General features: G+C 36.9%; 54 protein-coding genes and 1 tRNA gene (1 of these 55 running past the window's edge). 26 read left to right on the top strand and 29 right to left on the bottom strand.

Features of this window, described 5'->3' with window-relative positions:
- Positions 1–375 precede the first annotated feature (375 nt).
- Complete coding sequence (locus ACSBFT_RS14895; RefSeq protein WP_489601214.1) at positions 376–1,278, top strand: EamA family transporter; 903 nt, start codon at positions 376–378, stop codon at positions 1,276–1,278.
- A gap of 63 nt (positions 1,279–1,341) precedes the next feature.
- On the opposite strand, the gene ACSBFT_RS14890 is transcribed toward ACSBFT_RS14895, so the two are convergent.
- Complete coding sequence (locus tag ACSBFT_RS14890) at positions 1,342–2,211, bottom strand: sugar phosphate isomerase/epimerase family protein (RefSeq protein WP_489601212.1); 870 nt, start codon at positions 2,209–2,211, stop codon at positions 1,342–1,344.
- 352 nt (positions 2,212–2,563) lie between these two features.
- Between ACSBFT_RS14890 and ACSBFT_RS14885 the strand changes: the two genes are divergently transcribed.
- Positions 2,564–3,136, top strand: coding sequence for a LacI family DNA-binding transcriptional regulator (locus ACSBFT_RS14885; protein ID WP_489601211.1), 573 nt, complete (start codon positions 2,564–2,566; stop codon positions 3,134–3,136).
- 326 nt (positions 3,137–3,462) lie between these two features.
- On the opposite strand, the gene ACSBFT_RS14880 is transcribed toward ACSBFT_RS14885, so the two are convergent.
- Positions 3,463–3,891, bottom strand: a complete 429-nt coding sequence (locus tag ACSBFT_RS14880) for a nuclear transport factor 2 family protein (RefSeq protein WP_489601210.1) — start codon at positions 3,889–3,891, stop codon at positions 3,463–3,465.
- Positions 3,892–3,935: 44 nt separating this feature from the next.
- Positions 3,936–5,114 (bottom strand): alpha/beta hydrolase family protein, encoded by a 1,179-nt coding sequence (locus tag ACSBFT_RS14875; protein ID WP_489601209.1) that lies wholly within the window; start codon positions 5,112–5,114, stop codon positions 3,936–3,938.
- A 383-nt stretch (positions 5,115–5,497) separates the two neighbouring features.
- Here ACSBFT_RS14875 and ACSBFT_RS14870 point away from each other — a divergent pair, with 383 nt between their 5' ends.
- Both ACSBFT_RS14870 and ACSBFT_RS14865 read left to right on the top strand, forming a co-directional pair.
- Complete coding sequence (locus ACSBFT_RS14870) at positions 5,498–6,367, top strand: acyl-CoA thioesterase (protein WP_489601207.1); 870 nt, start codon at positions 5,498–5,500, stop codon at positions 6,365–6,367.
- A gap of 1 nt (position 6,368) precedes the next feature.
- A complete protein-coding gene (locus tag ACSBFT_RS14865; RefSeq protein ID WP_489601205.1) occupies positions 6,369–6,842 on the top strand; it encodes a hypothetical protein in 474 nt (157 codons plus the stop codon).
- A gap of 79 nt (positions 6,843–6,921) precedes the next feature.
- On the opposite strand, the gene ACSBFT_RS14860 is transcribed toward ACSBFT_RS14865, so the two are convergent.
- The gene (locus ACSBFT_RS14860) at positions 6,922–7,500 is read right to left on the bottom strand and encodes a superoxide dismutase family protein (protein ID WP_463044562.1); all 579 of its coding nucleotides are present in this window, start codon (positions 7,498–7,500) and stop codon (positions 6,922–6,924) included.
- Between the two features lie 207 nt (positions 7,501–7,707).
- Here ACSBFT_RS14860 and ACSBFT_RS14855 point away from each other — a divergent pair, with 207 nt between their 5' ends.
- Entirely contained in the window at positions 7,708–8,001 is a 294-nt protein-coding gene (locus tag ACSBFT_RS14855; protein ID WP_489601204.1) for a Dabb family protein, read from the top strand.
- Here the strand turns inward: ACSBFT_RS14855 and ACSBFT_RS14850 are convergent.
- From ACSBFT_RS14850 to ACSBFT_RS14810, 9 genes are all read right to left on the bottom strand, one after another.
- Positions 7,998–8,768, bottom strand: a complete 771-nt coding sequence (locus tag ACSBFT_RS14850; protein WP_489601203.1) for a glycerophosphodiester phosphodiesterase — start codon at positions 8,766–8,768, stop codon at positions 7,998–8,000. The genes ACSBFT_RS14855 and ACSBFT_RS14850 overlap by 4 nt on opposite strands.
- Entirely contained in the window at positions 8,765–8,962 is a 198-nt protein-coding gene (locus ACSBFT_RS14845) for a hypothetical protein (RefSeq protein WP_489601202.1), read from the bottom strand. The genes ACSBFT_RS14850 and ACSBFT_RS14845 overlap by 4 nt, the downstream gene beginning before the upstream one ends.
- Before the next feature lie 11 nt (positions 8,963–8,973).
- Positions 8,974–10,119, bottom strand: coding sequence for an aldose epimerase family protein (locus tag ACSBFT_RS14840; RefSeq protein ID WP_489601200.1), 1,146 nt, complete (start codon positions 10,117–10,119; stop codon positions 8,974–8,976).
- A 134-nt stretch (positions 10,120–10,253) separates the two neighbouring features.
- Positions 10,254–11,870, bottom strand: coding sequence for a sodium:solute symporter (locus ACSBFT_RS14835; protein WP_463044566.1), 1,617 nt, complete (start codon positions 11,868–11,870; stop codon positions 10,254–10,256).
- 194 nt (positions 11,871–12,064) lie between these two features.
- A complete protein-coding gene (locus ACSBFT_RS14830) occupies positions 12,065–12,835 on the bottom strand; it encodes a sulfite exporter TauE/SafE family protein (RefSeq protein WP_463044567.1) in 771 nt (256 codons plus the stop codon).
- 8 nt (positions 12,836–12,843) lie between these two features.
- On the bottom strand, positions 12,844–15,069 hold the full coding sequence (locus ACSBFT_RS14825; RefSeq protein WP_489601199.1) for a DUF5916 domain-containing protein: 2,226 nt from the start codon (positions 15,067–15,069) through the stop codon (positions 12,844–12,846).
- 90 nt (positions 15,070–15,159) lie between these two features.
- Positions 15,160–17,535: a TonB-dependent receptor gene (locus ACSBFT_RS14820; protein ID WP_489601198.1), complete on the bottom strand. Its 2,376-nt coding sequence runs from the start codon at positions 17,533–17,535 to the stop codon at positions 15,160–15,162.
- Positions 17,536–17,703: 168 nt separating this feature from the next.
- Positions 17,704–18,414, bottom strand: coding sequence for a DUF2927 domain-containing protein (locus ACSBFT_RS14815; protein ID WP_489601197.1), 711 nt, complete (start codon positions 18,412–18,414; stop codon positions 17,704–17,706).
- A 50-nt stretch (positions 18,415–18,464) separates the two neighbouring features.
- On the bottom strand, positions 18,465–19,457 hold the full coding sequence (locus tag ACSBFT_RS14810) for a 2-hydroxyacid dehydrogenase (protein WP_463044571.1): 993 nt from the start codon (positions 19,455–19,457) through the stop codon (positions 18,465–18,467).
- Positions 19,458–19,563: 106 nt separating this feature from the next.
- On the opposite strand from ACSBFT_RS14810, the gene ACSBFT_RS14805 reads away from it, so the two are divergent.
- The 10 genes from ACSBFT_RS14805 (at position 19,564) to ACSBFT_RS14760 (ending at position 30,042) form a co-directional block, all read left to right on the top strand.
- Positions 19,564–20,757: an Nramp family divalent metal transporter gene (locus tag ACSBFT_RS14805; RefSeq protein WP_489601196.1), complete on the top strand. Its 1,194-nt coding sequence runs from the start codon at positions 19,564–19,566 to the stop codon at positions 20,755–20,757.
- A 77-nt stretch (positions 20,758–20,834) separates the two neighbouring features.
- Entirely contained in the window at positions 20,835–21,989 is a 1,155-nt protein-coding gene (locus tag ACSBFT_RS14800; protein ID WP_489601194.1) for an MFS transporter, read from the top strand.
- 272 nt (positions 21,990–22,261) lie between these two features.
- Positions 22,262–22,537 carry a PqqD family protein gene (locus ACSBFT_RS14795; RefSeq protein WP_463044574.1) on the top strand — a complete coding sequence of 92 codons (276 nt, stop codon included), beginning with the start codon at positions 22,262–22,264 and terminating at the stop codon, positions 22,535–22,537.
- Positions 22,537–22,995, top strand: a complete 459-nt coding sequence (locus tag ACSBFT_RS14790) for a lasso peptide biosynthesis B2 protein (protein ID WP_463044575.1) — start codon at positions 22,537–22,539, stop codon at positions 22,993–22,995. Before ACSBFT_RS14795 ends, ACSBFT_RS14790 begins: the two co-directional genes overlap by 1 nt.
- A complete protein-coding gene (locus tag ACSBFT_RS14785) occupies positions 22,992–24,821 on the top strand; it encodes an asparagine synthetase B family protein (RefSeq protein ID WP_463044576.1) in 1,830 nt (609 codons plus the stop codon). Before ACSBFT_RS14790 ends, ACSBFT_RS14785 begins: the two co-directional genes overlap by 4 nt.
- A 45-nt stretch (positions 24,822–24,866) precedes the next feature.
- On the top strand, positions 24,867–25,007 hold the full coding sequence (locus ACSBFT_RS14780) for a hypothetical protein (protein WP_463044577.1): 141 nt from the start codon (positions 24,867–24,869) through the stop codon (positions 25,005–25,007).
- A 40-nt stretch (positions 25,008–25,047) separates the two neighbouring features.
- Positions 25,048–25,935 carry a hypothetical protein gene (locus ACSBFT_RS14775; RefSeq protein ID WP_489601193.1) on the top strand — a complete coding sequence of 296 codons (888 nt, stop codon included), beginning with the start codon at positions 25,048–25,050 and terminating at the stop codon, positions 25,933–25,935.
- A 3-nt stretch (positions 25,936–25,938) separates the two neighbouring features.
- On the top strand, positions 25,939–27,990 hold the full coding sequence (locus tag ACSBFT_RS14770; protein ID WP_489601192.1) for a prenyltransferase/squalene oxidase repeat-containing protein: 2,052 nt from the start codon (positions 25,939–25,941) through the stop codon (positions 27,988–27,990).
- Complete coding sequence (locus tag ACSBFT_RS14765) at positions 27,980–29,236, top strand: cytochrome P450 (RefSeq protein ID WP_489601190.1); 1,257 nt, start codon at positions 27,980–27,982, stop codon at positions 29,234–29,236. The genes ACSBFT_RS14770 and ACSBFT_RS14765 overlap by 11 nt, the downstream gene beginning before the upstream one ends.
- A 17-nt stretch (positions 29,237–29,253) precedes the next feature.
- Positions 29,254–30,042 (top strand): class I SAM-dependent methyltransferase, encoded by a 789-nt coding sequence (locus tag ACSBFT_RS14760; protein ID WP_489601189.1) that lies wholly within the window; start codon positions 29,254–29,256, stop codon positions 30,040–30,042.
- A gap of 13 nt (positions 30,043–30,055) precedes the next feature.
- Here ACSBFT_RS14760 and ACSBFT_RS14755 read toward each other — a convergent pair whose 3' ends face one another.
- A complete protein-coding gene (locus ACSBFT_RS14755; protein ID WP_463044582.1) occupies positions 30,056–30,256 on the bottom strand; it encodes a hypothetical protein in 201 nt (66 codons plus the stop codon).
- 439 nt (positions 30,257–30,695) lie between these two features.
- Here ACSBFT_RS14755 and ACSBFT_RS14750 point away from each other — a divergent pair, with 439 nt between their 5' ends.
- A complete protein-coding gene (locus ACSBFT_RS14750; protein WP_463044583.1) occupies positions 30,696–31,805 on the top strand; it encodes a nucleotidyltransferase domain-containing protein in 1,110 nt (369 codons plus the stop codon).
- On the opposite strand, the gene ACSBFT_RS14745 is transcribed toward ACSBFT_RS14750, so the two are convergent.
- On the bottom strand, positions 31,792–32,853 hold the full coding sequence (locus tag ACSBFT_RS14745; RefSeq protein WP_489601188.1) for an NAD-dependent epimerase/dehydratase family protein: 1,062 nt from the start codon (positions 32,851–32,853) through the stop codon (positions 31,792–31,794). The two genes, ACSBFT_RS14750 and ACSBFT_RS14745, sit on opposite strands and share 14 nt — an antisense overlap.
- 79 nt (positions 32,854–32,932) lie before the next feature.
- Positions 32,933–33,160, bottom strand: coding sequence for a hypothetical protein (locus ACSBFT_RS14740; protein WP_463044585.1), 228 nt, complete (start codon positions 33,158–33,160; stop codon positions 32,933–32,935).
- Between the two features lie 147 nt (positions 33,161–33,307).
- Between ACSBFT_RS14740 and lhgO the strand changes: the two genes are divergently transcribed.
- Positions 33,308–34,510 carry an L-2-hydroxyglutarate oxidase gene (gene lhgO / locus ACSBFT_RS14735; protein ID WP_489601187.1) on the top strand — a complete coding sequence of 401 codons (1,203 nt, stop codon included), beginning with the start codon at positions 33,308–33,310 and terminating at the stop codon, positions 34,508–34,510.
- 28 nt (positions 34,511–34,538) lie between these two features.
- On the opposite strand, the gene ACSBFT_RS14730 is transcribed toward lhgO, so the two are convergent.
- From ACSBFT_RS14730 to ACSBFT_RS14675, 12 genes are all read right to left on the bottom strand, one after another.
- Positions 34,539–35,138: a GyrI-like domain-containing protein gene (locus ACSBFT_RS14730; RefSeq protein ID WP_489601186.1), complete on the bottom strand. Its 600-nt coding sequence runs from the start codon at positions 35,136–35,138 to the stop codon at positions 34,539–34,541.
- A 21-nt stretch (positions 35,139–35,159) separates the two neighbouring features.
- Positions 35,160–36,140 carry a helix-turn-helix transcriptional regulator gene (locus tag ACSBFT_RS14725; protein ID WP_489601185.1) on the bottom strand — a complete coding sequence of 327 codons (981 nt, stop codon included), beginning with the start codon at positions 36,138–36,140 and terminating at the stop codon, positions 35,160–35,162.
- Between the two features lie 753 nt (positions 36,141–36,893).
- Entirely contained in the window at positions 36,894–37,655 is a 762-nt protein-coding gene (locus ACSBFT_RS14720; RefSeq protein ID WP_489601184.1) for a LytR/AlgR family response regulator transcription factor, read from the bottom strand.
- Positions 37,645–39,906 carry a histidine kinase gene (locus ACSBFT_RS14715; RefSeq protein ID WP_489601183.1) on the bottom strand — a complete coding sequence of 754 codons (2,262 nt, stop codon included), beginning with the start codon at positions 39,904–39,906 and terminating at the stop codon, positions 37,645–37,647. The genes ACSBFT_RS14720 and ACSBFT_RS14715 overlap by 11 nt, the downstream gene beginning before the upstream one ends.
- The gene (locus ACSBFT_RS14710; protein WP_463044591.1) at positions 39,903–40,505 is read right to left on the bottom strand and encodes a hypothetical protein; all 603 of its coding nucleotides are present in this window, start codon (positions 40,503–40,505) and stop codon (positions 39,903–39,905) included. The genes ACSBFT_RS14715 and ACSBFT_RS14710 overlap by 4 nt, the downstream gene beginning before the upstream one ends.
- Complete coding sequence (locus ACSBFT_RS14705) at positions 40,496–41,134, bottom strand: hypothetical protein (protein WP_489601182.1); 639 nt, start codon at positions 41,132–41,134, stop codon at positions 40,496–40,498. The genes ACSBFT_RS14710 and ACSBFT_RS14705 overlap by 10 nt, the downstream gene beginning before the upstream one ends.
- Positions 41,135–41,193: 59 nt before the next feature.
- Entirely contained in the window at positions 41,194–43,362 is a 2,169-nt protein-coding gene (locus ACSBFT_RS14700) for a TonB-dependent receptor (RefSeq protein WP_489601181.1), read from the bottom strand.
- A 146-nt stretch (positions 43,363–43,508) separates the two neighbouring features.
- Entirely contained in the window at positions 43,509–44,099 is a 591-nt protein-coding gene (locus ACSBFT_RS14695; RefSeq protein WP_489601180.1) for a hypothetical protein, read from the bottom strand.
- Positions 44,100–44,105: 6 nt separating this feature from the next.
- Positions 44,106–45,377: an adenylosuccinate synthase gene (locus ACSBFT_RS14690; RefSeq protein WP_463044595.1), complete on the bottom strand. Its 1,272-nt coding sequence runs from the start codon at positions 45,375–45,377 to the stop codon at positions 44,106–44,108.
- 37 nt (positions 45,378–45,414) lie between these two features.
- Positions 45,415–45,879 (bottom strand): Fur family transcriptional regulator, encoded by a 465-nt coding sequence (locus ACSBFT_RS14685; protein ID WP_463044596.1) that lies wholly within the window; start codon positions 45,877–45,879, stop codon positions 45,415–45,417.
- 76 nt (positions 45,880–45,955) lie between these two features.
- Complete coding sequence (locus ACSBFT_RS14680; protein ID WP_489601179.1) at positions 45,956–46,489, bottom strand: hypothetical protein; 534 nt, start codon at positions 46,487–46,489, stop codon at positions 45,956–45,958.
- A 34-nt stretch (positions 46,490–46,523) separates the two neighbouring features.
- The gene (locus ACSBFT_RS14675; protein ID WP_463044598.1) at positions 46,524–48,779 is read right to left on the bottom strand and encodes a RelA/SpoT family protein; all 2,256 of its coding nucleotides are present in this window, start codon (positions 48,777–48,779) and stop codon (positions 46,524–46,526) included.
- 177 nt (positions 48,780–48,956) lie between these two features.
- Between ACSBFT_RS14675 and ACSBFT_RS14670 the strand changes: the two genes are divergently transcribed.
- From ACSBFT_RS14670 to ACSBFT_RS14645, 6 genes are all read left to right on the top strand, one after another.
- A tRNA-Leu gene (locus ACSBFT_RS14670) sits at positions 48,957–49,038 on the top strand.
- A 72-nt stretch (positions 49,039–49,110) separates the two neighbouring features.
- Positions 49,111–50,457 carry a trigger factor gene (locus ACSBFT_RS14665; protein ID WP_463044599.1) on the top strand — a complete coding sequence of 449 codons (1,347 nt, stop codon included), beginning with the start codon at positions 49,111–49,113 and terminating at the stop codon, positions 50,455–50,457.
- 121 nt (positions 50,458–50,578) lie between these two features.
- On the top strand, positions 50,579–51,250 hold the full coding sequence (locus tag ACSBFT_RS14660) for an ATP-dependent Clp protease proteolytic subunit (RefSeq protein ID WP_463044600.1): 672 nt from the start codon (positions 50,579–50,581) through the stop codon (positions 51,248–51,250).
- Positions 51,251–51,393: 143 nt separating this feature from the next.
- The gene (gene clpX, locus ACSBFT_RS14655) at positions 51,394–52,662 is read left to right on the top strand and encodes an ATP-dependent Clp protease ATP-binding subunit ClpX (protein WP_463044601.1); all 1,269 of its coding nucleotides are present in this window, start codon (positions 51,394–51,396) and stop codon (positions 52,660–52,662) included.
- 175 nt (positions 52,663–52,837) lie between these two features.
- Positions 52,838–53,278 (top strand): hypothetical protein, encoded by a 441-nt coding sequence (locus ACSBFT_RS14650; RefSeq protein WP_489601178.1) that lies wholly within the window; start codon positions 52,838–52,840, stop codon positions 53,276–53,278.
- The gene (locus ACSBFT_RS14645) at positions 53,275–53,997 is read left to right on the top strand and encodes an alpha/beta fold hydrolase (protein ID WP_489601177.1); all 723 of its coding nucleotides are present in this window, start codon (positions 53,275–53,277) and stop codon (positions 53,995–53,997) included. The genes ACSBFT_RS14650 and ACSBFT_RS14645 overlap by 4 nt, the downstream gene beginning before the upstream one ends.
- Here ACSBFT_RS14645 and xerD read toward each other — a convergent pair.
- Positions 53,994–54,899: a site-specific tyrosine recombinase XerD gene (xerD, locus tag ACSBFT_RS14640; protein WP_489601176.1), complete on the bottom strand. Its 906-nt coding sequence runs from the start codon at positions 54,897–54,899 to the stop codon at positions 53,994–53,996. The two genes, ACSBFT_RS14645 and xerD, sit on opposite strands and share 4 nt — an antisense overlap.
- A gap of 95 nt (positions 54,900–54,994) precedes the next feature.
- On the opposite strand from xerD, the gene ACSBFT_RS14635 reads away from it, so the two are divergent.
- The 3 genes from ACSBFT_RS14635 to metK form a co-directional block, all read left to right on the top strand.
- Positions 54,995–55,774, top strand: a complete 780-nt coding sequence (locus ACSBFT_RS14635; RefSeq protein ID WP_489601175.1) for a hypothetical protein — start codon at positions 54,995–54,997, stop codon at positions 55,772–55,774.
- Between the two features lie 12 nt (positions 55,775–55,786).
- Positions 55,787–56,656 carry a lipoyl synthase gene (gene lipA, locus ACSBFT_RS14630; RefSeq protein ID WP_489601174.1) on the top strand — a complete coding sequence of 290 codons (870 nt, stop codon included), beginning with the start codon at positions 55,787–55,789 and terminating at the stop codon, positions 56,654–56,656.
- 303 nt (positions 56,657–56,959) lie between these two features.
- Positions 56,960–57,671: the 5' portion of a methionine adenosyltransferase gene (metK, locus tag ACSBFT_RS14625; RefSeq protein WP_489601173.1), read on the top strand. It continues 578 nt past the right edge of the window; the window shows 712 of its 1,290 coding nt (coding positions 1–712); its start codon is at positions 56,960–56,962; its stop codon lies beyond the right edge, outside the window.

Raw genomic sequence — 57,671 nt, 5'->3', positions numbered from 1 at the left:
AATTATTTCTATTGATGATAGTTTGTATCGTTAGGAAGTTGCATAAATAGTTCAAAGTCAAAAGCATACTATAGAACTTCAATTCTCCTTATTAAAAAGGTTTCCGTAGTGATTTTTCTTAAGTTTAGAGGACAAGAATTTTAATAACTTAGGTGAAATGTTTAAATCAAACAAAGGCAAATGGGTAGGAACTAAAGTGAGCCTTTTGTCTATTTCTAAAGAGGTGATAACTGGATATGTGAAGGTAGACTGATTTAGAATAAGTGAGTAAACATCTGTCGGTTAATCGCTTAAGGAATTGTATTTTAAGAGGGGATACTTAAACATAAAGTGAAATCAGTTAATATAATTTAGTAAACAAGTATCTTCGCGGTTATGTGGATGTATTTGGGCCTTTTAGCGGCACTTTTTTTAGGATTACATAATTTATGCAAAAAGCATGCGGTACGAGGGAATGAAATCTTTCCAGTACTTTTAGGGACCGTCTCTGCTGGTTTTTTATTGATATTGCCCTTTTTTATAGGCTCGTATTTTTATCCAGAATACACACAGAAATTAGGTTTTTATATAGAAGATATTTCTTGGAGGGTGCATGGGTTTATTTTTATTAAATCCATGATTATGGCAGCTTCTTGGCTTTTGGCCTATCAGGCTTTAAAACATCTTCCAATCACCATTGTGACACCTATACGCTCTGCTGGACCATTTTTTACCTTTATTGGAGCATTATTGATATATCAAGAAAGACCTAATCCTTGGCAGTGGGTTGGCTTTTTTACCATTATCTTTTCCGTGTTATTATACTCTAGGATTGGGAAAATGGAAGGTATAAATTTTAAAAGTAATAAATGGATTTATGCGATTATTGGAGCTACTTTTCTGGGAGCTAGCAGTGGATTGTATGATAAGTTTTTGATTCAAACTCTAGAGCTAACGCCCCAAACTTTACAGTTTTGGTTTTGTTGGTACACCATCCTTATCTTGTTGGTGATATTATCTATTACTTGGTTTCCTTTTAGGGTAAAAAGACAGGCCTTTATTTGGAGATGGAGCATCCCTGCTGTGGGTGTCTTATTACAGACGTCAGACTATTTTTATTTCAAGGCTCTGCAAGATCCAGAGGCATTGATTATGCTGCTTTCTGCCATCAAAAGAAGTCAAATATTGATTGCTGTGTTGGTAGGAGGTTTTATCTTTAAAGAGAAAAACAAACGCAAAAAGTTAATTCCTTTAGTGGGAATTATGATAGGAGTAGCCTTAATTATGTTCTTTAAATAGGAAAAACCAACCCTATAAAATGGAGTTGGCTTTTCAAAAGTTTTCAAAAAAGGGTATTTGGGCTTAATTAAATCCAAACTTAATTAAACCTTTTTTGCTCAATTTTAATGCTTCCATAGGTTCCATACCATCAAAAACTTGATCTTGCTCTACGATATAGTATTTCATACCTGAAAGTTTAGCCTTATCTAAGATTTTTTTGAAGTCAATAGTTCCTTGACCCACTGGAGCAAATCTACCTTGCTCATCCATATCTTTTACATGCCAAATTTTAAATCGCCCTGGATATTTTTCAAAGTATTCGATTGGGTCAGCACCCGCTTTGGTCACCCAGTAAAGGTCCATTTGAAAGTTTACATATTTAGGATCTAGGTGTTCTAGTAAATACTCAATAGGCACTATGCCATTAGCATCTTCTTTAAACTCGAAATCATGGTTGTGATAAAGAAATTCTAAACCAGCCGCTTTTGCTTTTCGCGAAATCACGTCTAATATGTTTGTTAGTTTCTCTATATTATCTTCCATTGACAATGTTCTAGTTTTTGGGTCAAACTTAAACATGCCCATTGGAGGTACCGGGGCAATGAAATATTTGAAACCAGCCGCTTTTACGTCAGCCACTAGTACATCTGCATTGTCTAAAGTCATAGAACCCATGTGAACGCTGATGGGTTTTAGGCCTAAGCTTTTTAAATAAGCCTTGAATTCTTTCGGAGCCATGCCATAAAATTTACCGTCCTTATAGTCTACGGCCTCTATATACTTATATCCTAATTCTGAAACTTCATTCAGCGTGGCTTTGACGTCTTTGCCCATTTCGTTTCTAACTGTGTATAAGGTCATTCCACCCCATTTGTCTTGAGCCATCATAGATGTACTCATAGAGCTTAGAAGAATGATGATCAAAACCTTAGTGAAAAATGTTCTCTTCATTTTTATTAGATAAGATAAATTGTTTGTTTTTAAAACGTAAAACTACTTAATGTATGAGTAAATCAAGAAAAATATAGATAGAAAGGGAGCATAATCCCGATTTATGCATTAGGGAATCTCCCGATTTTATCAGGATCTTAACTAAATTGCTTCAAATCAGTACTTAAACCCATTTAAACTCAATCACCATAGCTGTGCTATACTTAATTGTCTGATTTATTGCACTTTAAAACTCATAACGATTCCCCAACGCATAATCCAGGTTAAAGATATTACGAAAGAACTAAACCTCAACGGTATCCCGTTCCATAAGAGGTTGTTATGAAATTAGCGATGCCTCCAAAAAAAAGTTTTGGATTATGTTAAAAAGGTCAACTATAGACCCAATCCCATAGCCTTAAGTTTAAAAGAAAATAAATCTAGAAGCATAGGTAATTTGGTGCCTGAGATTGATAACAATTTCTTTTATAATGCCATAAATGGGGCCGAGGAGGTCGCTCAAAAGAGAGGTTATCATGTAATGATTTTTCAAACCAAAGAGTCTGCTGAGATGGAAAGGGCTTGTTTAGAGCATGTTTTGTCCAGGAAATTGCATGGTGTAATATTATCCCTTTCTGGTCGTACTACGGATTTTACCTTTATTGAAAGTCTGCTTCAAGGAGACTTTCCTATGGTTTTCTTTGACCGCGTTCCTCAAGGTTTAAAAGCCAACAAAGTAGTGGCGAATAATTTTCAAGGAGCTTTTGATGCCATGGAGCATCTCATTAAAATGGGTAGGAAAAGAATAGGACATATCACTAGTCCACCGGTGCTTTCTATTACAAAAGAAAGATTAGCGGGTTATCGTGCGGCTTTAGAAAAGTATGGTATTCCTTATAATGATAACTTGGTGATTTCGACTACTGTAGTAATGCCGATGTTATAACCGAAACTATCAGGCAGTTTATCAAAGAAGAAAGCCCAGACGCCATCTTTCGGCTAGCGATAGACATGCCTTAAGTTTTTATGGCACATTAAAGAAATTGAAGGTGAATTTTCCAGAAGAGATTGCCATTGTTGGTTTTACCAATTTAAAAGTTGCTGATCTTTAAGCCCTTCTATGACCACCGTGACCCAACCCGCTTTTGAGTTGGGTGCACAGGCAATGAATATTTTGATAGAATATATTTAAAACAAGAAAAAGGGTGAAGGTTATAAAGAATTGGAACTTGCTACTTCATTAGAAATAAGGGCTTCTTCAAATTTATAGCTTTATATCTTTACAGCTTGTCTAGCTAGCAATACCCAACCTTTCTTTTGTTTCAACCAAACCGTCATTATGTGAAGTTTGACTTCTCCAGGTTTACCGCCGTCAAAAGTTTTGGCATATAAGTTATGACGCACTATAGCAGTATTTCCTATAGTCTCAATTGTTTGATTTGACAATTTGATTTCCTTGAAATCAGAACTTTTAGAAACTAGAGCCTCTATAAATTGATCTCTGTTTTCTAGTTTTCCATTAGAATGGCCATAAGAGAGTTTAAAGTGTGCAATGGATGTTAGCCCTTCTTTGGTCGGCTCTACCATCAGTTGGCGTAGCTCTTCCACACTATTTTCGATGTTAGGTTTTTGAGCATTTGCTAAGCCGTAAATGGCGGATAGTGCAATAACTAGGACTGCGATTAATTTTGTTTTATTCATTTTTTTAGGGAATTATTAATGCCTAAAATTAATAGGAGTTTTCGTTAATAAGCGTCTATTGCCAATACTAAAGTTTCATTTCCCATGGCGGCATCAGCGGGTCTAGGATTTGTCACATTAAAAACACTTAATTCTTCCTGGCTGAGTATCGTGTTTTTTGACTCATCAAAGCTTCCATCTTTCAATACCAGCGTGCTGTTTAGGTTTAAATGTTTGACCAAAAAAGCATAAGCGGCTTGTCTTTTAGAAGGTCCGTAGTCATGCTTTTCATTGGGCAAATGAACATTTTCTATGTTTTGTTCTGCATCATAAAAACCATAAATTCTTTTAATATGAGGAACCTCTACCTCGGGGTTATATTTTGTCCAATCGTCTCCATCAGAAACAAGCAAGAGTGGTTTGGGGGCAAAGCAAGCGGCTATTTCAACATTGGACGTTTTATGATGCTCTCTCACATGGATAGGCATACCGCTTTCACATTGGCAGCCTCCAAAGAAGTAAGAAGAGACCATGACTACTGGAACAGAAACTGAAATTCTATCATCCAAGGCAGATAGCAAAAAGGTCTGCGTTCCTCCTCCAGACTCTCCTGTCATAGCTAGTTTTGTCTCATCTACTTGGGGTAGTTGTGAGATAAAATCAAGCGAACGCGTACTTATGATCAACTGAGCTTTTAGCACATTTCTTATTTTATGTTCCGCTTGTTTCATGTCACCTTGGCCTACCATGTCATAGGCAAAAACCACCGCTCCCATTCTCGCCAATGTAGCACATCGCTGCTGCGTATATTCTTTAAAACGCATGTCAGATCCATGCCCATGGGGGCAGAGAATTCCTGGTACTTTACCTTTTGTAATAGATGGCTTATAAAGATTTCCTGAAACATAAACTCCTTTAAAGGCTTCAAAGAAAACATTCTCAACAGTGTAGCCATCAAAAGTCTTCTTGGAATGTATTGTGGCATTTACTGGCTGATTTCTTATCAGCTCGTCAATTTCTGCTCCGTCCAGTATTCCTTGTCTAATTTGTGCCGCTCTTGACTGCCATTCTACTTTGTTTTGATACAAAGAGGCCAATGCGGTATGTTCTGTTTTGCCTTCTTCCGGGGTGAAATAAGCTCCTTGGCGGAGCTCTAAATTAGGCTTATGGCTTACCACTTTCTTTTGAGCCCAAGAGGGTAAAGCTATTAGGCATAAACCTAGTAATATGTTTTTAGTTTTCAAGGTTGAATTGATTAGGTTGAATGCACAATTTATCTATTCCTTTTATATATACCTAGGATTTAAATCGCTTGCATGTCTTAAAGATTACGGCGTGTAGCTGTAGTTGATTTCTTCCCATCAGCAAGCTCAGGGTAACACAAATCAATACGTAAAACCCATTTAAACTCAATCACCATAGCCTTTCGACATTATCTCAGGGTAAACGCTTTGCTGATTTCCTTTAATTATCTGATTTATTGTACTTTAATACTCATAACTATTCCCATCGTATAATCCGGGTTCAAAAAAGGAGAGTCAAAGAAATCCCGTAATTTTGTGGTTCATTGACAAATTAGAATGTCTGTTTCTAAAATAGAGATTGGCAAAAAATAAGACAGTAAAACATGAAAGATATTAATGAACTTATAAACCTCATTGAACTAAAGGAGTTAAATCCAAATGTTTACGTGGGGCAAAATTATCAAGCTCCTTGGAACAGGGTGTTTGGAGGTCAGGTTCTTGCTCAGGCCGTAAGTGCAGCTTATAAAACTGTTCCTGTAGATAGATTTGCTCACTCCATGCACGCGTATTTTTTATTGGCAGGAGATATTTCAATCCCTATTCATTACGAGGTAGAAAGCGTAAGAGACGGGGGCAGTTTTAGTACTAGAAGAGTGGTGGCGAAGCAAAATAACGTCCCTATTTTTATTACTTCTATCTCTTTTCAATCAAAACAAGAGGGTTTTGACCATCAAATTGACATGCCGAATGTGGTGGGGCCAGAGGGATTGAAATCTGATGAAGATTTAGTGAATAAATACAAACTTTTTGTTCCTCAAAATATTCTTCAATCTATCAAAACACGCCCTTTTGAGTTTAGGCCGGTGGAGAAACTGAATGTTTTTGACAGAACTACAAAACCACCTTACAAGCATATTTGGTTTAAGGCGAAGGAGAAAGTAGAAGCAGGATTAGACGTACACCAAATGCTTTTAACCTATGTTTCTGATTATAATCTTTTAACAACCGCCACCTTACCGCATACCAAAGGCCCAATTCCGAAAGGCTTATTTATGGCGAGCTTGGATCATGCCATGTGGTTTCATAGAGATTTCAGGATTGACGAATGGATGCTTTATGCTCTGGACAGCCCAAGTGCCTCCAATACCAGAGGCTTTACCAGAGGAAACATTTTTACCGAAAAAGGCAAATTGGTGGCTTCGGTGGTACAAGAAGGATTAATAAGAAAGGCCAAAGAAGGTACGTTAAAATAATATGATAAAATCAATAAAATTTTTAGGTCTAGCTTTAATTTTTGGTGCTTGTAGTAGCTCATCAAATAAAAATAATGCTGAAAAGGTAAAGGAGCTTGAAGGAGTTACCGAGGCTGTAAATACTATTCATCTTTCAACATTTGAGCGAACGGAATTTCCAGAGCTTATAGATGGATGTGCCTGTTATTACAAGGAAAAAGGAAAAGAAAGTGGGGGCTACATTTACGTGGATGACTTTTCGAAATTGGCTTTTATCAAGATTGGTGACACTTTTGAGGAATTGGAAATTTATGAAGCGAATGATGAAGATGGTATTGTAAAACATAAATGCAGAGCGGAACACTACGGCCTTCAATTAGATCTGAAGGAAATAGGGCACGAAGATGAAACTTGGCAATATGAAGGCACAATGAAAATAGATAAGATAGACGGAAGTAAATTAGAGATTGAGGTAATAGGGGAGTGTGGATGTTGAAACACTAATTACATAAAGCAAAAAAATGGGGGCAAATTAAAATTTGCTCCCATTTTTTTATGGCTCAATGTTTTCTTAATTACATCACACTATTTTCTACTATTTCTCCACAACCTATTCTAGGACCTGCAGCTCCCGACGGTTGACTAGAGAAATCGTCTGGTCCTTCATGAATAATGATGGCTTTGCCAATAATGTTTTTCTCTGAGTCTTCACAGCCAACACACCACTTGTCGGTAGTGAGTGTTAATGTTCCTACACCATCTTCTCCCACTTCTAAGTTTCCTATGTCACCTGTATGAAATGGTGGCGTATCCCATTTTCCGTGTGCTTCGTTCGTTGGGTTCCAGTGTCCCCCCGCACTTTTACCATCTGTTGAAGAACAATCCCCAACTTCATGAATATGTATGGCGTGGTTTCCTACCGCAAGACCTTCAATTCTGGCATCCATTTCAACGGTGCCATCGACATCTGAAAAGTTAACGGTACCGGTAATTTTGCTGCCACTTTTAGGATTGATTACTGCCACCGCTTCTTCTGATTCTGCAATAACCACTGTTTCATCTTCCATTTCATTTTCTGCTTCATCTGTGGAAGAACCATTATTACAAGCGAATAAAAGAGGAAGTAAGGCTATAGATAAGATTAACCGTTTCATAATTTTAATTTTTAAGTTTACAAATGCTTATCCATCAGTTAGAAAAGTTTGTTCCAGCGTTTGTAAGATGATATATGTAGATTTAATTCAACGCTATGTGTGGATTTTTAGATGCTCCACAATAATTCTTTGATAAATGACTGAGGTGTAGGGGCACTTAATGTTAGCGGAACTGGTTTAAAAGGAAACCTTCTAAAGGAAAAGCAGATGATACGACATACCGTAGTTTTCAAATTGAAATATCCAAAGGGCTCCGCCGAAGAACAAGATTTCTTAACTGCCGCCAAAGATTTAGATGCATTGCCAGGTGTACAGAAGTTTGAGTGTCTCCGTCAAATAGGGAAGAAGAATAATTTTGATTACGGACTTTCTATGGAGTTTGAAAATGTGGAAGCCTATGAAGGTTATAATAATCATCCAGAGCATACCAATTTCGTCCAAACGTATTGGGTAAGAGATGTCGCTGAATTTTTAGAGATAGATTACGAGCGTTACGTTTAACGAACTTCTAAAGCTTTATCTGGGTAATTGGTGATAATTCCATCAATACCCATGTCCACCAGTTCTTTCATTTGAGCTTGCTCATTGACGGTCCATTGCCATACTTCTAAACCTTGTTTATGAGCTTGGGCTATGTATTCTTTCGTTATAGGCGTGTTGGTTCCCACGCCTATCGCTGTCGCGTCTAATACATTGGCGTAGTCTAACATATGTTCGTCAGCTCTGCCTTTCAGATAGAGTATCGGTATTCGGCTATCTAGCTTTCTGAATTTGGCCAGTACAGGGTAGTAAAAAGAGAAAATAATTACCTCATCGTTTACTTTTAGGTCGTTGATGGTTTTCATAACGCTTTCCTCTATGCCATAAACTTTGACCTCTACACATACTTTTATTTTGCCTTTGGCATATGCCAATGCTTCTCTTAAAGTAGGGATTTTTACATCCGAGTATTGTTTGCCAAATTCTTTTGGAGCACCCACAGTAACTTGTGCTATCTCTGCATAGGTCATTTCTTCTATCTTGCCCTTCATACCATTGGAGCTCGTTCTTTCTACATCGTAATCATGTATAACCACTAAAGAGTCGTCCTTGGTTCTGTGTACATCTAATTCAAAATATTCCGCACCTGCGTCAATGGCTTTTTGAAAAGCAACCAAGGTATTTTCTGGAGCAACTCCCGAAAAACCACGGTGGGCTATAATTTTGGTTTGAGCTTGCGTTGCTAAAACAGATAAAATGGCTAGCGTACTAAAAATTAATTTTTTCATGGTTGATGTTGAATGAGGGTGCAAATAAATAAAAATGATGTGTCAAATGGCTTTTTGAAAGTGAAGGTTTTGTTAAGGATGAAGATTACGAAAGTCCTTTTAACACCTTTAGACAAAGAAACCAATACGCCATGGTCGAAATAGTAATCTGCTATTTCGCCTTTGATGATTTCTTTGTCTTTGGGTGCATTCATCTTTTTAATATCTACTTCGCAGAAAATTTATACATCGTAGTCGTTTCGTAAGTCTCACCTGGTCTTAGTGTAGTGCTTGGGTAATCAGGTTTGTTTGGAGCATCTGGATAGTGCTCCGTTTCTAGACAAAAGCCCCATCTTTTCTTATAATTGACATCGTTATGGCCTGTTAGCTTACCCGTCAAAAAGTTTCCAGTGTAAAACTGTACCGCAGGTTCTGTGGTGTAAACTTCCATTACTCTACCTGTGGTAGGCTCATATACAGAAGCACCCAATTTCATTTTATTTGATTTGTCTGTAAATACCCAAGCGTGGTCATAGCCACCGCCACGGCTTATTTGCGTGTCTGTGGTGTCGTTGATTCTATCTCCCACAACATGTGAAGTAGTGAAGTCGAAAGGAGTTCCAGCTACTGGTTCAGGCATTCCAAAAGGAATCAAACCTTCGTCTACTGGTAAATAAGTGTCTGCATGAATGGTAACTTCATGTCCTAAAACATCTCTTTTAAAACCTCCAAGATTAAAGTAAGAATGGTTGGTCATGTTAACCACGGTTGGTTTATCAGTGGTCGCTTTATAGTCTATTTTAAGGGCATCGTCTGGCATTAAGGTATAAGTAACCGTAGCACTTAAGTTTCCAGGAAATCCGCCTGCACCATCTGGAGAAACCGTGGTTAATTTTAATGTTGGGTTTTCGCTTTCTACGATTTCCGCATCCCAAAGGTTTTTATCTACACCAAAACCACCACTGTGAAGGTTATTGACACCGTTATTAGCTACTAATTGAAATTCTTCTCCATCTAACGAAAATTTGGCATTACCAATTCTATTTCCAAATCTTCCTACAAGCGTACCAAAGAAAGAGGCTCCATCAAAATAGTCTTCTAGTTTCTTCATGCCGAGGTTCACATTTTCATAATTGCCTTCTCTGTCTGGGGCAGTCCAAGTGATAATTTTACCGCCATAGTTGGTAATGGTGACTTCCATTCCTTTGGCATTTTTTAGCGTGAATATGCTGGCTTCTCTTCCATCTGCTAAAGAGCCGTAAACGGATTCTGAAATGCTGGCAAGCATGTTTTCGTTAGAAGATTCTTCGGAGTTTGAATTACAGGATGATATCATAAGTATTGTTAAAAAGAAAAGAGTGAGTTGTTTCATGATTGAAATCTTAATTAGGGTTGTAAAAGTAATTTCTCCAAGGATGGAGGCTTATTACTTAAGGCTAAATTTAGCATAAAAAACCCTCTTCCTAATACGATTAAGAAGAGGGTTTAGATAAATATTCTAAATGCCTAGCTAAAATATATCATCACCCAGACTACAATAGAGATTACAAAAAGACTAGCTCCAATATCTATCCAATTGAAACTTGCTTTGTTTTTTGCTTTGTCTTCATCGCTAACGGTACTGATAGTTAGTCCGGCAAGGTCTTTTTTGTCTTGTGCTTGTGTAAACATGGATACAATAACCGCAATGGCCACACAGTACAGGAAGAAGAAAGAAGAGAACTTCAGAAAGTTCATGTCTGCAAAATTATAAATCATACTTCCTTCTGTCATTGAGTCTTTAGTAATCTCTAATGTTAGACGGATACCTGCTATAATAATACCTGAGAATAAGGTAGCCAAAGCACCTTTATTGTTAATTCTGCTTGAGAAAATTCCCAATAAGAACACCGCTGTAATTGGCGGAGCTATATAAGATTGCACATTTTGAAGATACTCATAAAGTGTACCTCCTGCGAGTCTTTCAATGATAGGAACCCAAAGAATACCCAATAAAACGACCACACCCGTGGCTATTCTACCTACCTGCACCATTTTCTTCTCAGAAGCATCTGGTTTTAGTTTTTTGTAGATATCAATGGTGAATAGGGTAGAGCAGCTGTTAAATACCGATGCTAAAGAAGACATCAGTGCTGCCATAAGTCCTGCGGCCACTAAACCTCTCAAACCTGCTGGTAAAACGTGCATCATTAAAGCAGGGAATGCTCTGTCTGGCGTAGCCCATTCTAGCTCGCCTCTCATTTTTAATACCAAAGCAATTACCCCAGGAATAAGGAATAAGAATACAGGCATTAATTTTAAGAATGCTCCAAAAATACTTCCACGTCTTCCTTCTTTAATGTTTTTGGCGGTTAGCACACGCTGAACAATCACTTGGTCTGTACACCAATACCAAATACCAACAATAGAAGAGGAAAGCACCAGCCAATGCCAAGGGTAATCTTTGTCGTCCATGGAACGCCACATGTTCATATATTCAGGGCCTACGGTGTCTACTACGCTATTCCAGCCACCAGCGGCATCTAAACCTAAGAAAGTCAACATGGCAGCACCCACCACTAAAATGATGGCTTGGAGTGTTTCTGTGTAAACCACCGCTCTCATGCCTCCAAGCACCGTGTAAATACCGGTTAGAATTACGGTGGCCAGTGCTCCTTGCATAAAGGTTACACCCAAAAGTGTGGAGATGACAATTCCTCCAGCGTAAAGTGTGACAGAAACTTTGGTTAATACATATGCGGCTAAACTGAAAAGCGATAGAAACCATCTGGCCTCTGATCCAAATCTTTTCTCAAGAAACTCTGGCATGGTGAAGACATTACTTCTTACGTAAAATGGGAGAAATAGCCACCCTAAAAGAACCACTACCCAGGCATGAAGTTCATAAATCAATAATGGAAATTTATCTGCTGCACCTGAGCCCGCAAGACCGACTACGTGTTCTGACCCAATGTTAGATGCGAAGATAGATGCACCTACTACAAACCAGCCCATGTTTCTTCCAGCCAAGAAGTAGTCTTCACTGTTTTCTGCTTTTTTAGAAACTACCCACCAGGCTACAGCTAGCAGTAAGGCGAAATATGCCGCTATAACTACCCAGTCAAGGGTTACCAAAGTATTCATATATTTTAAGGTTAAGATTAAATAAGTGTAAGATTGACAATTATAAATATTCTATTTTGACTCGACTAATTTTATCAAGAAAAAATATAATTTATTTGTGTTAAACTTACGAAGTTATTCTCAATCCATTAAGCGAATAGATTTGGTTTTATGAAAATGAACTTCGGAGAAATGACCCTCAGAATGGCTTTTGTTTAAATAAAAAACTTAGCGGCAGAAATGGCCACTACGATAATTAGTATTCTGTAAATCCAAACATTGGCATTTGGGATTTTGGCAATAAACTTAACGCCTAACCAAGCTCCAATAGATTGAAAAATTCCCATAAGTATGCCGTATCCAAAATGGATTTTATCGTAATAAACAAATAAAACTAAAGAGGGGATAGTAAATACTAAGACAAGTAGCAGCTTAATGCCATTGGCTTGTTTGAGACTGTATTTAGAAACAAGAACCATTCCTGCCAGTAAAAAAACGCCAACACCAGCTTGTAAAAAACCTCCATATACGCCTATGACGAAGAAGACAAAAATGGAAAGAGGGGATTTTTTGTTTCCGCCACCACCACTCACGGTTTCTTCCAGCCATCTTTGAGGTTTAAATAGAAGAACGATAAGCATGGCTATCATAAGGATCCCGATGCTATAGTTCATGGTTTTTTCATCAAGATCTACCGCTACTTTAGAGCCTATTATGGAGCCAATAATGGCAGGGATAGCAAGCCATTCTACACCTTTATATAAGCCAGGGAAAGTTTTGTTATACTTAAAAGCAGCTACGCCAGATTGCATAAACACGCCTATTCTATTGGTGGCGTTGGCAATGGACGGTGGCAACCCACACATGAAAATAAATATCGGTAGGGTAATGAGTGAGCCACTTCCAGCCATTGTATTAATGATACCCGTAAAAATGCCAGCTAAAGCAAAAAGTAGGAACTCTACTAAAGAAAGGTCTATGTCCATTGGGATTGTTAAAGGTTTAACCAGTATGTCATTTTTGCTAATATAGCTCTGTTTTTAACACCGCCAATATTTGTGTCATAATTGTCTGAATAGACTAAAAATATATCAGAAACCTGTGCAAACCTCCATTGTAATCTGGAGTTAACATTTAGATTATCAAACTGGCTGTTGTATTGTAGATTTGAAGTCCAGAATAATTTTTTATTAAAAGTGACTTCTAATTTCGGACCCACTACATAAACCTTGTTACTCGCATTTTCCAAGTTGATGTCATTATAGGCCATGTTAAGTGTTAATAAAGCGTAAGGTTGAAACCTATAAATGGCGGCTCCGGTAAGTGACATTATCCGTCCATTATAATATTCGCCTATCAAGGGCTGAAGTGCCAAGTAAAAAGCATTTCTGCGGTTTGTTACTATAGTGGCCTGAATATTATGGTAAGTATAATCAGTGCCAATGGGTAGGCTTAGGCTTTTCCCATTGGAGCGTAAAGCATCAAAAGAGCTGAATAAATAAGTATAATTCCGATTGAAAGAAATAAGGGTACTAGCACTATTCTTAAATGACAAAGATAAAAAAGGCCCGGCCTGAAGGTCGGTTCGGCCTAATCCTGGTTGAATATATTCATCCCAAGCTATTCCATAGCTATATCTGTTTAAAAAACCTTTTTTAGGATAAAAATTAAACCCAAAAGTAGGGTTGATATGGAAAAAGTTAGTTCTAGGAATAAAACCAGAAGTGGAACGGAAATCTTCCCCTACATAATCATGCGACCATTTGGCCGTAAAGGCTCTAATGGTATAGTTCATCAAAAAGCCATGAGCAAAAGCATTTTTAGAACTTTCGTCAGAAAATGATTGATGGTAAAAGAGTTTACCAGACCATTTATTATCTAGCGATTGATGGTTGTACTCAAGCCCTCCAACCCTATCAAAGGTACTACCGCTATATTCGGCCGATGGATTTATAAGTTGATTGTTTACAAAAATACCAGCAATGTTTGACCGCTGGAAAACACGCCTTTGTACCGCCCCTACGGTATAATTGGTAGAGAGAATTCCTTTGTCCGGTTCGTTGGCCGTCATGGTATTTAGTAAACCTACTCTCCAGTCATCGTTGAGCTTTCCACTTAATCGCAAGCCATATAAGATTGGATTTTGGACGTTTGTACCTGTGGTGGAGTCAAAGGCTATTCCAACTTTTCTGCTAAAAAAAGGACTAACTATTTGATTTCCGCTGTTGGTTACTCCTCCACTAGATGGCACATAAGGATTAGTACTGTAAGAACCAAAACCCGTAAAAAGGTCTGAGTTTTCAATAAAAAACTGTCGTTGTTCTGGGAAAGTGATATCAAAGCGAGTTAGATTTACCACCTGACGGTCTACTTCAACAGTTGAAAAGTCAGGGTTAACCGTGAGGTCCAAGTTTAGGCCAGAGGTAACGGCTATTTTAGCATCTCCACCAATTCCAAATGTCTTTTTAGGGGGTAAATGATGTTCAAAATCTTTTGACTTACCTCCAGAAATATATGGTATAATGGAGATATTTTTACCTGTATTGTCTAAGGGTTTTTCAAATTGGATAGGCTGTGCATATCCGAGAGACATAATGATTTGGTTCTGTGGAACCTTTACCGAAACAGAATTTTCATTTGATTGTGTATCAAATCTGTATGATTTAAAAAACCACTCTTTACTACCTTTTTTAAATCTTAGTGTGGATAATGGTATTATGAGTTCGCAGCTCCAATATTTTTCACCAATGAAGGTTTCTGATTGCCATTTGTTATCCCATGACCCATTAAAAAAATTGTCGTTGCTACCCCCATTTGAAATAAGAGCCTCACGCTGAACTCCAAGTGGATTTATGCCAAATAAGAAGGCATTTGTATTATCGCGAAATGTGTCAAATACGAAAGAGATATTGTCATTGCCCCCACCGCGGAAGTCACGTTTAAGGGTGGGTATAACATATTCATTACCCATTGACTCCATGATTGCCCCGAGGTAAATATTCTGATTGTCATAGCCTATATAGATATGTGTATTATACTGAGCTTCGGTACTGTCAGATGGGAAATACTGCCAAAAATCCCCTATGGACTGCATTTTTTTCCAATGCTCGTCGTCTAATTTGCCATCTAACTCAATGGGTGTATCGAAATACTTCACCACATAATTATCTTGAGCAATGGCCGAGCAACAAAGGAATAATAGAACTAATACTTTAGGCATTTTTTCAATACATTAATCAATAATAAGTTTTAATGTGGTATTTGAAAAGCGGGCCTCTTTTAACCTTATAAAGGTATGATAGGCAATGAATTAGTTCTCTAGCCTATAATTAAATGTCAAAACAGCAGAGCGTCTTCTATACTGACTTCTGCCATCCGTCATAAAATTAGAGCCAAAGCCTTCGTAACGGCTAATTCTGGAATTTAGGAGGTCTAAAATACTAAGACTCAAAGTTCCTTTGTTTTCAAAAAGCCCTTTACTTGCAGATAGGTCAAAGAAATAAATTGACTTGCTAAGGTTTTGTGCACCCCGTTGCGGAGCATTATAATTGGCTCTAAACTGTAGCTTGATATCGTGACTTAATGTAAACCTTGAGGTTTGGCGAGCAAACCAAGAATTGGTTTCTGTTAAATAGGTTTCACTTATATTCGTTCCATCTGTTTCTCCATGAAATGCATTAACATTGAGATCTAATTTCCACCATTTAGCAGGCTCAAAAGTGGAGGTGAACTCTATGCCATAAGCTTGAGCAGAATTTAGGTTTTCAGGAAAAGTAGTGGCCAGGCCATCTGAGCTAACGGTTCTTATTCTTTCAATGACATCATCAGTTTGACGTAAGTAGATAGAGGATGTAAAGGACCCTTTGTCAAAGTACTTCACATGGCCAATTTCATAAACATCAGAATATTCTGGGTTTAAGTCTGGATTTCCACTAAAAAAGTTTCTACTGTCAGATACCGTATAAAATGGACTTAAGTCATTGTATTCTGGCCTTCTGATTCTTCTACTATAGCTTAATTGAATGGCATGCTCCTTAGGTAAGTCAAAAGTGATATGAGCACTTGGAAAAAGGTTGACATACTTACGTGGATTTCTTTCGTTTGTTTTTTCTAGAATGGTAGCAATATTTGTCCACTCAGAGCGTACACCTAGCTGATATGAAATTTTGTTTTGCTTATTGCCAACAATGGCGTAGGCGGCATGAATTTGCTCATTATACCTAAATAGATTGTCAAGTTCGGGAATGGCAGCATTTTCTGGTGAACCGCTGGTGGTATTTACAAAATAGTCATTAACCATTTTACGGAAATTACTTCTGGCTCCAACTTCAAACTTCCCTTCCTTACTGATGGGTTGCACATAGTCTAATTGATAAAGGAATTGTTTTTCGAATTCGTCGTTTAGAGATTTTTGTACAAAAGTATTGCTAGGATCTATAGCTCCATTTGCTAAATTTCCTGTTTGCGTAAATAGTTGGTCTGAGGTTTCAGAGTGGTCTAAATACCTAAACGAGCTGGTTAATTCGTGCCCTTTCTTTTCAAAAAGTCTTTTATAACTGATAACGGTTTCTCCTATTGGTTCTATTTCGTCCTCCTCTTGTATTCTAAGGCTATTCGCAATTGGATTGTTCAGAGTATTTATAAAATCTTGATAGGTATTTTCTGTGTGTCTGCCACCATTAGCTCGGCTCAATAAGTAAGAAGCTGTAAGGATACTTTTTTCGCTGAAGAAATAATCTAAACCAGCTCTAACATTGGTATTGAAACCAGTGACTTCCCCTTCAGACTCTTGTTTTAAGATTTTGGTGGAGCCTTCATTGAAAACTTCTTGGTAAAGACTGGAAACATTGGGAGATACGTTATAGGATAGGCCATAATTGACAAAGAAGTTTAGCTTATCTTTTCTATAGTTAATATTGGCCGCCACACCATAAGTGGTTGGCAAGCCTGTGCTTACTTCAAAAGAGCCGTTAAAGCCTTGTTTCCTGTCTTTTTTGAGAATGATATTTATAATTCCGGTCATACCCTCGGCCTCATATCTTGCAGAAGGATTGGTGATTATTTCTACACGATCCACCATGCTCGCTTGTAATTGTCTAAGACCTGCTCCTCCTTTAAAAGTAACTAATCCAGAAGGCTTTCCGTCAATCAAAATTCTGACGTTGGAGCTACCTCTTAAACTTACCGTTCCGTCTACCCCTACATTTACAGATGGGATATTTATTAAGACCTCGGCGGCAGAACCCCCGGCATTTGCCAAATCTTTTCCAACATTGAAGACTCTTTTATCCAACGAAAGCTCCATGCTGCTTTTTTCTGCTCTGACCGTAACTTCGTCAAGGCTATTGGTAGAAGAAAGAAGTTTTAATGCCCCTAAATCAATGTTTTTATTGCTCGAGTTTAAAGTAATTGCTGGGGAATTTAGGCTTTGGTAACCCATAAATTCCACATTGATGTAGTATTGCCCGAAGGGTAAATTGAAATTAAATTTTCCTTCTTCATTAGAAATATTACCATCTATAAGACTGCTGTCTTTGGCAGCGAAAACCCTTAAACTTGAAAAACTAAGTACGGCGTCGGTTTCTGAATCAATTATTTTTCCAGAGATTTTACCTTGTTGACTAAAGCCACTAAGGCATATGAGAAGGAGAACACAGGTTTTCAATAGAGTATATTTTCTGAGCATTTTAATAGGGTTAGTCTTTGGAGGTCTTAAGACCTTTCTCTGAATTGAAGACAAATTTATAGTCTTATTCTACTTATTCTAACTATTACCCTGTAAATGAGGAACGGAATATCGACGAGTAGTAAATATAGAGAGACCTATACTGATCTATATAAGTATCATTATACGTCAAAGGTCTTGCGTGAGAATAGTAGTTAGTACTTCTGTAACTTCTGTGGCGTCCATTCCAGAGGTAACTTCTGGGTGATAGAGTAGTCTTATCAGTTCTTTATCAATGGCGGCATAAGAAGTGGTGGTGGTCCAGTTCTGCTGGAATATACTTTCAGGGTATTTAAAGGAATCTTTCCCTAAACCCAAGGACTGCGTTAATTCTTCTCTTAAAAGATGTTTTTGTGCTTGTTCGTTTGCTCTATAAATGTCGACATACATTCGGCCATTATCGATGTTACTTTGGTTGTTCCAGTTAATGCTGAAAAGTCCAAGGTTTGAGTCAATATAGGTTTGAGAGCTAGGGAAAAGTTTGCCATAGTCTTTTCCAGTACCTAAAAAGAGGTAGAAATTACACTTGGAGGAGTCACTCACGGTTGATATAGAAAAAGAGGTAGTAGCCAGCTCGTTAATCTCTGCCATTACTTTTATTAGTTCGGCAATTAACATTGGTCTTTTTTCTCCTCCCACAAAGATTTTCATATCTGTTTCCCATCTCCTGGTAATTTCGGAATTGTTTCCAAACTCGAAGCCGAGAGCAATTTCTTTAAAATAGCTAATGGTTTCTTTGTCAAAATCAGTTAGAACGCTAGGTACTATAGGCTCTTCTAGCTGCAAGCAAGAAGAAGTAACCACAACTAGTAAAAGAATATAGAGTTGTATTTTTTTCAATGCCGATCGAGCTATAGATTATTTTTCTGAAAAAACGTTTCAAAGGTTAATTACAATACTTCGGGATTTATACAGTGAATCATTTCACCTTTTTCAAAATATTGGATGATATTTTCCGCAGAGAGTCTTGACATTTCGTCTCTGGCTTCTAATGTGGCAGAGCCTATGTGTGGTAGCACACATACATTCTTCATGTTTAAAAGTGGGTTACCTGTTTGCATGGGTTCTGGATCTGTTACATCTAGACCAGCTCCCCAAACAATACCTTTTTTTAATGCTTCTGTAAGTGCCACTTCATCATGTACTGGGCCTCTAGATGTATTTATAAAAATGGATGTTTGTTTCATCGCAGCAAAAGCCTTTTTATTGAACTTTTGATATGTTTCTGAGGAAAGGTTGCTGTGCACAGAAATGACGTCCGAGGTAGCCAAAAGTTCTTCAAAGCTTACTTTTTTAGCATTTAATTCTTTATTGGCAATTAGATTTTCAGACCTATTGCAGTATATAATATTCATATTATATGCCCCTTTACATTTTTTTGCCATTTCAAAACCAATGCTTCCGAGCCCAAAAACACCTAAGGTTTTACCTTGAAGCTCTTGTCCTAAATTAGCTCTCGGTTTGAAACCTTCTGTAGTGCCTTCCACTAGTTTTTTATGCATTTGAAAGAAGTTTCTGGCCGTGGCTATCATTAAACCGAAAGCAACATCAGAAGTGGCCGTGTTCATAGCTTGAGGGGTATGTCCTACTGGCAATTTTCTTTTAGTACATGCCGCCACATCCACATTATCATAACCTGCTGAGTATTGAGAAATCATGATAAGTTGAGGGTTTCCTAGTAGAAACGCTTCGGTTATTTTTTCTTTACTACTACATAAGAGTACATCTGCCCATTTCGTAGCTTGAAGTAACTCTTCAGATGTGAATGGATTTTCGGAGGATTGTATTTTTAGCTCGCACCCTTTTTTACGCAATAAGTCTAACCCAATTTCTGGAATATCTCTGGTTACTAGAATTTTAAGCTGTTTTAGTTCTTTTTTCATAATTATAGGCTTGATATGTAAAAGTAATCGGCTTTTGATTATAACGAAATAAATGCCACAAGAATGAATTCAACTTTCTATTTTTAGCCCAAATAATAGGTAAGACATGCTGAAAAAACTTGGCCCAGGTTTATTGGTTGCTGCTGCAGGTATAGGAGCGGGAGATATGATACTTGGTATTCAGATAGGGATAGATTTTAAATGGGTGTTTGTTTTTGCGGTGCTTTTAACGGCCATATTGAAGTATGTTATTACAGAAGGAATAGCAAGGCATCAGTTGGCTAGCAGGAAATCCGTAATCCAATTTTGGAACGAGAAAATACCGCTTGGATTAAGGCTGTTTTTTATGTTGTTTTTTGTGGTTTGGTCCTTTATGGTAGGTGCAGCACTTTTATCCGCCAGCGGAGTATCGGCTCATTCTTTTTTGCCTTTTCTTGGCAAAAATCATTGGGCTATAGTCCATTCATTGCTAGCTTTTTTAATGATATATTTTGGAAGGTATCAGTCTGTTGAGAATCTTACAAAGGTTCTTATTTTGTTACTCTTTGTGATTTTAATTCCGACCGCTATCTTGTTGTTTTTCAAAACGGATGTTGTTCCTTCTAACGGAAGTGTCTATGATGTTCCTACCTTAATTATGAGTATTATAGGCGGTGTAGGCGGAAGCGTGACAATGCTAAGCTACACTTATTGGCTGCAGGAGAAGAAATGGAACGGCAAAGAACACATTACCAATGTCCGATTTGACCTCAAATTTTCATATTTCATAACGGCCATTTTCATTTTTGCTGTAATGGTAATTTCTAGTAGACTAAAACTGGAAACCTATGAGTCAAGTGGTTCTGAAATGATATTTGCCTTGGGAGAAGTTATAGGAAGCGTTTTAGGAAATACGGGTCAACTCCTGTTTAAAATATGCTTTTGGGGTGTTGCGTTCTCTTCGGTAATTACGGTTTGGAGCGGTGTGCCTTATCTTTTTGTAGATTTCTATAAAGGTATAACAAAAAGGGAAATTGTGCAGGAAGCCTCCATAGATAAATCAAAGGCGTATAGAGCATTTCTGCTTTTTATTTCCATAGCACCTTTGGTGCTTACCTTTCTTCAAAATACCATTAAGAATGTCATCAATTATACCTTGATTTCTTCGGTTTTTGTAGTGGGAATTAGTTTAACCTTATTGCTTATAAATAATGATAAAGTGAGAATGGGAGATCTGGAAAACAAGACCTTTACGAAGGTTATTTTATTGATTGGCCTTCTAGTTTTTGCAAGTCTATTGCTTTGGCAACTTGTGTATTAGCCGTCTTACAAGATTAGAAAACACATGTGGTTTTCAAGTGGTATTTTTATGATACATTTGCGAAATATTTAAGCATAATGCTCCTTAGGAATACCATTCAGTTTTTTAAGATCAAGCCCGTAGCTTCATTGGGTTTTCTTTTTTCTACCTCTAGTTTAATGATTGGAGTATGGGCGGCAGCCTTGCCTTTTATGAAGGAACGAATGGGCTTAAGCGATGGCGATTTGGGATTAATACTTTTAATGGCTCCAGCGGGCTCTATTACTGCGGTTTTTTTAAGCACTTTAGTTTTCGGAAATATTAAAGTGGGGCACTGGATGGGCATTGGGAATATTGTTCAGGCCTTATTATTCTGTGTGGAGGTTTATGCCCAAAATGCAGTGGTTTTCGGCATTGCATTATTTTTTAGGGGAGGTATAGGTTTTCTGAATGGTGTGGCGGTTAACGCAGTGGCCGTGAGGTTTGAAAAAAAATATCAAAAACGGTTTCTAAGTACTTGTCATGGTATTTATAGTGTTGGAGGAGTGGTGGGGGCTGCTTTTGCGGCTTTGATGTTCGGTTTTAAATTTACCAGCAGCACACAAATACTTTTCGTTTTAGGTTTTATTTGTACAGGTATTGCTCTTTTAAAGAAAGAATATAATCTGCACGATTATTACATTCACTCGGGATCGGGCTTTAGGATGCCAAACAAAAGCATCATTGGTTTGTCTTTTATTTGTTTGGTGGTTTTCATGTCGGAAGGTTCGGTGGTGGATTGGAGCTCTATTTACCTTAAAAGAGATTTGTTGTCACCGCTGTCTCTTATTAGTTTGGGTTATGGCGGTTTTTTCATGGCCATGACCTTGGGTAGATTAAATGGTGATATTATTATCCCAAGGGTTGGCGAGAAGAAAGTTATTGTCATCGGCACCTTACTGGCCGCAATAGGTTTTTTAGTAGTAAGTCTAAGCGTGTCACCAATCTTTGTCATTAGTGGTTTTGTGTTTACAGGAGTGGGTTGCTGCTGTATTGTGCCCGTATTATTTGGTGCGGCCTCTAATATTCCAGACGTAAGCGAGGTTCAAGGTTTTAGTATGATAACTTCTGGGGGCTTAATTGGTTTTCTAGCGGGCCCTTCTATGATTGGAGTTATATCTGAGCAATGGAGCCTTTCTGTAGGCTTTATGTTTGTGGTTTTAATGCTGTGTTTGGCTGCCTTTGTGGGCGGAAGGAGTAGTCTTTTGAAGTGATTCTAACTATTTGCTTTCAATAAGTGGTAGAGTTTTATTGTAAATAATATCACAGGCTTTATCAAGTGGATGTTACAGTTTGAAGTGAGGTATAATATCTTAAAACATCACAAAACTTAGCTTGCTTTATGCCTCTTTAGGGTAAGAGCTAAGTTATTTTATACTTTAAAACGATGAGGTTGTTTTTGAACTACAACATTTAATGCGGAACATTGTTTTTTATATATCTTTTATTTTTCAAAAGGTTCTTTTATACTATAATTAATTTAAAAATGAATAAGCTTCCTAATAAGATCAGGATTTCAGAGGACGTACTTGTACAGGATTTAGTCAATGAATCTGTTATTCTTAATATGCCAACAGAACATTACTATGGTCTTAATGTAGTTGGGAAGTATCTATGGCAAATGTTTTCTAAATATGAGGATGTAGAATACGTTTACAATTTAGCCATCGAGGAGTTTGATGTGACGCCAGAAGTTCTGAAATCTGATATGTTTACTTTTATTAAGAAACTTTCTGATGCAGGGTTGATTTCTATTTCTTAATGGGAAAGAAAAAAGACTTTGAAGTATTTGAAACAACCTTAAAAGGTCACAGTTGGCGACTTATTAAATGTCATGGTCTTACTTTGTTAATTGAAGCCGGTCTACGCTTTATTGGGCTAAAGAGAACTTCTAAAGTATTGCATTTTTTTTCAAAAAAAGTAAATGCTGATACTATTAATAAAGTAGCTCATTTGGACCGTTCAATTACGGTATTTAATCAAATTAAAGAAAGTGGCTTTTTGAAGGGTAAGTGCCTTTCTCAGTCACTTGCTTTGCAATTCGTGCTTCAACGTAGAGCGATTAGTACAGACCTTGTTATTGGTACCTATATAAAAGAAGGGAACTTGTTTGCTCATGCGTGGCTAGAAAAGGGTGGTGAAGTTGTGAATGATCACCCATTTGTAATTGAACAATACAAAGTATTAGTTGGGGATATAACGTCAGCTTTAATCAAATGAGTGGATATATTGGATTTGTTGCACCGGTAATTATGGATTACCATTCAAAGACTCTAGATTATTGTCATCAGGAAATAATTAAGACCTGTAGTGATTTTAGTGGTTGTTGGAAAAGTCTTAAGATTGAACTTCGTTTTGGCTTATTTAAGGTTCTTGATGATACAAAAAAAGAAGAACTACCTTATACCCAAGATCAGAACTTAAGAATTATTGGAGACGTTCGCCTAGATAATAGGGAAGAGCTAATTACCGATTTAAATAGAAGGTTTCCGGAACTTAATAAATTAGACCCAGACTCTCACATCCTTTTATATGCCTATATGTTTTGGGGAAAGGAATGTGTTAATCGTATAAGTGGCGACTATTCATTTGCTATCTGGAATGAAGCAGAAAACTCTCTTTTCTGTGCAAGAGATCATTTTGGGCTTATTCCTTTTTATTATGCCGAAACAGAGGAAGGCGTTTATTTTTCCAATTATTATATTTCTCTTAGAAAGGTGCCTGGCCTTATGACTGAAATAAATGAAGAGGTACTTAAAAGTTACTTCATTACAGGTAATGATGGTAGCTTTAGTCAAACCATTTATAAGAAAATATTCAAACTGCCACCGGCACACATATTAGTATTTGAAAATGGAAAACTTATAACCAAAAGGTACTGGACTCCCGAGCTGCCAGAAAAGTTAATAAGGTATAAAAAGACTGAAGATTATATAACACATTTTACTCGACTTTTTGAGAAATCGGTATCGGAACGTTTAAGAAACAATAGGGTTGCTTCACAACTTAGTGGTGGAATGGATAGTTCGTCAGTAACGGCAATGGCTAAACATGTACTTGCAAAGGGTTATCTTCAGGATTATGAACTACAGGCGTATAATCTGACATATAAAAACCTTGTTAAAGAAAGTGAAGGGTATTATGCTAATATGATTGCAAGCCATCTGGATATTGAGCTAAAACAATTTACTGCTGAAGAATTTTTAAAAAAATTAACACTTACATTAGAAGACTGGATACCCGAGCCAGCGGGAGTGCCAAATGCTGTCCCAGAAAGGGCAATGGTTAAGGATGCTTCAAATTCCTCTTTAAACGTGTTGTTGACAGGTTTTGGGGCAGATGTTCTTTTTGATTATGACGGACAGCATTGGTTCAAAATGCTCAGGTCGAGACACTTTATTCAGTTTTTCTTGGATGGTTTGGACTTTTTTAAAGCTCATGGTAAACTGCCTTCTATTGGCATAAAAAGGGTAATTAAGAGATTGATTATGGGGGGGTCGACAAATCCTAATCTTTTACCTACTTGGTTCAATCCTGCATTTATAAAAAATGACTACCTAGAGTTACAAAAGAAGAATGGTGTATCTTCAAAATCTAAGGTATTTGCTTTGTTTACCAATAGCTTTTGGCAATCTATTCTTGAGCATGGTCATCAGGGTTTTAGCGAAAATAGAGTGAAAGTTCGTCATCCTTTTTTCTCATTGGAACTTCAAGAGTTTTTATGGGCCATTCCGCCGCACTTACTTCATAATAAATATTTGTTAAGGCTAAGTATGCAATCCTTTTTACCTATAGAAGTGGTAAGAAGACCAAAAACACATTTATTCGGGGGACCTCATTTTAATAACCTAGTATCAAGTGGGGTTTTAAATGAATTGGAAAGTGTAATTAAGGAAGAGAATGAGTTTTTAAAGGACAAAATTGATACTACAGTTTTACTTAGTTTAATTCAAAACCCTAATAAGATTCAATTAAATGATCATCGTATAATAATATATGTTATACATGTTTTAGCATGGAAAAAAAAACTAACTTTACATGACTAGCTGTTTTCGGCTAGTAGGTTATGGTTGTTTTATTAATACTACATTATGAGAAAGTCAGATTCAATAAAAAAAAAGGAATACGTATCACCTGAATTAAAAGATTTTGGGAAGTTGGCAGATGTTACTCAAACTATCGGTGGTGGCAGTGTTAACGATGGTGCAGGAGCTGCGGCTTATACTTCATGATTTATTTTTAATTGATTATAGCTCGTTGTTTAGGTTAAAATTGTTATCTCTGGGAGACTTTTCTAGTCTTGTAGAAAAGAACTCTTTTGCGTTTGTCAATAAGTCACAGGAGTACTTAGGTTGGCATGAGCGTATATCTCAATGTACAGAAAACCAGAGTAGGTATTTGATTGAATATTGTTTCTACGATGATGTATGGCTTTCATTTATTCTGAAAGCTAAAAGTGATTTGGTGTTTTACTCGCAGAAAAAGTCAGTATCGCAAGAAACAATTGACGGCATATCAAAGGGAGCTGTTTTGAAATTATGGTTTCAGATTAATGAAATATATGCTTTGCACGCCAGTGCTATTCAAATCGCGTCAGAAGTAATTCTATTTGTCGGCTCTAAAGGAGCTGGAAAGTCTACCACTGCGGCTTACTTCGGCTCAATGGGCTATCCAATTTGGTGTGATGATTATTGTATTCTTGAGCAAAAGGAGGGGCAGTTTTTTGCTTTTCCCGGTGAATCAATAATTAAGGTAAAAAATGAAACAATAGAAGGTTTGTCACTTCCCGCATCTCATATAGAACCTTTATATCTTCCGGAGCCCGAGATTGAATCGCTGACTACTCCTGTTGGTACATTTAAATCATATTATCATAATGATGTAAATTCCTCGGAGCGTATTCCACTAAAGGTTAGGGGTGTTTATTTTCTAAAAGAACGAGGAGTAGAAACGGTGATTAAGTCTTCTGAAATAATGGAAAGCTTGAAAATATTAATTCAGGAAATCATGATTCCTGAACTAGTATCAAAAGATTATAGAAGATATTATTTTGGAGAAAGTATAAAGTTTTTAAATGAGGTTGATGCTTATGAAGTACAGGCCTCAAACAATTTGGAAGAAATACATGTTTTATATGAATCTATTCTTAGAATGGAATAGCAGATGAACAGGGTAGCTAAGGACAATTCACTTTCTGATTATCTTGATTCTTTTTGGTCCGGATTACCTGTTTCTTTAGTAGGTAAAAAGCAGTTAAGGCTTTTACAAGATAGAGCTCGTTTCTTTCCTCCAATACTTCGTATAGGATTGGAATGCAGAATGAATGAAGAGGCTCAAGTAGACTTACAACAGTGTCTGATTAGCGGCAGAGATAATACTGATATCCTATCAGAATGGTTGGATTTTCGGAATATTTCAGACAATGCCGAATGGTTTTCGTTTTTTGAGTTTTTCCGCAAGTGGTTAGACCATTCAGATGGATACCATAAGAATATAGAAGAAATATTTTTTGAGATGGATATTCGAACCGGTGAGAGAAGAATTCCACTCATATTTTTTTCCTTGGCTAAAAAATCGAAAAATGATAATAATGTGTTCCTGTATAAAGTCCTCCAAGAAACATTAGGAGAGAGCCGTCCTTTTTACCCAATTTTAAATACTTGTATTAGCTGTTGTCCAGAGAATGCTTATATCTTTTTTGCAGGCATTCAGTTTTCAAGAGAAACTGATGTGATACGTATTAATATAAAAAATATGTATGCTGATCAAGTTATTCCTTTTCTCAGGGCAGTAGGCTATAGGTATGACACAGAGAATATTGAAGGCTTTGTAGAATTTATTTACAGCGTTTCTGATAGAGTAAGGCTGTGTCTTGATCTAGGAGCGTCTGTTCAAAAAAAGATTGGCTTTGAGTGTTTTTGGGATGACCAACCTAATAAGGACACTCGATGGAGCTTCTTCCTCGACGAGTGTGTTAAAAAAGCGATTTGCTTAGCAGAAAAAGCCAAAGCCGTTTTAGATTGGGAAAAGGAAATATTTCCAAGCTCATTAACAATTTGGCCTGAACAGCTTTGGTTGGAAACATTAAAAAGGCCCGAGGATGAGTTTACTTATATGAAAAGAGAAGTGTCTCATCTAAAGTTAAGTATTAAGCCCTCTGGGAAGCCTGAATTAAAAGCATATTTAGGTTATGGTAATCTATGGCTTAATTTAAAAAATGACAAAAACAAAAGGGCAATATTTTCAAAAGCCGAAAATATAGAAATTGCTACAGAAAAAGGGGTGAATTTTGTGCTTGATTCACAATTGCAGACTGGTTTTTGGATTGATTTCGCCTTGCCCCCAGGAAAAAGTGACGAATGGGTAACGGCATATGTAGGATATCATCTTTCGTTTTTTGAAAAAGTGGGCGTAAAAGAGAGTCTTAAACGAGCTTGGTCGGTTTTAAGAAAAAGGTGTAGACTAGGTTTTGGGTTTGGATATAATGTGATGACCCCTGGTGACGCGGATAGTACCATTTGGGCTTACCTCTTTTCAATCCGTATATCTGAGGTAGATAATTTGAAGCTTCAAGACATTCTAAAATTATACTTTTTGGATGACAATGGGGTAACAACTTATCTTGAAAAAGACAAGATTCGGAAGGTTACTAAGCTTGGTGAAAAAGCATCTTTTAATGGCTGGCAGAGCCTGCATTTATGTGTTACTGCCGCTTATGCCTTAGCTGGGGACAAAAAAGCATTAAAAGCTATTCTAAATAACCAAAATGAAGATGGTTCGATTAAGTCCTATTGGTGGTCAACAGATGAATATGCCACTGCACTTGCTACTGAAGCTATGGCCTTAAATAAAGGAAATAACGCAGAGGAAATCGCAAGGTCAGTTTCCTGGGCCAGAGGGAGAATGGTAAATGAACTGGATTCTTCTCAGCCCTCTCCATTCAAAATTTCTCTTTTGTTACGTATACTACTGTTTTCGGGGAAAATGAGTTTAGATGAGGCCAACATCACTTTAGGAATGGAATATCTACTAAGCAGTCAACTTGAAGATGGGAGCTGGGGTTCTTATGCGAACCTTCAAGTACCCATGCCTGGGACGATTAGTCCAGATGCGAGTGAGAATAATTGGCATGTTGCTGACCAAAATAAAGTTTTTACCACTATTACTATTCTTTATGCTTTACAAAAGATAAATAAACATTCAAATGAATCTTGACCCTTTTTTTCTTGACACTAAGGATGCTGGTTTTATTTCTGACCCATATCCTGTTTATAGAACGCTAAGAAATTGTTCGCCAGCTTATTATTCAGAGAGGTATAATGCATGGTTTCTTACAAAATATACGGATGTGAAAAATGTTTTAGGGGATTCGTCATTGTTCGGGTTTCCTGTACCTGTTGAAGGTGTTAAATCTCTTAATCCCACATGGAGCGAAATCGCAGACAATGCCATTGGATTTGAAGGTTATCTGTCACTTAAGAATAAGACACTTGAAAGTCAAAGTCTTTGGATCTCTAATAGAAATGCAGAGGATCATAGTCGTATAAAAAAGGCATTTTCACCCCCATTTCTTTCAGGGAAATTGAAATTATCTGAAGAGGGGGTGCGAAAGAAACTTGATGATATATTAAATAATATTGAAGGTAAATCTCAAATAGATATTATTAAAGATATTAGTATACCATTAACTTCTAGGGTTTTTCTGGATCTTTTAGGGGTTGGTTATGAATATAGTGATTGGATTCAGGAACACTCTTTAAAACTAAGCATGCTCTTTTTTCTTGATATTACTAAAAGAGAAAAAGAAGAAGGTGTTTCTTCTCTTATAAATTTTATGGAGTTTTTTAGAAAGGAAACTAAAGAGCAAGCCGGAGGTGATGCAAATAAATTAATTGCACTTCTACTTGAAGGTAAGTGCCTTGGAAGAATAAGCATGGATGAGGTACTAGCCAACCTTTCTTTTTTTATTCTTGCTGGGGTGCAGTCTACCATTTATTTTATTGGTAATTTGTTTTATTGTCTGCAGCAATACCCAGATCAGTTTACCTTGATAAAAAAGATGCCATCACTTATTGAAAAAGCCTGTGAGGAGACTCTTCGATTTGAGACGGCTAATTCTTTTAGTGTTAGATATGCTTTAGAGGATACAGAGATTTCTGGTCAGAAAATAAAAGCTAGCCAAAAACTTGTTTTACTTGTAGGGGCAGCTAATAGAGATGAATCTGTATTTAAGAATGCTGAAGAGTTCGATGTACTTAGAGAGTCAAACTCGCATTTGGCATTTGGTTATGGCACTAGATACTGTATTGGCTCATACCTCTCTAGAATGGAAGCAAAAGTAACGTTAGAAGTGATGCTCGAGAGATTCCCTATGCTGTCTTTTGAGCAGAATCAAGTTTTAGACTGGTATGATAACTTTAGGGTGAGAGGGTTAAATAGCTTAAAAGTCAATTTGCTTTAATTTTCAATAAAAATCAGATGGATACAGTATTTGAAGAAGACAATCGAATGTTACAGGTTTATCAGAGATTTATGAATAGCCCTGTAATGCAGATGTATTATGAAAACAGCAACTTTAATAATGTAGGTTTATGGGAAGGTAATGTAAACAGTCAGGCTAAAGCATGCAGAAACTTGATGAAAACATTAACGGAAAATGTATATGAGGCTAAAGGGAATATACTTGATGTGGCTTGTGGTATGGGAGCTACTACCGATTTTTTACAAGAAGAATTTATTAATTCAACTACCATAGGCATAAATATTTCGGGGAAGCAAATCCAATGCTGCAAAGAAACGTATCCTCATCTAAGGTTTATGGAAATGGATGCGACTAATTTACAGTTTCCTGATGAGTATTTTGATGTAGTTTGTTGTGTAGAAGCAGCGTTTCATTTTAACACTAGAGCTGATTTTATTAGAGAGGCGGCTAGGGTACTAAAAAAAAATGGTCAGCTTATAATTTGTGACATTGTTCTAACTCCTGATAAACAGCTTAATTGGTTTATTTCTGAAGATAATAAAGAAAGGAGTATTGAAGATTATCAATTTTTACTTGAAAATAATGGATTTACATCCGATTCAATAATAGATAAAAAAGAGAGCACTTGTGTGGCGTATTCATCTAATTTAAGAAAGTGGGCACTGACAGAATTGTTTTATAAAAAAATAAATCCTGAGGAGTGCAAGTATATTATTTCTTTATCAGATTTTTTGAATAAAAACCCTATAAATAATTACCTGTTTATATCTTCAGTGAAAAAATAATACATCAACTTTCTTAAGTTTTCAGTCTACTTTCATGAGTCTTTATCCATCGCATTTTCCAATCAATTTTAAAGGCCTTTTGAAGTTCTTCAAGGCTACAAGTTAAGTTGTAAGTAGGACTTATATTTTGAATATCTTCCAATGAAATAATATTTTCGATTGGGCTTTCATTCCTTAGTTTTTGAATGAGTGTTAATGCGTTCTGAACGGACATATAATTATATTAATAAATAATAGTACACCAAAAAAGTATAAATGAGAAGGTTATGTCCGAAATAAAAGGAACATAAGACTTCTTTTGTAGGTTGAGCAATTTGTTTAGATTTAAATCAGATAACTATTATGTGAATATTTTTAAGACTGGTAAATTGTAAGAGGTTTAAGTTTACTTTTTTCAAAGAAAATAAAATATAGTTAGCTTGACAAGTTAAAATAAGTTGCGGTCACGTGTTTTCTCGAAGGATCGAGATGGCCGCAAACGCTATAATCAAGAGTTTTCAGCTAAATTTGATTTTACAAGTGTTGTAGCAATATTTTACTATAAATTAATCGCTTATAATGAATTTTCAAATGAAGCAATATTGACAAAAAACATTTTTAGAATGGATGGAGTTTTTTTAAAAAAGCATGTTTGATTTTAAACGAATTTGTTAATGAAATTTGATTCGAAAGAGCATGGTTTTCTAATACACTTACTAAAGCTTTTTCTTGGGAAAGAAGAAAGACTATATACTGAACTAGAAACGCTTGACTGGGATGTGGTTTTGTTTTTGTCTCGCTTTCATCAGGTTAGGCCATCAGTTTATCAGGCTCTATCTATGTATTATGGTGATTTTAGCAACGATGTCGTTTTAAAGTTGAGAATGGAAGTCTTGGGGATAACAGCTTTCAACTTACAGCAGCTGACAGAATTAAATGTTTTAATTAAGCTTTTAAAGAGTAATAATATTGAAATAATACCATATAAAGGATTGGTTCTGTCAAATGCTGCATTCGGTAGTTTTGGGATGCGTGAATTTAGTGACATTGATTTTCTATTTAAAAAAGATGACTTTGCTGCACTAAAGAGAATACTAATAGAAAAGGGATACCTGCCAGAAAAAAAAGTGCCTAAAGCGTTTGAGAAGGTATATTTATATCATCATTGTGAGTACAACTTTCTATTTAAGGAACATAGTCATAGGAAGTTTTTTGTGGAGCCGCACTGGTTTTTAGGTACTCGAATGCTCCAAAATAATATTCCTTTCGAAGAAGTAAAACAACTTACAACTTACGGAAATCTGTCATCAACAGATTTTATAAACCTATTAGGTCCAGAAGGTCTTTTGCTCACAACTTGCATTCATCATACTTCCATCAGGTATCCTACCTTCAAGAGCATAATGGATGTTGCTTCTCTTTTGGCAAAGTATACTGAATTAATAGATTGGGAGATGATTTTAGAAGTATCAAAGAAATGGGATGTTCAAAATATATTTCTTTTTTCAATCCACTTGGCTTGTTGCGAACTAGATGCCCCACTTCCTGTAGAAATTAAAACTTTGATAAAGGAGAAGCTTCCGTCAAATTTATTAGGTAATTATCACGGGCATGTATTGGATCCAAGTGTGAAACCCTTTACACTAAAATATCACTATAGAAGAATTCGCCTTCAGTTCCTATTAAGAAATAGCGTATACACGAAAGTGAAAATATTATGGTTCACTTTCCTGTATTATGCTACGTTTAAGGTGTTTTTTCCTAATCAAACTAAACCCTCTTAGAAATATTATCATGCATCTGACTTAAAGTAGTTTTTAAGTCATATTTCCAATCCCAAGTAGGATAGTGCGACTTAAATTTGCTTAAATCAGAAATGTACCAAATATGGTCACCACTCCTGTTGTCATCAGATAAGCTGTAGTTCATTTTTTTACCTGTGATTTCCTCACAAAGTGTAATACCTTCTGCCATAGAGCAGTTAGAGAATCTACCTCCACCAGCGTTATAAACCTCAGCACTTCTTGGGTTTTGGTAGAAATGCCAGAACATGTTTACTAAATCCCAAGAATGAATGTTATCACGAACTTGCTTTCCTTTGTAACCGAAAATAGTATAGTGGTTGCCTGTAATGGCACATTTCATAAGGTAGGCCAAAAAGCCATGTAACTGTGCTCCAGAGTGATTTGGTCCTGTTAGGCAACCTCCTCTAAATACACCAGTTTTCATTCCAAAATAACGACCATACTCCTGAACCAATACATCAGCAGCTACTTTGGAAGCTCCAAATAATGAGTGCTTTGTATGGTCAATGCTCATTTGCTCATCAATACCATCCTTGAAATAAGCATGGTCTTCAGCTATTTCCCAACGCGTCTCATGCTCTACCAAAGGAAGGAAGTTAGGATTGTCTCCGTATACTTTGTTTGTAGAGGTGAAAATAAATACCGCTTCAGGGCAATGAAGACGAGTCATTTCTAACATCACCAATGTTCCATTGGCATTCACTGTAAAATCCATAAATGGCTCACGAGCGGCCCAGTCATGAGAGGGTTGAGCGGCAGTATGAATGATAAGTTTTATATCTTTACCATATTCCTGAAAGATTTTACCAATTTCTTCTTCAGAACGAATATCAGCTTGATAGTGCTTATAGTTGCTGTACTGGTCCTCTATTCTTTTTTTGTTCCACTCTGTGGAAGCTTCATCACCAAAAAAGTAAGCTCTCAGGTTATTGTCAATTCCAATAACTAGGTCAAACTTGTCAGACATAAAGGCAACGGACTCACTGCCAATCAATCCGGCAGATCCTGTTACTATAGCTATATTCATTTGTAAATTGGGTATATCAAAAAAAGCGAACTCCTTGATGTCGTTCGCAATTTTCAGTTATAAACTTTTTAAGTGAATTTTATTCACCGTAAATTTTTGTTCTTAAAGCTGCAGCTCTAGCAATATCCTCTGGAGTTGCTTCATACTGCTTTGAAAGCTGTCTTGCAGGAGCCTCTAGGCTTTCACCATATACTCTCTCATCACCTTCATGAAGGTCTTTTTGCTTGATTTGGTTGTTCTTTTGATAGTTACAAGAACTTAAAAGGCCAGTAGCGGCTACGAATAATAAAAAGCTGATTTTTTTCATTGCTTTACGCTCAATAAATAAATTTGCACAAATTTAAGATTGACAGGCCGAACAGCCAAAATATATTGTACTTAAACTTCAGGAGTTTATTACTTATTGTCAATTTTGAGGTCAAATGTCTTTAAAGCTAAAAATTAGAAGAAATTTATGAGATACGATGTGGTGGTTATTGGTGGTGGGATAGTGGGTTTAGCTACGGCTTTGAAAATAAAAACGCAAAAACCGAATACAAGGCTTTTGGTTTTGGAAAAGGAAGATTCACCTGCCAAACATCAAACAGGTAATAATAGTGGCGTTATTCACTCTGGCTTATATTATAAACCAGGAAGTTTAAAAGCTACTAATTGTATATCTGGTTATAATCAATTGTTAGCATTTTGTGAGCAAGAAGGAATAGAATACGACTTATGTGGGAAAATAGTAGTAGCTACGAAAGAAGAGCAATTGCCTATTTTGGATACACTTTTTCAAAGGGGACAAGAAAATGGATTGAAAAACTTGGTTTATTTAAGTGGTGACGAGATGCGTGAGATAGAACCGCATGTTGCCGGTATTAAAGGCATTAAAGTGCCTCAGACTGGTATTGTTGACTATAAAAAGGTTAGTGAAAAATATGCCGAGAAAATTCTACAGCTCGACGGGGAGATAAGGTATAACGAGAGGGTAACATCTGTTTCGCAGTTAAATGGAGTTTCGAATGTGGTGACCACAAAGGGGAGTTATAACACAACATTGGTGGTAAACTGCGGAGGTCTATATTCTGATAAAGTAGCTCAAATGACTCAAGATGATAAAATTGATTTAAAAATCATTCCTTTCAGAGGCGAGTATTATGAGTTAAAACCTGAAAAACAATATTTAGTTAAACATCTAATTTACCCAGTTCCAGATCCTAACTTTCCTTTCTTGGGTGTGCATTTTACAAGAATGATAAATGGTGGGGTTGAGGCAGGGCCTAATGCGGTTTTGGCGTTTAGAAGAGAGGGATATAAAAAAACAGATTTTAAGTTCTCCGAATTGGCGGAAACACTCATGTGGCCCGGTTTTCAAAAAGTGGCGGCTAAATATTGGAAAACCGGTATGGGCGAGTATTATAGGTCTTTTTCAAAAGCTGCTTTTACAAAGGCACTCCAAGCTTTAATTCCAGAATTAAAAGCGGAAGATTTAATTCCAGGCGGAGCAGGTGTAAGAGCTCAGGCATGTGATATTACTGGTGGACTTTTGGATGATTTCAAGATCATTGAAAATGCACAAGCCATCAATGTTTGTAATGCACCATCACCTGCGGCTACAAGTTCATTGGCCATTGGTCAAGCGGTTAGTGAAATGGTCTTAAAAAGATTGGATTAATTTATTTGACTGGCTCTCGGAGAATTGTTTATAATTTTTCGGGATCGGTTTTCCTAAAATCCGAAAGATATATTTCATGGTGCTCACCATTTCTTGCAAAACCGTTTTCTTCCATGACTTCTTGAAGTGTTGCTAAAGATTCGGGTTCTGTATTAAAAGGACCTATATGAAGTATTTGGACGCATTTGCCTTCATTCATAGTATGGAATGTCAGTTCGTCTATGAAAGGGAGTTCACCTTTTTTGACCTTAACTTGGTCTATAGCTTTTTGTACCATTTCAGGATTTACAAAATCAGGCATTCTAATTAATAATCGATATGCCCATTCACTTCTTGGGATTTTTATAGGAGCATTTTCCATGGCAATGCCATCATATTTATCTAAGTCAAATGACCACAATCCTTCTAGTTTCGGGACTACAAAATCCTTATCAACAGCTTTACATTCAAATTTAATGGTATAAGCGACTGGATAGAGTGCTGCATTTTTTAGAGCAAATTCATCTCCTGATGGGTCACCAATTCCCGTTATTGATAAGTAATTAATAGTCTCAAAATTCACTATTTCAGGTTTTGCCTGTGATTTATAGTAAGTTTTGTAGGTCTTTGTTAAATCTAATTTTCCCATTATTGTTTTTGCTAAACTAGGTTAGAGGAGTGACAACCTCTTGTCAGCTTCTTTTTGTTGAAGCCTATCCATGCTCTTTATAAGAAGTTCTTTTACATCTAACTTAAGTTGCTCGGGTTCAATAATATCTGCTACTTTTCCTAAATAGAGAAACCAGTGGGCGAAGCCCATTAAGTTGCCAGTCAAAAATGTCATTTCAATTTGTTCACCTAAATCCTTTTGAGAGATAAAACCCATATAATAATATTGGTCTCCCATGTATCGGAATCCTTTTTTGTCGATTTTTATAACCACTTTAATGAGGTTTTCTTTCGACTGCGTATTATTGATAAAGGTATGGAGCTTCGGATGTTTTTTGTCAAAACGTTCTGTCTGTATTACCAAGGTCGTTATTTTGTCAATTCTAAAATTTCTGTAGTCTTTCCTTAATCTACACCATGCTATCAAATACCAATTTCCATGGCTTGAAAATATACCAATGGGTTCAATGTCCCTTTCATTTTTTTCAAACCTAGAACCTGTGAAATATTCTATTTTGATAATATTCTTGTTAAGAATGGCCTTAAGTATTTGTTTTATGTTTAGCCGTTCGTTTCGTTCGCTTGGTAAATAGTCGTTTTCTAAAACTTCAATATGCTGGTAGGCATCATCAAGTAGTTCTTTGTCGGCATTTTTAAGTACAGATTTGATTTTAAAAAGAGCAGATTCGAAAGATTTTTTGGTGTCTTCATCTGTTAATTTTGAAATAAGTTTTCCGGCGGTTAAAAAAGAAAAGGCTTCATCTTCTGTGAATTGTACCGGTGGAAGTCTATATTCCTTCATGATGGAATAGCCCACTCCAGCTTCGCTCAATATGGGTACCCCCGCTTCTTCAAGAGCTCTAATGTCTCTATAAACAGTTCTTAAGCTTATCTCGAATCTGTCGGCTATTTCCTGAGCCTTAATAATTCTTTTAGATTGAAGCTGAATAAGGATTTCTGTAAGTCGGTTTAAGCGAGGCATTTACTTGATTTGCGATTATTAATAGTGTAAAACATAGGGAAAACCTAAATCAGGTGTCTCATAGTTAAATTCGAGAAATGGTCTGTACGATTTTTTAATTTACAACACTTTCAATTATATCATTTTGACCAAACAATTTCATTCATTCTTACTAAATCATTTACAATTAACTCAGTAAGAATATAAGATTTTTCACCCCCTTAAAATTAATAAATCCAAACAGAGCTATCAATTAATGCCATTTTAAACGACTGTCCCCTAAAACATCTAAATCAATGGTTGAATCTAGTTTTCCTCTATAATTCAGCATACTCTTTCTCTGTTCAAGTTTTATTATCGCTGCAATATTTTCTGAATTGCTTCAACCCGCTTTATGCATTAGTCAATCTCCCGATTTTATCGGAACCGTAGCTAAATTGCTTCAAATCAGTACGTAAATCCATTTAAACTCAATCGCCATAACGATCCGGTGCTATGCTGATTTCCTTTAATTGTCTGATATATTGTGATTTAACTACTCATTACGATTCCCCAACGCATAATCAGGGTTCAATTGACGTTTTTGAATTTGTAGCTTTCATGGGTTACTTTTTTGGTAAATCAATGGTAATCCTCGTTTTGTGCATTTTAACAAAAAGCTATTCAGATAATTTTGTGCCAAATTCCTAAATTAAAGTCCGACTGTAGGTCCAACTAACCTTTTCGATTTTTGAAGAACTCCCTGAAGAAATCTATTTGAAGCTCTACCTAACTTTACACTTCCATCAGCTGCTTTAAGTTATCGGCAAAGGAGCCGCCAGACTCTAGCTTGGTTTGTTTTTGGTCCTTTAATTGAATCACAAATTTGCCATTGAAGCCTTTTTCCATAAATTGGATTTTGGAAGCATGTATAATTGCCGAACGGCTAATTCTTACAAATTCTTCTGGAAGTTTATCTGTTAAAGAAGTAATAGTATGAGTGGTTAAATACTGTTTTCCGTCCATTGTATTTAGAAAAACATATTTATCATCCGCCTGAAAATGACTGATTTGTGATAGGGAAATAAATAGGATTTTATCTCCAGATTTCACCGTAATGCTATGCAGTTCCTTTTTAGGGTTTAGCTGTTCCATAAGTTTTTGCAGCGTAGCTTGCTCAAAACCCCTGTCTTTTTCGGATAATCTGGCTTTTAGTTTATCCACTGTTTTTTGCAGTCTTTCATTCTCCACTGGTTTTAGGAGGTAGTCTAGGCTATTTTCTTCAAAGGCTTTTATGGCGTATTGATCGTATGCGGTGCAGAAAACCACAATAGGCATATAATCCAAAGCAGCCAACATCTCGAAACCGTTTAGGATGGGCATTTCAATGTCCAGGAAAATCAAATCGGGTTTTTGACTTTCTATTTTTTTTAACCCTTCTTCGCCGTTAGTCGCTTCATCTATGACTTCAAAAATATCTTCAAATTTGGAGAGTAGTCTTTTTAATCTGCTAATAGCCAATGGTTCGTCGTCTATGAGTATAGCTTTATAAATCATGGTCTTTATCTATTTTAATTTGGATGTTTTTGATAGGGTCGTTGCTGATTTGGAGCATCGCCGAATCTCCGTATATTAAGGTTAGTTTGTCTTTGACACTTTTTAAACCATATCCGCCAGATATATCTTCGCCAAAATCAGGTCCGTTGTCATGTATGTCTATCACAATAAATTGTCCCTCTTCTTTAATGTCTACTTTGATTTCGCCGCTGTCGGCTATTTTAGATATTCCATGCTTAATGGCATTTTCAACTAAAGGTTGAAGTAGAAATCTTGGAATAAGCTTATCGTTTAGTTTTTCTTCTACGTTAATACTGTAGTTTAAGCGGTTGCCAAAACGCATTTGCTCTATGGCTAAATAAGATTTCACCAAGCTTATCTCTTCATTTATAGAATGGTTACTTTCATTGTTTCGTCCAGTGGTGGCCCTAAACAATTTAGAGAGTTCCACCGTCATGTCTTCGGCTTTGTCTTGATCTTCATGAATAAGCCCCGCAATACTGTTAAGAGAATTATATAGAAAATGAGGGTTAATTCTGGCTTCCAAGGCGGTTAGCTGTGCCTTGGTTTTTAGTTTCTCCATATTGAGCAACTGGTATTCTTGCTCTGATATTTTTCTGCTTAAATGTGTTGATCTACTCCAAAAAGCATAATACGCACATGCCACAAATGAAGGAATAACGCTGTAAAATATTTTGGAGTTATTAAAACCAGAAACACTACTTCTTGTTCTTGTGATCTCCATAAAGTATTGCCAAAACTCGAATGTGTTTGTTTGGGATTCAAAGTAGAGATTGACCGCTAGGTGAACCAGGAAAAAAGAAAGACATGTTAGTCCTATTAGAGACAAATATTTCAGCCATTTGGGTTGAAGATATTTTTCTACAAAAGAGATGAAAAGTATAAATCCCAGAAATGCTGAGAGACCTGTGGTTAAATTTAGAAGGGCTACCGCCTTATTATGTTCTATTTCTAATGAAGTGGGATTGAATAATTCCGAGGTAAAATATGTGATGCTGTTTAGACCGTAAACAAGTAATACGGTAAACATGAAAGCATAAAAAACTTGTAGTCCGGAAGGAACGAAGGGTGAAAACTTCCAATTTCTTTTTTCGCTTGACGCCACGGGTTTATGAACTTTAGGAGCATTTTTTGGCGGACTTGAAGTGTCGGATTGCTTTTCGGAACGTGGTTTACTGAATTGAAAATTTGACTGAACACTTGGACTTTTACTAGGAGAAAGTGGGTTTGAATATTCTATGGTTTCTTTTTCGTAAATTGTCAAGGTTCCTCCTCTAGAGCGTAAGGTTACATTACAGCCCCCACCGTTTATGGTGCCGTCCCATTCTGTTCTAGAACGTAAGCCATTAAAGTTGAAATTGCCGTAAGTTTTTACTCTCGAGGCTCTTGCGTTTAATTGAATTCCTTTATCTTTTGGGAGATGGGTTTTTACGTTCCCTCCACTAGATTCTAGCCATAAATAATCCTTAAGCTCGTCAATGTCTGCTCTTATGTTTCCTCCTTTAGTGGTGGCAGCCGCATTGGCTCTGATGCCCGTGAGTTTAATGTTTCCTCCCCAGCTAATGGCTTTGAGTTCTCCTGTTAGTCTGTTGATATTTACGTTTCCGCCCTTGGTTTTTGAGTTTAAGACACCATTGAAGTCTGAAATGTTGATATTTCCTCCATCTGTGGCGTAGGTATGGTTTCCTTGGCAATGAGAAATGTTTAAGTTTCCTCCACTGGTGTGGAGTTCGAAATCGCCGTGACATTGTTCCACCTTAATACCACCTCCAAAATTCTTGCCTAGGCCTTTTAAGCTTCCCTTTACCCCTGTTAAGTTTATCTTTCCTATGGAGCCTTTTAGCAAATGTTTACCAGTAACATTAACGAGGGTCAAATCACCAATGCTAGAATTAAGATGGATTGACAAGTCTTTAGGCACAAAAATCCTAAATGAAACCTGGTGTCCAGAAAAAATACTATCTAGCCAGTTTCTTCTTCCATGGATACTTTTGATGAGTAGGGTCTCATTTTCCGTGAAAATTCTAAAGCCCAGCTTCTCAAATTCAGATTTGCTCATGGGATCTTGTAAGAAAAAGTTCAACAAGCCTCTTTTATAGGCGTAAACTTCTACCCGCAACGCGGTATAATCTCCTCCTAAAACTTCAATGGCACCCCATGAGGTATGAACCTCTAGGTTTTTAATGTTTTCCGATGGAAAGGATTTGCTATGTAAGGGAGAGCCAATCATGCATTGGTTTGATTCAATTTGTCTAGAAAAAGCCAGTTTATAGTAACTGCAGCAAATGACAGAGCAATAGGTGAGAGAATGTAATATTTAAAAAATTGGAAAATAGGTGCAGCCCCGGCATTTGGATATAAGATGTTCCAGTTTTCAAGAAAACGCTGAACAAGAGTAATATTGGCTACTATGCTTAGACCTATCTGAATGCCTATCATCATGCCCATAAAAATCATCAGATTTACAAATAGTGGTAGCCAGTTTTCACCTACATTATTCGGAATATATCTTAAAACGTGATTCACTTTCCAGCGTTCTTCATTGAAAACCGCCAAACATTTATCAAAACCCTTTAGTAAGTTTCCAGAACCTATGAAGTGTATAAATAAAGCGATTTGGAGAATCGGAATTATAACATCAAGTTTTGTAAACCATTCTTGAAGAAATGGGCCTACACCACCATGTATGGTGTAGGCTATGAATGCTGCGGGGAATACAAGTAGAAATTTAATGAAAGTATTCTTCCTACGTACTCTTTCTGTTTTCGCTATTAAATCGGCGTATCCTAATATTGAAAATGGAGATGCTTGCATTGTTTTTATTGACATTGTGATAAGAAGTATACTGACTCGTATTTGCCCCAACTAGGATGCATAGCAGATTTAAGTTCGAAGTTATTGAATTTTTCTAGTGCTGCCTCAAAAAGTGGTTTTGCTACAGCTTTTCCTCCACCAAAGTTTTCGGGTGTAAAGAAAGCACTAGTTCCTCTTAAATATGATATCCGTGGATTATTGGCATTTAGTTTAGTCGCGGTGGTGAGAGCTTTCGTGAATTTTTCGCCGTAGGTCTGGAATCGGTTCATAGGGTCTACAGATAGCCTACCAGATGCTATTTGTGCTTTAAGTACTTGTATCTCATCATTGATAGGAGATGATTTTTCGGCTTTTGCTAAAAAAGATTCTGCAAGTTCTAATAATTGGTCTTTTTCTCCTGGAGTTTGCTTTTTGAAAGATTCGTTAGCGTAGGTATATGCCACCCAATAATTAGGAAGCCATTGTTCTTTTTCGGCCGCTGCAATACGTTCCATTTTATTTGTCAATGGCTGAAATGACTCTTCGATACCTGTCTGTTGGATTTGAGAAACCAAATCTGTCATTGTTTTTTCATAAGCAGCATTTTGAGCTGAAACAGCGAGTACAGAAATCGTTAATAAGATAGAAATGAATATTTTTTTCATTTTGAGGAATTGTTTAAAATTTGAAATATGTTAATTTTTATATGATGAGAGAGCGTTTATTAAAAATCTAAGTCGGCTTCTCGGCTTCTGCCGTTTAACTGCCCTACAGTCCAGCTTAATCCGAAGAAGAAAGACCTGTTGGACGTTGGTTTTACGGCATACCTTTCTTTACCATCGGCAGAGTATCTGTACCCAAAAATGTTTTTTCTACCTAGAACGTTATCTAAAGTGGCATAAAAGACAATGAAGTTGTTTCCAATCTGTTTCACATGGCTGGCACTAAGGCTCAAGTTTTGAAAGGCTTTCGTTAGTTCCACATTTTGGAAGTCGTCTTCTATGATGTAAATAGGTCTTCCAGATGTGTGCGTAAAAGTTACACCTACGTTGGTGCTTATTTTGTTTATAAACTGCTTATAAATAGCGGAAAAGTTATGTTTTGTAGCAAAACTTGGTGTCACCTCTGACGGGTAATTTTTGAATTGACGTTCTGTGTCGAGGTAGGAGTAGGTTAACCAAAAGTCACCGTTTTCTAAAGATTTCTGATCCCTAAAAAACACATCAAAGCCTTGAGCATATCCCGAGCCTGAATTATCAGTGACACCGCTTGGGAATCTGTACGGATTAGGGTCAAAATAGTTAGAAGCTTCGCTTACTAGATTATTATATTTTTTGTAGAAAACTTCGCTTCGGAAAGTCCTCTCGTTTTTCTTTACTTGGTAGTTTAGGATAATATGGTCGGCATTTTCGTAGCCTAGGTTTGGATTAATGTATAAATATTCTTTATCAGGGTTTTGGTAAAATCTACCTCCGGCTAAAGAAAACTGAGCAAACTTTCCAACCTTATAGGCTAAAGAGACTCTAGGAGCTAAATTCATTGCTCCGATAATGGTGGAGTGTTCTCCTCTTGCTCCAATTCTTCCTGCCAATTTTGAAGAAATATAAAATTCTGATTCGACAAAAATACTGCTATACTGGTCGTTTAGGGTCAACGCTGATTCGCCATAAAGGTTGGATAATCTGATGTCATGATACTCCGCTCCAAAGTTTAATGTACTGCTTTGATTATTTCCAAAAAGCCTGCTCATCACTATTCTGGCTTGAGTTCTTTTATCGTTTCTGTCAGAGTTGACGTGGTCTAGTAATAAATTGTCCTTATTGTTACTGTAAGATAATCCGGTCATCATTACCCAGTTACCATCATCAAAAGACTGGCGGTAAGATGCATTGGTAAAAGTGTTCTTATTGTTGTTTTTAAATACATAAGTACTGTTTTCTTCATCATATGAGGGTAGGATAAGAGCGGAAGAATTGTCGGAGTATGTTCCGTATACTTTTAATGAGCTGTTATTGTCAAAGTTTTCATTAATGGTAAGAGACGTTCCAAATCCCTGCGGTACTTTTTCAAAGTCAATATTCGTTTTAACTAAGTTTAAAAGAGGCGACAGATTGGTGTAGTTCACCGTTCCTGTTATCCAACCCTTGTGCGTATAGGAGGCATTGGCTCCTGCCATATTTAGTCCTAAGTTCAGGTTGCTATTATCGCCTTGCTTATCTTGTGTATTGAGTAGAAGGACAGATGAGAGAGCCTGACCGTACATGGCGGAGTAGCCACCAGTGCTAAAGGCAGTTCCTTTAAACATAAAAGGGTTAAATCTGCCTCTTTGTGGAACATCCGGTGTACTGCTAAAAAATGGATTTTGGACTATCATACCATCAATAACTGTTTTGGTTTCATTGGCAGAGCCGCCCCTAACAAAAAGCCCTTCGGTTTCACCTACCCTGGTGGCTCCTGGAAGAAACTGCATGACGGATACTATATCTGCACCAGCTCCAGCCGTGGTAACGATATCCATGGGTTTGAGCATCACCATTTTCTTTTCGTCTGAGGCTTCAAACATTCCAGCGGTTACGACCACGGCGTTTAGAGAATTGATGGCTTCCGTAAGTTTTATTTCATAACTCAGGGTGCTGTCTGTTAGGGTGATTTGCTCTTTGTGGGCGTTGTACCCAATCATAGAGACCTGAAGCGTTTTTAGCCCTTTTTCTGATGTAGAAAAGTTGAATACGCCGTTGATGTCAGAAGAGCCACCATCATACGTTCCTTCAATTGATATATTGGCAAATGGTAGTGCTTCACCTTTTTTGTCGGTTACTTTTCCCTTAAGAATGCTTTGAGATAGAGCAGGAAGAGTGAGAATGGTTAGAAAGAGTAAGTGTAGTTTTTTCATGTTTTGTATTAAGTCGGTTACCCGATTTTTGATGATACAAAACTGTTGAAAATAGTTTTTTAGGAGTAGCTCTTTCCGACGAAGACCAATTTTCTTGGAGTGAATTTGGCTTTTTCTGGAGTAAATGTTTTCTCTACTGAGCTAGATCAATTGCCATACAGACTTTTTAAAGACTCCCACAGAAGTCTTTTTTCGTTATCTTTATTCAAACTTACGTCAGTAAGACTTGCTGAGAATAGAAATTTGATGTTTTTAATATCCTTAACTTGATAGGGACTAAGCTTAAGTTTTGGAAGGAAATCTCCTCCAGCTTCTTCACCTAAGAATAAAATAGAAGAAATAGAATTGTTATAAATGATTTCTTTGAAATCGGGGTTGTTGTATTTAGTGGTATTTAATATATCCACTTTGGCCAATGACATATTAAGAGCCATTAACACTTTTACTAAAAACTCCCTTTCGTCTGTTTTTATACCATGTACGACCACCAGATGGTTGGTGTCCATTTTGAAAGGTTTCGCCTCTTCTGTGGGCGTATTTTTTTCTGAGGCAGCGGTGGTTACCTTACTAATAGGTGTAGCTGGTGGTTTAGTGCCGACCTCGGTTTTAATTTCAGGATTAGAATCTGGTTTACTTATTTCAGCAACTTCTATTTTGGGAGTAGCGGAAGCTAAATCCACTTTTGAAAAATAGAGCGTTTCTGTGTGAAATAAATAATTGGCCAGATTCTTATCCATTCAATTTTATCTTTTTATAGTGGCAGTTCTGTCTGGGCTAGTAGATACATATGTAATAGGCACGCCTACTTCTTCTTCAATGTATTTAACGTAGTCTTTAAGTTCTGCAGGAAGTTTATCAAAATCAGTAATACCTTCTAGTGAAGTGTTCCAACCTTTAACCGTCTTGTAAACAGGAGTTACCTCTTCATCACAAAGGTCAAATGGCATTTGATCTGTAGTGCTGCCATCTGGTAATTTATATCCCGTACATACCTCTAAATTTTCAAAAATGTTTAGTACGTCTGCTTTCATCATCACCAGCTGTGTTACACCATTTAGCATAACGGTATATTTCAAGGCTGGTAAATCTAACCATCCACATCTTCTTGGTCTACCGGTGGTAGCACCAAACTCGTTTCCTTCCTTACGCATCAGTTCTCCTGTAGCGTCTTCCAGTTCTGTAGGGAAAGGACCACTACCTACTCTAGTACAGTAAGCTTTGAAAATTCCGTAAACCTCACCTATTTTTCCAGGAGCTACACCAAGACCGGCACACACGCCAGCGGCGGTGGTAGAAGAACTAGTTACAAAAGGATAAGAACCAAAATCAATATCCAAAAGAGAACCTTGAGCACCCTCTGCCAATACTTTTTGGCCTTCGTTGAGGTGTTTATTAACAGTATACTCTGTTTCTGTGATTTTAAAAGTCTTTAAGAACTCACAAGCTTCAAAGAAAACTTTTTCTGTTTCTTCCAAACCTTCAATTTCAAAGTCTAGGAAGTTTAATTGCTCCTTATGTTTGTTAACTAGCTTGTCATATTTGCTTTTAAAGGAAGGTGATAAAATATCTCCCACTCTTAATCCATGTCTGCCAACTTTGTCTGTATAAGTTGGGCCAATTCCTTTTAATGTAGAGCCAATCTTATTAACTCCTTTGGCTTTTTCTTGAGCAGCGTCTAAAAGCCTATGTGTAGGAATAATGATAGAAGCTTTAGTAGAAATAACTAAGTTGCCCGTTAAATCCATGCCGAATTTCTCTGTCAAACTAGTAATCTCTTTCTTGAAAATCACAGGATCCAGAACTACACCATTACCAATAATATTGGTACAATCTTTTCTGAAAACACCAGAAGGGATTTGATGTAAAACATGTTTTAAGCCATCAAATTCAAGGGTATGACCAGCATTTGGTCCTCCCTGAAATCTTGCTACTACTTCGTATTGTGGTGCTAATACATCTACTATTTTCCCTTTCCCTTCATCTCCCCACTGCAAACCCAATAAAATATCTACCATACTAAAATGTCAAAGACTGTACTATTAATGATTGTTTTTAAACTGTTTTATTTTCGCAATTTTCTTTTTTGCAATTGCCATAAAAAATCAAAGAATGGTGCATGACGTCAAATTTAAGTGCGTCGCCTACCATTGTTTGAATATTTTGGATTCTAGGGTCACAAAATTCTTCTACTTTATGGCAGTCTAGGCAGATCAGGTGATCATGCTGTCTTGAGCCAAAAGCTTTTTCATATTGAGCTAAATTTTTACCAAACTGATGTTTAGTTACCAGGTCGCACTCCACTAAAAGATCCAGCGTATTGTAAACAGTAGCTCTACTCACTTGATACTTTTTGTTTTTCATGGAGATGTACAAGTCATCTACATCAAAATGATCTGTTCTACCATAAATTTCTTCAAGTATGGCAAAACGTTCTGGAGTTCTGCGAAGCTGCTTATTCTCCAAAAAGGCAAGAAAAATTTGTTTAGCAGAATCAAAATTTGAACTATTCGGATTCATTAATTTTCGGTTATGTTCACTCAAGCAAATTACTCACAAATTTACCTATTTTTAATGGCAAACAATGCCCTTTTGATCAAAAGTTGGCTGTAAGTCCAAGGCCGCCGGAATTACTTATGCCCAATTTAAGCTGGAAGGTAGTTTCTTTGGCCTCAAGGTTTTTCTTTAGATTTTCATTATACCAAAGAGCAGCATTGCTTTTAGTCTCGTTGGCAGACTCTACAAGACAAAGACCCGTGACGAAAAAAGCAAGTCCTCCGAGAAGCTTGGGTAAGCTTCTTACCACGTAAGGGTATTCTACGCCATTTTCAATATATACCATAGGCACGCCCTTAATAGCGTCATATGCTAGATAAACGCCTCCAGCAGAAATGATAGGGCCAGCAGGTAGAATGATGTTGGCTAGTTTATTTTTTTTAGACCATTTTTTACTGTCGCTTAATAAGGAGGAGAACTTGTGCTTTTGGAGCTTAATGCCATTTTTATAAATGTTAGTTTGCATAAAATTCCTTGATACACTAAGCGTGTCCATCAGCGTTGGATCCTCTGTTTGGCATTGCCCGTAAAAAGGCAGAAAGAGAATTGAAAATATCAGAAATAATCTTGGCATTAGCCGATTGCTTTTTTTCAAAAGTAATGGAATTTTAAATATCCTTAATTCGTACTCGACTAACATTCTCAATATCCTGGATTTTTGAAAGTTTTCTGACCAATTTCTCCATGTGTTTTGTGTCAAAAACAAATACTTTTATTTCACCTTCAAAAACGCCATGTTCGGTGTTTACATTCAGTCCACGCATGTTAATATGTAGTTCTTCAGAAATAACCTTTGAAATATCCTGAATCATACCGACTCTGTCGACTCCCTTCAGTTGGATAGTGGCCAAATAAGCTTTTTCAATCTGAGATGACCATTGAGCTTTAATAACTCTGTTGCCATAAGAAGAAAGTAGCTGTTGAGAGTTTGGGCAGCTTGTTCTGTGGACTTTAATGCCTTCGTTTACTGTTAAAAAACCGAAAACATCATCTCCAGGTATAGGTGTACAACACTGAGAAAGCGTATAGTCTAATTTTTGTAAATCATCTCCTATTAATAGGGAGTCGTTTCCGTTAGACTTTTTAATGGCTTTTTCAAAGCTCTTGGCATTAGAAAAGGCATCATCATCAATGTTGTTTTTAAGTCTAAGGTTTGCTTGGGCCTCTCTTTCAGCCTTAAATCTTCTCAATCTTTCTGGTAGAATATAACCTTTGCCAAAAGAATAATATAGGTCGTTATAGTCCTTTTTGTTGAAATAGGCTCTCAACTGGTTCATCGTCTCCAAGTTGTTTTCTATTCCCAGAATCTTGAGCCTTTTGGTTATGATTTCTTTACCGTCGATCTGATAGGTTTTGTTTTCTTCCTTTAAGGCTTCTTTTATTCGGCCTTTTGCCTTGGTGGTGACAACAAAGCGTAACCAGTCTTCAGAAGGTTTTTGGTTTTTAGTGGTTAAAATTTCAACTTGGTCGCCGTTTCTTAATACATGAGAGATGGGCAAAAGATGACCATTTACTTTTCCTGCTGTACATTTTTTTCCTACCTCAGTATGTATTTCATAGGCAAAGTCTAAAACGGTGGCTCCTTTTCTTAGCACCTTTAAATCTCCCTTAGGAGTAAAGGCAAAAACCTCTTCGTTGTATAAGTTTCCTCTAAAGTCCTCCACGAATTCCATGGCAGAATTGTCTTTAGACTCTAAGGTTTCTCTAACCTGATTAATCCACTGGTCTAAAGGTTTGTTAAGATTAGATTCGTTGCCCTTGTATTTCCAGTGTGCTGCGTAGCCTCTTTCGGCTACGTCATCCATTCTTTCGGTTCTAATTTGTACTTCTACCCAGGCACCGGTATGGCTCATTACGGTAGTGTGTAGCGATTCGTATCCGTTTGATCTGGGCGTAGAAATCCAGTCTTTTAATCTGTCTGGGTTGGGCCTATATTCGTCTGTTACAATACTGTAAGCCTGCCAACAGGCCGCTTTCTCTCTATCTAAGTGGTTGACAGAGATTCCTTTAAGAATGATCCGGATGGCAAATAGATCGTAAATGTTTTCAAAGGAAGTGCCTTGCTTTTTGATTTTATTGGCAATAGAGAAAATATGTTTCGGCCTTCCTTTGATAAAAAAATCTATGTTTGAGTTTTTTAATCTTCTTGAGATTGGATCCATAAAAGCTTCAATAAATTCCTCTCTCTTTTTCTTGGAAGATTTCAGCTTTTGTGCCACCGTCTTGTATAAGTCGGGCTCGTTATATTTTAAGTATAGGTCTTCTAATTCAGATTTAATTTGGTAAAGACCGAGTCTGTGAGCCAGTGGAGCATAAATGTAGATGGTTTCATGTGCAATTTTTAGTTGCGAGTTGCGAGCCATGCTTTTTAAGGTTCGCATGTTATGAAGCCTATCTGCTAGTTTTATTAAAATCACTCTGACATCTTCAGAAAGCGTCAAAAGCATCTTTCTGAAATTCTCAGCTTGAGCCGATTGACTTTGCTCAAAGTTCTCGGCAATTTTGGTTAGACCATCTATGATTCTTCGAACTTTAGGGCCGAAGTCTTTTTCGATGTCGTCAAGCGTTAGTTCCGTATCTTCTACTACATCATGTAAAAGGGCACAAACAATCGAAGTAGGGCCGAGTCCTATCTCTTGTATACATATCAAAGCAACCTCAAGGGGGTGGTAGATGTAGGGCTCACCAGACTTCCTACGCATCTCTTTATGGGCGTCCATTGAGATATTGAATGCCTTTCTGATTTGTTTGAGGTCGTCGCCTTGTAGGTATGGTTTAGCTTCTTTAAGTATGGCTCTATACCTTGCCTTAATCTCTTTCTTCTCTGCCTCAGAATAATATTCTTTTTCTTTAACCTTTTCCACTCAAGAGCCTTTTTTCTAATAATGTTATTTAATGATCAAATTTAGACATCTCTTTTTTATTAAGCGACTAGAATCTTTAAGAAATAATTTTTTGATTTTTTTTCTGAGAGTGTTTGCATTAATAAAATTCTAGTTTACCTTTGCAGCCCGATTGAAGTCTAAGATTTCAAAAAGGATGCGGGCGTGGCGGAACTGGTAGACGTGCTAGACTTAGGATCTAGTGCCGCAAGGCGTGGGGGTTCGAAACCCTCCGCCCGTACATTCAACCCTCTGGTCTTAATTCGGCTAGAGGGTTTTTTTATTTTTAATCTTCCAAAAATTATCTCCTTTGATGGAAACAACATTTGATAAATCTTCAGCTACCGATGCTCGCTTGAAAATTGTAATTGCTGAGGCGGATTACAAACCTGAGGTAGACAAAAAACTTAAAGAGTACGCGAAAACAGCCAATGTTAAAGGTTTTAGACCTGGTCATGTGCCTATTGGCTACGTCAAAAAACTATATGGTAAGAGTGTCTTGGTAGATACCGTTATCAATAAAGTAAGTGAAGGTGTTAATAATTATATCAAAGACAATAAATTAAAAGTAGTAGGAGATCCTATTCCAGATAATGAGGCTTATGATATTGACTGGGATAGCCAGACTGATTATACTTTTGAATATGAAGTGGGTTTGGCTTCTGATTTTGAAGTGGCGTTGGATAAACTTCCTGCCATAGAAACGTATGATATCGAGCCTGCTGAGGATCAAGTGAATCAGGCGATTGAAGATGTTAGAAAAAGAAATGGTGTAGATTCTGAAGCAGAGGAGTCCCAGATTGGTGATTTGCTTTTCGGAACTTTAAGTCAAGCTGAGACGGAGTTTGAAGCTCCTTCTGGAATTCCTACGGATAAACTGAGAGAGGATGTTCAGAAACTGTTTCTAGGTTTAGAGAAAGGTTCGAAAGTAAGTTTTGATGTTCAAACCCTTTTTGAAACAGATAAAGATTTAGGATTTGCCACTGGTAAGTCTGACGAAGAAGCTGCTGCTTTAAATGGTACTTTTGAATATGAGGTTAATAAAATCTCTAGAATGGCTCCAGCAGAAGTAAACCAAGAGCTTTTTGATAAAACTTTAGGAGAAGGTAAAGCTTCTAACGAAGAAGAATTCAGAAAGGGCTTGGCAGATATTATCAAAGAAAATTACGATAGAGAGTCTGCTTATCTTTTAGATTTTGATATTGAGAAAACGCTTCATGAATCTATTAAAATAGATTTGCCAGACGCTTTCTTGAAGAAGTGGTTATTCCAAGCTAATGAAGGTAAGTTTACGGAAGAGCAAATTGATACGGATTACGATGCATTTGCAAGAGGCCTTAGATTGGATTTGATTAAAGCAGAAATAGCGGAGAAAAACGAAATCAAGATTGAGTATGCTGACGTTTTAGAAGAGGTGAAATCTGAAATTAGAAACTACTTCGGAAACCAAGGATATGGTGGAATGGATGAATTTGTAGAGCAGATGGCTAAGAAGCAATTGGAAGAAAATAAAGACGGAGCGTTCAGAAACTATTATAACAAAGCTTTTGGTAAGGCGGTTGTTGCTTTTGCAAGAGATAAGGTTACTATTGAGAACAAAACTGTTAAAGTTGAAGAGTTTAATGATATAGCTAAAGCTAAGTATGATGCTGTAGCCTAATAACATTGCTAATTTCTTTAGAAAAGCCGAGACATCATGTTTCGGCTTTTTTAATAGGCGAACCACCAGCAATACTTTTTTGTTTAATTTTGATATAGGACAAAAGCTAAAAAATAAAAATATGCATTTCGGAGAAGAATTTAGAAAATATGCGGTCCACCATAGAGGCCTAAGTGGTAATACAGTTGACGATTACCTAAAGCATAATGTGAATAACATGACTGCAAATATTATTGAGGAACGTCCAATGAGGTTTGCTGCCATTGACGTTTTTTCAAGATTGATTATGGATAGGATTATCTTCTTAGGTACAGCCATAGACGATCAAATAGCAAATATAGTAGTGGCTCAGTTGTTGTTTTTGGAATCTGTAGATGCTAAGAAGGATATATTGATGTACATCAATAGTCCTGGAGGTTCTGTTTATGCTGGATTAGGAATGTATGATACCATGCAGTACGTAAGACCAGAGGTGGCAACTATCTGTACTTCTTTGGCTGCTTCTATGGGAGCAGTCTTACTGGCTGGTGGTGCTGCAGGAAAAAGATCGGCATTACCTCATGCAAGAGTTATGATTCACCAACCTAGCGGTGGAGCTCAAGGGCAGTCTAGTGATATGGAAATTTCTGTAAAGCAGATTATTGAATTGAGAAAAGAATTATACGATATTCTAGCTCAGCATACGGGTAAAACCTTTGAGCAAATTGAGAAGGATTCTGATAGAGATCATTGGATGAAAGCTGAAATTGCTAAGGAATACGGTTTAATAGACGAGGTGCTTTACAGAGACTAATAAATGAGTTTCGATTTGGATTCAAGCATGTTTGAAAAATGAAATTTGCTTGAATCCAATAGCTATCGAGTTCATTGTTTGAGTTGTTCATTCTTTTTAAGTACATGGAAAATTGTACTTTTGTATAAAAATAAATATTCTAAATGGCATATAAAGAGGCCTTTTGCTCTTTTTGCGGTCGCAAAAAAAATGAGGTAGATTTACTTCTTTCAGGTACAGATGGTCACATTTGCAACCATTGTATTGTACAAGGAAACGACTTGGTTCAACAAGAACTTTTTGGCGTTAATACCTTTGAAGGAGATAAGAAAAAAAAGAAGAAGAAGGAAGGCTTACCTAAGTTTGACCTAAGACCTCCTAAGGAATTAAAGGAGTATCTAGATGATTATATCATAGGTCAGGACGAAGCAAAGAAAGTTTTAAGTGTGGCGGTGTATAATCATTATAAAAGATTAATGCAGCCCAAAGTTAAGGATGATGTGATGATTGAAAAATCAAACATTATCATGGTAGGAGAGACGGGTACAGGTAAAACTTTTTTGGCTAAGACCATTTCTAAAATGCTTCAAGTTCCTTTCGCAATAGCTGATGCCACTGTTTTGACAGAAGCAGGTTATGTAGGAGAAGATGTAGAGAGTATTTTGAGTAGGTTGCTACAGGCCGCGGATTATAATATTGAACTGGCAGAAAGAGGCATCGTTTACATAGATGAGTTAGATAAGATTTCTAGAAAATCTGATAACCCTTCTATTACGAGAGATGTTAGTGGAGAAGGTGTTCAACAAGGACTTTTAAAACTTTTGGAAGGTTCTATAGTAAGTGTGCCTCCTCAGGGTGGCAGAAAGCATCCGGAACAAAAAATGGAGCAGATAAATACAGAAAATATTCTTTTTATCTGTGGAGGTGCTTTTGATGGTATTGAAAGACATATCTCAAAACGTATAAATAAGCAGCCAATCGGTTTTTCAACGGATAAAAAGCGAGATTCAGTCTGGGATAAAGAGAATATGCTTCGTTTTGTGACGCAGCAAGATTTGAAGTCTTTTGGTTTAATTCCTGAGCTAATAGGAAGATTGCCGTTATTAACTTATCTAAATCCTTTGGATAAAGAAACTTTAAAGAAAATTCTCGTAGAACCTAAGAACTCATTGTTGAAACAATACAGGAAGTTGTTTGATATGGAAGATATCAAGCTGGAGATAGAAGACGATGCCTTAGACTATATCGTAGATCAAGCTGTGATTTTCAATTTAGGTGCTCGTGGGCTTCGCTCTATCTGTGAAGCTATACTTACAGATGCCATGTTTGAACTTCCATCACAAAAGGATGTGAAGAAGTTTGTCTTGACATTAGAGTATGCGAAGCAGAAATTCGAAAGATCTTCGTATTACGAATTGAAATTGGTCGCTTAGTATATCAAAAACTTAATTAATAGCGTTGGATGAAATATCATTTTGTCTGACGCTTTTTTATATGTGCTCCCCTAAAATTTTCTATTTCGTAATTATTTCGGTATTGTTTTCGGCCTGTAGGCCTAACTATGCACTTTTAAATGAAGGCTACTCTTCTGAGTATAAAAAGCCATTATTGAAAAAAACGCTAGATTTTGAAGTTGCTGAAATTTCTCCCAAAAGGGAAGTTCTAGTAGAGCATGATGTTCCGAGAGTGGTGGCTAAAATTCTTTCCGTTGGGAAACACTTTCCTAAAGTAGCGGTGAAAGATGAGAAAGTGAAAATCCCTAAGTTTTCAACTTTTAGTCCACAAAAACTAGGACCAAAGCCTAAGCCCACATTAAAAGAAAAGCAAAAAAAGAAAAGGCAGAGGCAAAGATTCTGGAGACAGGTAGGTAGTAATTTTGCTATTGGAGGTTTTTTCTTAGGTATTGCTATAGTCCTTTCTCTGGTTCATTTGCAGAGTTTGGCAGCTATTTTTGGTTTGGCGTCTATTTTATTCCTATTTTTTGGAATGAAAAAGTTTTTCAAAAAACGAAAGCGTCAAAACAACAACCCATTTAAGAAAAAACAATGAATGTAGTACTTCTTCACGGTTTTGGCGAAAACCCGAATATATGGGAAAGCTTTTTGCCTCAATTACCTCAGAAATATAACTTTATTCTTCTGGACTACTCTAAAATAGCCTTTTGTCAAACTATAGATCAGTATGCTCAATGGGTGCATACAGAAATAGAACAATTGGGCTTGACTCGTTTTGTGCTTATAGGCCACTCTATGGGTGGTTATATCTCTTTAGCATATGCGGAAAACCATCCGGCGTATTTGGCAGGTTTAGGTCTTTTTCATTCAACGGCATATGCAGATTCGGAAGAAAAAAAGTTAAATAGAGATAAAACAGCCGCATTTATAGGGAAAAGAGGTTCAAAACTATTCATTGATAGTTTCTTGCCTAATATGTATAATGAAGATTTTGTCCGAAAGAATGCGGTTTATATTGGTCAACAGTTAGAAGAAAATAGGAAGTTGCCAAAAGAAGCTTTAATACAAGCCACCATGGCCATGAAAGTTAGACCTGATAGAACGGCGGTGCTTAAATCTTTAAAGCTTCCTGTGCTGTTCGTAGTGGGTAAAAAGGATAAGTTTATAAGTTTTAAGGATTCTATGGAGCAGATTCCACTACTAAGAAATCCCTTTGTTCTTGTTTTGGGGCATATAGCTCATGCGGGAATGAAAGAAGCCCCAGAAAGTTGTGCTGGAATAACAACAGATTTTTTAGAGGTTTGTTTTTCTTAGGCTCTTGGATGGAATTGTTCCATAGTTTGTTTTAAATAAGCTCTATCTAAATGAGTGTAGATTTCCGTTGTGGTGATGCTCACATGTCCTAGCATGTCTTGTACAGCTCTTAAGTCGGCACCTCCTTCAATTAAGTGCGTGGCGAAACTATGCCTAAAAGTATGTGGTGAAACTTTCTTGTGGAGTCCGCTGAGTACTGCTAGATCTTTTATGATAATGAAAATCATCACTCGGGATAGCTTAGCACCTCGTCTGTTTAGAAAGAGGTAATCTTCGTGCCCCGATTTAATATCTAAATTGAACCGAGCTTCTTTCATATAAATCTTACAATACTTGATGGCCTCCAGGCCAATAGGCACTAGTCTGGTTTTGTTTCCTTTTCCCGTAATGGTGATAAAACCCTCGTCAAAGTGACAGTTACTGATGTTTAGCTCAATAAGTTCTGTTACCCTAAGTCCACAGCTATACAACACTTCAAGAATGGCTCTGTTTCTTACCCCTTCATCCGTAGAATGGTCAATGGCCGACAGTAATCCTTCAATCTCATGAAAGTGAAGAATCTCTGGTATTTTTCTGTTTGTTTTTGGGCTTTCGATAAGCTCTGTTGGATCCGTTAGTAGATGGTCTTCCATGAGTAAAAATTTATAAAAAGCTTTCCAACCACTCAGAATTCTACTCTGTGAAGTAGGAGCAAGTCCCACTTCATTGAGTTGATTTATTATGTCTGAAATTTCCACTTCTTTTAGCAATAGTGGCGTGGAAGTTTGAGAGTAGCTGAGCAGTTTTAAAACATCCCTTTCGTAGGCCAGAATACTGTTTTCCGACAAAGAGCGTTCCAATTTCAGATAATCTTTGAACTCATTAATATAAAATTGCCAAGAATTTAAATCTTTTGTTGCCACAGTGCGTTAATAGGTCAGAGTTTAAACTTAGAAAAAATATTTTGTTTAGGAGGTTTTGGGTTTAAAATCTATATTTACTTCCTACTAATAAACCTATGGGGAAAGCTACTTTTAAGATTTTCATACTTCTTTGCTTGGTGAATGTAGTATCTTTTGGTCAACGCCGAACAGATACTGCTGAAGAATCTGAGTTGGATGAATCAAAATATTTTGGGTATGGAGTTACCACAAATACACATTCGGGTCTTTTGGGCGGTTTGATTTTTAGAAGTTCAACACCCATTTCGCAGAAAAACAATCTGCCGGTTCATCGTTACATTGCTCTAGAGCTTGTTAATATAAAGCACCCCAAGGAATATCAAAATCCAACGGCCATAGGGAGTAAGTTTATATATGGTAAAACAAACTATTTCTTTGTGGTAAGACCGGAATACGGTAGAGAGTGGTATTTTTTTAAGAAAAACGGGGAGACGAGTATTGGTTTAAGTGGGGTTCTGGCTGCTGGTCCTTCCTTAGGAATAGAAAAACCTTATTACATAAAATATGGTAGAGCTAATAGAGAACAAGAGATAGTAACGGTATACGATCCCGACATTCACACAGATTTAAGTCAAATAACGGGGGCTGCTAGTATATGGCAAGGTTTCTTGAATAATGCAAAATTAAACCCTGGTTTTCATGTCAAAGCTGCGGCTAATATTGACATGAGCACTTTTGGAGATAATATTACGGGGTTCGAGCTAGGTACTACATTTGAGTTTTTTGGACGACGTCCTGAAATAATTTCCTCAAAACTTTCTTCAAATCCCCAAGCCTTTGCTACAGCTTACCTAACTTTGTACTTCGGAAGTAAGAAACTTAAAAAGAAGAAATAAACTTTTAGGTGTATGGTAGAAGCAGTAGAGCAGTCAAAAAGGGCTAAAAGACCAGATTGGTTGCGTGTGAAATTGCCGATAGGCGAAAATTATAAAAAAGTAAGAGAAGTAGTAGATAAGAATAATCTTCATACTATTTGTCAATCTGGAAACTGCCCAAATATGGGTGAGTGCTGGGGAGAGGGTACCGCTACATTTATGATATTAGGTAATGTGTGTACCAGAAGCTGTACCTTTTGTGCGGTGGCAACTGGCAGACCAACAGAGTATGATACTGCTGAGCCAGAAAGAGTGGCAGATGCCATTAAAACTATGGGGGTAAAGCATGCTGTGATCACTTCTGTAAATAGGGATGAGCTAAAAGACAAAGGAGCTCAGGTATGGTATGATACGGTCATAAAAACAAAAGAACTATCTCCTAGTACCACTATAGAAACATTGATTCCAGACACAAAGGGAAACTGGGAGGCTTTGTATAAAATGATTTCTGGTGGCCAGGAAGTGGTTTCTCATAATATGGAAACTGTTGAAAGGCTTTATAGACCAGTTAGGCCGCAGGCCAAATATGAAAGAAGCTTAGAACAGATTAGAAGAACCAAGGAATATGGTAAGCGAACCAAAACTGGCATGATGCTGGGTTTAGGAGAGAAAAAGGAGGAGGTTTTAATGACTATGGGACATTTGGTAGAAAATGGATGTGATATCCTAACTTTAGGTCAATATCTTCAACCTACTAAAATGCATCATGAGGTGATTGAATTTATTCATCCTGATATGTTTGCTCTTTATAAGGAAGAGGGACTTAAGATGGGCTTAAAATATGTAGAATCTGGGCCTTTGGTACGTTCTAGCTATCATTCTGAGCGTCATGTGAATGTGTAATCATTACGGGACAAATATTTTTTATTGTAAAGCAGCCTTAGGGCTGCTTTCTTTGTTTTATTGCTGAGTTTAAGAGTGGAAGTGGATTGTTAGATTATCTGCAAATGATTCTGTGTCTAGATAAATTATCTATTCTAATGGCTTGGGAAAGAAAATATAACTTCGATTTTAAGTTTTACTAAATAATATGCATTTTTGCATGGTCAGTTAGTAAGTCGATAAAAAACATTTAAAGGGTTAGCACCTTTTTGGTACGAATACTGTATTGATAGTGGTAGTTTTCCAATCAAAAAATAAATATTAATGCCTTATTTATTCACATCCGAGTCCGTTTCAGAAGGACACCCAGATAAAGTAGCAGACCAAATTTCTGATGCTTTAATAGATCACTTTTTGGCTTTTGACCCAAATTCGAAAGTAGCATGTGAAACGCTTGTAACTACCGGGCAGGTGGTTTTGGCAGGCGAGGTCAATACAAAGACCTATTTGGATGTACAAACTATTGCAAGACAGGTTATTAATAAAATAGGTTATACGAAGGCGGAATACATGTTTGAGGGTAACTCTTGTGGCGTTATTTCTGCCATCCATGAGCAGTCATCCGATATTAACCAGGGCGTAGACAGAAAAACGTCTGATAATTTTGAGGATAAAGCAAATGCTCAGGGAGCTGGTGACCAAGGGATGATGTTCGGTTATGCGACTAGCGAAACTGATAATTATATGCCTTTGGCTCTAGATTTGTCTCATAAAATTCTTCAGGAATTAGCAGATGTTAGACGAGAAAGCGACGCCATAAAATATTTAAGACCAGATGCTAAATCTCAGGTTACTATTGAATATTCTGACGATAACGAGCCTATAAGAATAGATACCATAGTAGTATCAACACAGCATGATGATTTTGCGGAAGATGAAATCATGCTTAAGCAGATAAAGGAAGACATTATTAAAGTTGTAATTCCGAGAGTAACGGCTAAATTAAAACCAAGTCTTCAGAAATTATTCAACGATG

The sequence above is a fragment of the Arcticibacterium sp. SM2516 genome, assembly GCF_057914865.1.
This window is presented reverse-complemented; position numbering and strand designations above follow the sequence as displayed.

Bases quoted from the DNA above. Each gene is read 5' to 3' on its own strand.
- ACSBFT_RS14695 (WP_489601180.1), bottom strand. From the start codon at position 44,099: ATGGATAAGAATCTGGCCAATTATTTATTTCACACAGAAACGCTCTAT.
- ACSBFT_RS14720 (WP_489601184.1), bottom strand. From the start codon at position 37,655: ATGATTTATAAAGCTATACTCATAGACGACGAACCATTGGCTATTAGC.
- ACSBFT_RS14870 (WP_489601207.1), top strand. From the start codon at position 5,498: ATGAAAGATATTAATGAACTTATAAACCTCATTGAACTAAAGGAGTTA.
- ACSBFT_RS14890 (WP_489601212.1), bottom strand. From the start codon at position 2,211: ATGAAGAGAACATTTTTCACTAAGGTTTTGATCATCATTCTTCTAAGC.
- ACSBFT_RS14690 (WP_463044595.1), bottom strand. From the start codon at position 45,377: ATGGTAGATATTTTATTGGGTTTGCAGTGGGGAGATGAAGGGAAAGGG.
- ACSBFT_RS14800 (WP_489601194.1), top strand. From the start codon at position 20,835: ATGCTCCTTAGGAATACCATTCAGTTTTTTAAGATCAAGCCCGTAGCT.
- ACSBFT_RS14860 (WP_463044562.1), bottom strand. From the start codon at position 7,500: ATGAAACGGTTAATCTTATCTATAGCCTTACTTCCTCTTTTATTCGCT.
- ACSBFT_RS14660 (WP_463044600.1), top strand. From the start codon at position 50,579: ATGCATTTCGGAGAAGAATTTAGAAAATATGCGGTCCACCATAGAGGC.
- ACSBFT_RS14685 (WP_463044596.1), bottom strand. From the start codon at position 45,879: ATGAATCCGAATAGTTCAAATTTTGATTCTGCTAAACAAATTTTTCTT.
- ACSBFT_RS14805 (WP_489601196.1), top strand. From the start codon at position 19,564: ATGCTGAAAAAACTTGGCCCAGGTTTATTGGTTGCTGCTGCAGGTATA.
- ACSBFT_RS14705 (WP_489601182.1), bottom strand. From the start codon at position 41,134: ATGAAAAAAATATTCATTTCTATCTTATTAACGATTTCTGTACTCGCT.
- ACSBFT_RS14635 (WP_489601175.1), top strand. From the start codon at position 54,995: ATGGGGAAAGCTACTTTTAAGATTTTCATACTTCTTTGCTTGGTGAAT.
- ACSBFT_RS14700 (WP_489601181.1), bottom strand. From the start codon at position 43,362: ATGAAAAAACTACACTTACTCTTTCTAACCATTCTCACTCTTCCTGCT.
- ACSBFT_RS14785 (WP_463044576.1), top strand. From the start codon at position 22,992: ATGAGTGGATATATTGGATTTGTTGCACCGGTAATTATGGATTACCAT.
- ACSBFT_RS14790 (WP_463044575.1), top strand. From the start codon at position 22,537: ATGGGAAAGAAAAAAGACTTTGAAGTATTTGAAACAACCTTAAAAGGT.
- ACSBFT_RS14845 (WP_489601202.1), bottom strand. From the start codon at position 8,962: ATGAATGCACCCAAAGACAAAGAAATCATCAAAGGCGAAATAGCAGAT.
- ACSBFT_RS14745 (WP_489601188.1), bottom strand. From the start codon at position 32,853: ATGAATATAGCTATAGTAACAGGATCTGCCGGATTGATTGGCAGTGAG.
- ACSBFT_RS14855 (WP_489601204.1), top strand. From the start codon at position 7,708: ATGATACGACATACCGTAGTTTTCAAATTGAAATATCCAAAGGGCTCC.
- lhgO (WP_489601187.1), top strand. From the start codon at position 33,308: ATGAGATACGATGTGGTGGTTATTGGTGGTGGGATAGTGGGTTTAGCT.
- ACSBFT_RS14645 (WP_489601177.1), top strand. From the start codon at position 53,275: ATGAATGTAGTACTTCTTCACGGTTTTGGCGAAAACCCGAATATATGG.
- ACSBFT_RS14770 (WP_489601192.1), top strand. From the start codon at position 25,939: ATGAACAGGGTAGCTAAGGACAATTCACTTTCTGATTATCTTGATTCT.
- ACSBFT_RS14725 (WP_489601185.1), bottom strand. From the start codon at position 36,140: ATGCCTCGCTTAAACCGACTTACAGAAATCCTTATTCAGCTTCAATCT.
- ACSBFT_RS14795 (WP_463044574.1), top strand. From the start codon at position 22,262: ATGAATAAGCTTCCTAATAAGATCAGGATTTCAGAGGACGTACTTGTA.
- ACSBFT_RS14755 (WP_463044582.1), bottom strand. From the start codon at position 30,256: ATGTCCGTTCAGAACGCATTAACACTCATTCAAAAACTAAGGAATGAA.
- clpX (WP_463044601.1), top strand. From the start codon at position 51,394: ATGGCATATAAAGAGGCCTTTTGCTCTTTTTGCGGTCGCAAAAAAAAT.
- ACSBFT_RS14710 (WP_463044591.1), bottom strand. From the start codon at position 40,505: ATGTCAATAAAAACAATGCAAGCATCTCCATTTTCAATATTAGGATAC.
- ACSBFT_RS14820 (WP_489601198.1), bottom strand. From the start codon at position 17,535: ATGCTCAGAAAATATACTCTATTGAAAACCTGTGTTCTCCTTCTCATA.
- ACSBFT_RS14715 (WP_489601183.1), bottom strand. From the start codon at position 39,906: ATGATTGGCTCTCCCTTACATAGCAAATCCTTTCCATCGGAAAACATT.
- ACSBFT_RS14825 (WP_489601199.1), bottom strand. From the start codon at position 15,069: ATGCCTAAAGTATTAGTTCTATTATTCCTTTGTTGCTCGGCCATTGCT.
- ACSBFT_RS14740 (WP_463044585.1), bottom strand. From the start codon at position 33,160: ATGAAAAAAATCAGCTTTTTATTATTCGTAGCCGCTACTGGCCTTTTA.
- ACSBFT_RS14665 (WP_463044599.1), top strand. From the start codon at position 49,111: ATGGAAACAACATTTGATAAATCTTCAGCTACCGATGCTCGCTTGAAA.
- ACSBFT_RS14680 (WP_489601179.1), bottom strand. From the start codon at position 46,489: ATGCCAAGATTATTTCTGATATTTTCAATTCTCTTTCTGCCTTTTTAC.
- ACSBFT_RS14810 (WP_463044571.1), bottom strand. From the start codon at position 19,457: ATGAAAAAAGAACTAAAACAGCTTAAAATTCTAGTAACCAGAGATATT.
- ACSBFT_RS14730 (WP_489601186.1), bottom strand. From the start codon at position 35,138: ATGGGAAAATTAGATTTAACAAAGACCTACAAAACTTACTATAAATCA.
- ACSBFT_RS14865 (WP_489601205.1), top strand. From the start codon at position 6,369: ATGATAAAATCAATAAAATTTTTAGGTCTAGCTTTAATTTTTGGTGCT.
- ACSBFT_RS14840 (WP_489601200.1), bottom strand. From the start codon at position 10,119: ATGAAACAACTCACTCTTTTCTTTTTAACAATACTTATGATATCATCC.
- ACSBFT_RS14895 (WP_489601214.1), top strand. From the start codon at position 376: ATGTGGATGTATTTGGGCCTTTTAGCGGCACTTTTTTTAGGATTACAT.
- ACSBFT_RS14830 (WP_463044567.1), bottom strand. From the start codon at position 12,835: ATGGACATAGACCTTTCTTTAGTAGAGTTCCTACTTTTTGCTTTAGCT.
- ACSBFT_RS14765 (WP_489601190.1), top strand. From the start codon at position 27,980: ATGAATCTTGACCCTTTTTTTCTTGACACTAAGGATGCTGGTTTTATT.
- ACSBFT_RS14760 (WP_489601189.1), top strand. From the start codon at position 29,254: ATGGATACAGTATTTGAAGAAGACAATCGAATGTTACAGGTTTATCAG.
- ACSBFT_RS14880 (WP_489601210.1), bottom strand. From the start codon at position 3,891: ATGAATAAAACAAAATTAATCGCAGTCCTAGTTATTGCACTATCCGCC.
- ACSBFT_RS14835 (WP_463044566.1), bottom strand. From the start codon at position 11,870: ATGAATACTTTGGTAACCCTTGACTGGGTAGTTATAGCGGCATATTTC.
- lipA (WP_489601174.1), top strand. From the start codon at position 55,787: ATGGTAGAAGCAGTAGAGCAGTCAAAAAGGGCTAAAAGACCAGATTGG.
- ACSBFT_RS14750 (WP_463044583.1), top strand. From the start codon at position 30,696: ATGAAATTTGATTCGAAAGAGCATGGTTTTCTAATACACTTACTAAAG.
- ACSBFT_RS14850 (WP_489601203.1), bottom strand. From the start codon at position 8,768: ATGAAAAAATTAATTTTTAGTACGCTAGCCATTTTATCTGTTTTAGCA.
- ACSBFT_RS14780 (WP_463044577.1), top strand. From the start codon at position 24,867: ATGAGAAAGTCAGATTCAATAAAAAAAAAGGAATACGTATCACCTGAA.